General features: G+C 60.4%; 43 protein-coding genes (2 of these 43 cut by a window edge). 29 read left to right on the forward strand and 14 right to left on the reverse strand.

Annotation, left to right across the window (positions count from 1 at the left end):
- The 6 genes from GA645_RS14170 to GA645_RS14195 all read left to right on the forward strand — a co-directional run.
- Positions 1-659, forward strand: the 3' portion of a protein-coding gene (locus GA645_RS14170) for an acetyl-CoA acetyltransferase (RefSeq protein WP_152223654.1). It extends 490 nt beyond the left edge of the window; the window shows 659 of its 1,149 coding nt (coding positions 491-1,149); the start codon falls outside the window, past its left edge; the stop codon is at positions 657-659.
- A 44-nt stretch (positions 660-703) separates the two neighbouring features.
- Entirely contained in the window at positions 704-2,506 is a 1,803-nt protein-coding gene (locus GA645_RS14175) for a DUF1302 domain-containing protein (protein ID WP_152223655.1), read from the forward strand.
- Positions 2,507-2,529: 23 nt separating this feature from the next.
- Positions 2,530-3,894, forward strand: a complete 1,365-nt coding sequence (locus tag GA645_RS14180) for a DUF1329 domain-containing protein (RefSeq protein WP_152223656.1) — start codon at positions 2,530-2,532, stop codon at positions 3,892-3,894.
- Positions 3,895-3,956: 62 nt separating this feature from the next.
- On the forward strand, positions 3,957-5,033 hold the full coding sequence (locus GA645_RS14185) for a YCF48-related protein (RefSeq protein WP_152223657.1): 1,077 nt from the start codon (positions 3,957-3,959) through the stop codon (positions 5,031-5,033).
- A gap of 23 nt (positions 5,034-5,056) precedes the next feature.
- On the forward strand, positions 5,057-7,459 hold the full coding sequence (locus GA645_RS14190; protein ID WP_152223658.1) for an RND family transporter: 2,403 nt from the start codon (positions 5,057-5,059) through the stop codon (positions 7,457-7,459).
- A 132-nt stretch (positions 7,460-7,591) separates the two neighbouring features.
- Positions 7,592-8,425: a tyrosine-protein phosphatase gene (locus tag GA645_RS14195; protein ID WP_218572361.1), complete on the forward strand. Its 834-nt coding sequence runs from the start codon at positions 7,592-7,594 to the stop codon at positions 8,423-8,425.
- Positions 8,426-8,458: 33 nt separating this feature from the next.
- Here the strand turns inward: GA645_RS14195 and GA645_RS14200 are convergent, their stop codons facing one another.
- The 10 genes from GA645_RS14200 to GA645_RS14245 all read right to left on the reverse strand — a co-directional run bounded on the left by GA645_RS14200 (position 8,459) and on the right by GA645_RS14245 (position 20,230).
- On the reverse strand, positions 8,459-9,718 hold the full coding sequence (locus GA645_RS14200) for an anaerobic sulfatase maturase (protein WP_152223659.1): 1,260 nt from the start codon (positions 9,716-9,718) through the stop codon (positions 8,459-8,461).
- A gap of 24 nt (positions 9,719-9,742) precedes the next feature.
- Positions 9,743-10,576, reverse strand: a complete 834-nt coding sequence (locus GA645_RS14205; protein WP_152223660.1) for an SDR family NAD(P)-dependent oxidoreductase — start codon at positions 10,574-10,576, stop codon at positions 9,743-9,745.
- Between the two features lie 43 nt (positions 10,577-10,619).
- Positions 10,620-12,980, reverse strand: coding sequence for an arylsulfatase (locus GA645_RS14210; RefSeq protein ID WP_152223661.1), 2,361 nt, complete (start codon positions 12,978-12,980; stop codon positions 10,620-10,622).
- A 73-nt stretch (positions 12,981-13,053) separates the two neighbouring features.
- Positions 13,054-13,530: a 2,4'-dihydroxyacetophenone dioxygenase family protein gene (locus GA645_RS14215; protein ID WP_152223662.1), complete on the reverse strand. Its 477-nt coding sequence runs from the start codon at positions 13,528-13,530 to the stop codon at positions 13,054-13,056.
- A gap of 100 nt (positions 13,531-13,630) precedes the next feature.
- Positions 13,631-14,425 (reverse strand): SDR family oxidoreductase, encoded by a 795-nt coding sequence (locus GA645_RS14220; protein ID WP_152223663.1) that lies wholly within the window; start codon positions 14,423-14,425, stop codon positions 13,631-13,633.
- Positions 14,426-14,427: 2 nt separating this feature from the next.
- Positions 14,428-14,718: a hypothetical protein gene (locus GA645_RS14225; protein WP_218572362.1), complete on the reverse strand. Its 291-nt coding sequence runs from the start codon at positions 14,716-14,718 to the stop codon at positions 14,428-14,430.
- Positions 14,719-14,731: 13 nt separating this feature from the next.
- Positions 14,732-15,970: a thiolase family protein gene (locus tag GA645_RS14230; RefSeq protein WP_152223664.1), complete on the reverse strand. Its 1,239-nt coding sequence runs from the start codon at positions 15,968-15,970 to the stop codon at positions 14,732-14,734.
- A gap of 27 nt (positions 15,971-15,997) precedes the next feature.
- Complete coding sequence (locus GA645_RS14235) at positions 15,998-17,569, reverse strand: class I adenylate-forming enzyme family protein (protein WP_152223665.1); 1,572 nt, start codon at positions 17,567-17,569, stop codon at positions 15,998-16,000.
- A 107-nt stretch (positions 17,570-17,676) separates the two neighbouring features.
- Positions 17,677-18,810, reverse strand: a complete 1,134-nt coding sequence (locus GA645_RS14240) for a trans-acting enoyl reductase family protein (protein ID WP_152223666.1) — start codon at positions 18,808-18,810, stop codon at positions 17,677-17,679.
- Positions 18,811-18,949: 139 nt separating this feature from the next.
- Complete coding sequence (locus GA645_RS14245; protein ID WP_152223667.1) at positions 18,950-20,230, reverse strand: acyl-CoA dehydrogenase family protein; 1,281 nt, start codon at positions 20,228-20,230, stop codon at positions 18,950-18,952.
- Between the two features lie 118 nt (positions 20,231-20,348).
- On the opposite strand from GA645_RS14245, the gene GA645_RS14250 reads away from it, so the two are divergent.
- The gene (locus GA645_RS14250) at positions 20,349-21,218 is read left to right on the forward strand and encodes a helix-turn-helix domain-containing protein (RefSeq protein ID WP_256676153.1); all 870 of its coding nucleotides are present in this window, start codon (positions 20,349-20,351) and stop codon (positions 21,216-21,218) included.
- 123 nt (positions 21,219-21,341) lie between these two features.
- Here the strand turns inward: GA645_RS14250 and GA645_RS14255 are convergent, their stop codons facing one another.
- Positions 21,342-21,797, reverse strand: coding sequence for a glycine zipper 2TM domain-containing protein (locus tag GA645_RS14255; protein ID WP_152223669.1), 456 nt, complete (start codon positions 21,795-21,797; stop codon positions 21,342-21,344).
- Between the two features lie 487 nt (positions 21,798-22,284).
- On the opposite strand from GA645_RS14255, the gene GA645_RS14260 reads away from it, so the two are divergent.
- The 5 genes from GA645_RS14260 (at position 22,285) to GA645_RS14280 (ending at position 27,150) form a co-directional block, all read left to right on the forward strand.
- Positions 22,285-23,496, forward strand: a complete 1,212-nt coding sequence (locus GA645_RS14260; RefSeq protein ID WP_256676154.1) for an OmpP1/FadL family transporter — start codon at positions 22,285-22,287, stop codon at positions 23,494-23,496.
- 209 nt (positions 23,497-23,705) lie between these two features.
- On the forward strand, positions 23,706-24,302 hold the full coding sequence (locus tag GA645_RS14265; protein ID WP_152223671.1) for a paraquat-inducible protein A: 597 nt from the start codon (positions 23,706-23,708) through the stop codon (positions 24,300-24,302).
- Entirely contained in the window at positions 24,299-24,946 is a 648-nt protein-coding gene (locus GA645_RS14270; RefSeq protein ID WP_152223672.1) for a paraquat-inducible protein A, read from the forward strand. Before GA645_RS14265 ends, GA645_RS14270 begins: the two co-directional genes overlap by 4 nt.
- Complete coding sequence (locus tag GA645_RS14275) at positions 24,927-26,567, forward strand: intermembrane transport protein PqiB (RefSeq protein WP_152223673.1); 1,641 nt, start codon at positions 24,927-24,929, stop codon at positions 26,565-26,567. The genes GA645_RS14270 and GA645_RS14275 overlap by 20 nt, the downstream gene beginning before the upstream one ends.
- Before the next feature lie 28 nt (positions 26,568-26,595).
- Positions 26,596-27,150, forward strand: coding sequence for a membrane integrity-associated transporter subunit PqiC (locus GA645_RS14280; RefSeq protein ID WP_152223674.1), 555 nt, complete (start codon positions 26,596-26,598; stop codon positions 27,148-27,150).
- A gap of 139 nt (positions 27,151-27,289) precedes the next feature.
- Here the strand turns inward: GA645_RS14280 and GA645_RS14285 are convergent, their stop codons facing one another.
- On the reverse strand, positions 27,290-28,273 hold the full coding sequence (locus tag GA645_RS14285) for an AraC family transcriptional regulator (protein ID WP_152223675.1): 984 nt from the start codon (positions 28,271-28,273) through the stop codon (positions 27,290-27,292).
- A 264-nt stretch (positions 28,274-28,537) separates the two neighbouring features.
- Here GA645_RS14285 and GA645_RS14290 point away from each other — a divergent pair, with 264 nt between their 5' ends.
- The 17 genes from GA645_RS14290 (at position 28,538) to GA645_RS14370 (ending at position 54,303) form a co-directional block, all read left to right on the forward strand.
- Positions 28,538-29,320: a transporter gene (locus GA645_RS14290; RefSeq protein WP_178119626.1), complete on the forward strand. Its 783-nt coding sequence runs from the start codon at positions 28,538-28,540 to the stop codon at positions 29,318-29,320.
- A 214-nt stretch (positions 29,321-29,534) separates the two neighbouring features.
- Complete coding sequence (locus GA645_RS14295) at positions 29,535-30,746, forward strand: OmpP1/FadL family transporter (protein WP_256676155.1); 1,212 nt, start codon at positions 29,535-29,537, stop codon at positions 30,744-30,746.
- 82 nt (positions 30,747-30,828) lie between these two features.
- Entirely contained in the window at positions 30,829-31,149 is a 321-nt protein-coding gene (locus GA645_RS14300) for a hypothetical protein (protein WP_152223678.1), read from the forward strand.
- Positions 31,150-31,262: 113 nt separating this feature from the next.
- Complete coding sequence (locus tag GA645_RS14305) at positions 31,263-31,937, forward strand: DUF3313 family protein (protein WP_152223679.1); 675 nt, start codon at positions 31,263-31,265, stop codon at positions 31,935-31,937.
- A gap of 116 nt (positions 31,938-32,053) precedes the next feature.
- Positions 32,054-33,664 (forward strand): DUF1254 domain-containing protein, encoded by a 1,611-nt coding sequence (locus GA645_RS14310; protein WP_152223680.1) that lies wholly within the window; start codon positions 32,054-32,056, stop codon positions 33,662-33,664.
- 102 nt (positions 33,665-33,766) lie between these two features.
- On the forward strand, positions 33,767-34,357 hold the full coding sequence (locus GA645_RS14315) for a hypothetical protein (RefSeq protein ID WP_256676156.1): 591 nt from the start codon (positions 33,767-33,769) through the stop codon (positions 34,355-34,357).
- A gap of 763 nt (positions 34,358-35,120) precedes the next feature.
- Positions 35,121-35,747, forward strand: a complete 627-nt coding sequence (locus GA645_RS14320; RefSeq protein WP_152223681.1) for a response regulator transcription factor — start codon at positions 35,121-35,123, stop codon at positions 35,745-35,747.
- A 134-nt stretch (positions 35,748-35,881) separates the two neighbouring features.
- Positions 35,882-39,376 carry an ATP-binding protein gene (locus tag GA645_RS14325; RefSeq protein ID WP_152223682.1) on the forward strand — a complete coding sequence of 1,165 codons (3,495 nt, stop codon included), beginning with the start codon at positions 35,882-35,884 and terminating at the stop codon, positions 39,374-39,376.
- A 467-nt stretch (positions 39,377-39,843) separates the two neighbouring features.
- Positions 39,844-40,470: a response regulator transcription factor gene (locus GA645_RS14330; protein WP_152223683.1), complete on the forward strand. Its 627-nt coding sequence runs from the start codon at positions 39,844-39,846 to the stop codon at positions 40,468-40,470.
- 699 nt (positions 40,471-41,169) lie between these two features.
- Positions 41,170-41,484, forward strand: a complete 315-nt coding sequence (locus GA645_RS14335; protein ID WP_152223684.1) for a hypothetical protein — start codon at positions 41,170-41,172, stop codon at positions 41,482-41,484.
- 389 nt (positions 41,485-41,873) lie between these two features.
- Positions 41,874-43,025, forward strand: a complete 1,152-nt coding sequence (locus tag GA645_RS14340) for an EAL domain-containing protein (protein WP_178119545.1) — start codon at positions 41,874-41,876, stop codon at positions 43,023-43,025.
- A gap of 412 nt (positions 43,026-43,437) precedes the next feature.
- Positions 43,438-44,301 carry a hypothetical protein gene (locus GA645_RS14345; RefSeq protein WP_152223686.1) on the forward strand — a complete coding sequence of 288 codons (864 nt, stop codon included), beginning with the start codon at positions 43,438-43,440 and terminating at the stop codon, positions 44,299-44,301.
- A gap of 164 nt (positions 44,302-44,465) precedes the next feature.
- Positions 44,466-45,419, forward strand: coding sequence for a hypothetical protein (locus tag GA645_RS14350; RefSeq protein WP_152223687.1), 954 nt, complete (start codon positions 44,466-44,468; stop codon positions 45,417-45,419).
- 361 nt (positions 45,420-45,780) lie between these two features.
- Complete coding sequence (locus tag GA645_RS14355) at positions 45,781-46,521, forward strand: hypothetical protein (protein WP_152223688.1); 741 nt, start codon at positions 45,781-45,783, stop codon at positions 46,519-46,521.
- 322 nt (positions 46,522-46,843) lie between these two features.
- Positions 46,844-52,252, forward strand: coding sequence for a YadA-like family protein (locus GA645_RS14360; RefSeq protein WP_178119546.1), 5,409 nt, complete (start codon positions 46,844-46,846; stop codon positions 52,250-52,252).
- Between the two features lie 70 nt (positions 52,253-52,322).
- Positions 52,323-53,123 carry an OmpA family protein gene (locus GA645_RS14365; RefSeq protein ID WP_152223690.1) on the forward strand — a complete coding sequence of 267 codons (801 nt, stop codon included), beginning with the start codon at positions 52,323-52,325 and terminating at the stop codon, positions 53,121-53,123.
- A gap of 199 nt (positions 53,124-53,322) precedes the next feature.
- Positions 53,323-54,303, forward strand: coding sequence for a hypothetical protein (locus tag GA645_RS14370; RefSeq protein WP_152223691.1), 981 nt, complete (start codon positions 53,323-53,325; stop codon positions 54,301-54,303).
- 310 nt (positions 54,304-54,613) lie between these two features.
- Here the strand turns inward: GA645_RS14370 and GA645_RS14375 are convergent, their stop codons facing one another.
- Positions 54,614-55,807: a DUF3322 domain-containing protein gene (locus GA645_RS14375; RefSeq protein WP_152223692.1), complete on the reverse strand. Its 1,194-nt coding sequence runs from the start codon at positions 55,805-55,807 to the stop codon at positions 54,614-54,616.
- Positions 55,804-57,671: the 3' portion of an ATP-binding protein gene (locus tag GA645_RS14380; protein WP_152223693.1), read on the reverse strand. 1,519 nt of this gene lie beyond the right edge of the window; only the last 1,868 of its 3,387 coding nucleotides appear in the window; its start codon lies beyond the right edge, outside the window — the gene reads right to left on this strand; its stop codon occupies positions 55,804-55,806. Before GA645_RS14380 ends, GA645_RS14375 begins: the two co-directional genes overlap by 4 nt.

Below are 57,671 nucleotides of genomic sequence, written 5' to 3' on the forward strand. Positions count from 1 at the left end.
TGCGCCTGGGGCTCACCGAGCTGTGTTTCGAGCGAGTCCTGGATCGGGCTCGTGCCCAGGCCCGCCTCAACCCGGGCGTCTGCACAGACACACTCGAGCGGGGGGCATGGTTTCCGCCCTACCTGAGCCCGCCTGCCCATGGCGCAGCGGCGGTGCTGCTGTGCTCGGAGGCCTTCGCCGCCCGATATGGCTTGCGCGGTGGGGTGGGCATCCTGACCTGCACGCGGGTTGGCGAACCGGTTTGCGAACTGGCCGATGGCAATCCGCTCGACCTTCTGGGGCGCTCCGCGACACGGCGCGCTGCCGAGCAGGCCTGCGCGCAGGCTGGGATCGGCGTGGAGGACCTCGACGTGATCGAACTGCACGACCAGAGCGTGGGGGACTTCCTGGTCTCCAGCGCCGCGCTCGGTCTGTGCGAGGAGGAGGGGATGGCCGGGTTTGCGCTTCGCGCCCAGACCAGGCCCGCCGTCTGCCCATCGGGTGGACTGCTTGGATGCGGCTACGTGCCCGGGGCGAGCCCGCTGGCGCAGTTGGCGGAGCTGGTTCACCAGCTCCGTGGTGAGGCTGGAGATCGACAGGTACCGGGGGCGCGCACTGGCCTTCAGCACAGCGCCGCGGTCGGGCGCTCGGTCACGGTGGCGATTCTCCAGCGCCTTTGAAGTCTTGCTTGCAACAACGTCACAACAACTCAACGAGGATGACGATGAAGAATAAGAACAATAAATCCTGTCACCACCTACCGCCGAGCCTGCTGGCATCGGCCGTGCTGGTCGGTCTTGGGATCATGCCTGCGCACGCTTTCGATTTCGACACGGGCGTGGAGGACCTCCAGGTACGCTTCGACAACACGGTCAAGCTGAACTACGCGCAGCGCGTGGAGAGTGCTAACTCCAAGCTGGCGAATGCCTGGAACAACAACGACGGCAACCGCAACTTCTCGGCGGGCAGCCCGGTCTCCCAGCGTGTCGACGTGCTGCACGAGCTCGACGTGGTCTACCGCCGCCAGTACGGCTTCCGGGTGAGCGGCAACACCTGGTACGACCATGCCTACGACAAGGTCGGCAGCTACAACCCGGCGACCAACCAGCTGCAGGACGGCATGCCCGATTCGCACCGCCTGAGCAGCTACGCGGAGCGTTACTACAACGGGCCGTCCTCGGAATTTCTCGATGCCTTCGTGTTCGGCAGCATGGATATCGGCGAGGAGTCGCTGCTCAGTGCCAAGGCGGGGAGCCACACCCAGTACTGGGGCGAGAGCATCCTGGCCTTCGCCCATGGCAACAGCTACGGGCAGTCCGGCCTGGACATCGCCAAGGCCCTGGCGGTGCCCGGCACCGAGGCCAAGGAGCTGTTCATCCCGCGCGACCAGATTTCGCTCAACTTCACGCTGAACCCCGAGCTGTCCTTCGGCGCCCAATACTTCCTCGGCTGGGATGCCTCGCGCCTGCCTGAGTCCGGCACCTACCTGGGCTTCAACGATGCCATCCAGCATGGGAGCGACGATCTCTCGCTGATTGCCCAGCCCAATCCCATCTACGGCCTGGTCCCCGGCGCCCCGCAGTTCCTGCGCCTCACCGGCGGGCATACCTTCACGCCCGACAAGAGCGGCGATTACGGCGTGATGCTCAAGTGGAGCCCGGAGTGGCTCGACGGCACCTTCGGACTGTACTACCGCAAGACCTCCGACATCCTGCCGAACCTCGTCCTGCAACCGACGGCCGTGGGCATGCCGCAACTGATGTCGGGCGTCGTCGGCGGCTACAATCAGTTCTACGTCGACGACATCGACATCTACGGCATCAGCCTGTCCAAGAGCATCGCCGGCGTCAGCGTCGGCATGGACTTGAACTACCGCGAGAACATGCCGCTGCTCAGCGTCCCGGCCACCGTCAATCCGAGCGCTCCGGCGGGCACTCCGGGCGTCATCGGCAGCTTCGACGGCGACAACGGCGTCGCCCGCGGCAAGACGGTCCACGCGGTGGTCAACGGCCTGACCACCTTCGCCAACACCCCGGCATGGGACAGCGCTTCGCTGCTGGTGGAACTTGCCTACAGCCGCTGGCTGGACGTGACGGACAACAAGCAGCTGTTCAAGGGCGAGGACTGGTACCGCGGCGTTGACAAGGTCACCCGCGACAACTATGTCCTGGGCGTCAACTTCACGCCCACCTGGTACCAGGTCTTCCCAAGCGTCGACCTATATCTGCCGGCCACCTACAACGTGGGCCTCAACGGCAATTCCGCCGTGCAACTGGGGGGCAACGAGGACACCGGCAGCTATTCCGTCGGCATCGGCGCCGACGTGCGCAACCAGTACCGCTTCGACCTGAAGTACGTGGACAACTTCGGCCCGTTCGACACCTGCGGGTCGCCGGTCGACGGCGCCACCCCGGGCGCCAACGGCAAGTACAACTGCACGCCGGGCCAGACCACCGCCTTCGCGGGCGTGCCGGCCCAGCTCAAGGACCGTGGCATGGTCACCTTCACCTTCAAGACAACCTTCTGACCTGCGTATCCAGGAGAACAGAAATGGCCCTTATCAAATCCCTGATGGCCAGCGCGATGTCGCTCGCCATGGTCGCGGTCGCCCAGGCCGCCGTTTCGCCGGAACAGGCTGCCAAGCTCGGTCAGAGCCTTACCCCGGTGGGCGCCGAACAGGCCGGCAGTGCCGACGGTGAGATTCCCGCTTACAGCGGCGGCCTGACCACCCCGCCAGCGGGTTACCAGGCCGGCAGCTCGATGCGCGCGGACCCCTTCGCGAGCGAGAAAACACGGCTGGTGATCGACGGCAAGAATGCAGCCCAATATGCGGACAAGCTCACCGCCTCGACCCGCGAGCTGCTCAAGCGCTACCCGTCCTTCCACCTGGACGTGTACCCCACCCACCGCACCGTGGCGCTGCCGCAGCGCCTGCTGGACAACACCCGCAAGAATGCCATCGCGGCCCGCACCACGGGCGAAGGGCTGGCGCTGGAAAACGTCCTGCCGGGCGTGCCGTTCCCGATCCCCGGCAGTGGCTACGAGGCCATGTGGAACCACCTGTTGCGCTACCAGGGTTTCGCGATCAACTCCAAGTACGACTCGTGGAACGTCGACTCGTCGGGCAACGCCACCCTGGCGACCACGGGCGACGCCTACCTGGAGTACCCGCTGTTTGATCCCAAGCGCAACGACGTTGCCGCCGCGCCCGAGGACATCTACTTCAAGACCAAGCTCTACTACCAGGGCCCGGCGCGCCGCGCGGGCGAGGCCATCCTGCTGGTCGACGGGGTGAACCCGCTGGAGAAGGCCCGGCGCGGCTGGCAATACCTGCCCGGTCAGCGTCGCGTGAAGCTGGCGCCGGATATCGCCTACGACACCCCGAACCCCGGCTCCGCAGGCAGCTCCACCTATGACGACGCCTGGGTCTTCAACGGCGCGATGGACCGTTTCGACTTCAAGCTGGTGGGCAAGAAGGAGATGTACGTTCCGTACAACACCTACAAGCTGAACTACCACGCCAAGGCGGCCGACATCACCACGCCCAATCACGTCAACCCCGACCTGATGCGCTGGGAGCTGCACCGTGTGTGGGTGGTCGAGGCGACGCTCAAGCCGGGCAAGCGCCACATCTACAGCAAGCGCACCTTTTACATCGACGAGGACAGCTGGATCGCCCTGGCTTCGGACGAGTACGACGCCCGTGGCCAGCTCTACCGTGGCGGCTTCGCCCACATGGCCTACAGCTACGACGCGCAGGCGCCGAACTCGGACAACCACATGATTTACGACTTCGCCTCCGGCAGTTACAACATCACGGGTGTCTACGGCCCCTACGGCGGCGTGAAGTACATCGAGCCGCTCTCCAAGGCTCAGTGGGCCCCCGAATCCCTGGCTGGAGCCGGTATCCGCTGATAGCAGCGCCGCGCCATCGGAGTGCCTCGCGGTGCTCCGATGGCCACGTACGAGATCAACGCATGAGCATTTCCAAATGGGTCCTGTTGGCCGCCCTCGCGGCGGCGCTGTGTGCGCCGTTCTGCCGTCCGGTGGCGGCGCAGGGCTTCGTCGATGTCCTGGATACCCCCGCGCAGATGAGTCCCCTCGCGCAGCACGGCCTGCTGGTGGGGGTGACCCGTGCCGGCGAGCGCCTGGTGGCGGTCGGACAGCGCGGGCACATTCTCTACTCCGATAACGGCGGTGAGCGTTGGCAGCAGGCCAGCGTGCCGGTCAGCTCGGACCTGGTGGCCGTGCACTTCCCCTCGGCCAGCCAGGGCTGGGCGGTGGGCCACGACGGCGTGGTGCTGCACAGCAGCGATGGCGGCGTGACCTGGGAGCGGCAGTTCGACGGCCGCCAGGTCGGCCCGGCCATGCTCCGCCACTACCAGCCCCTAGCGCAGCGCGCGCCGGACGACGAGCGCCTGGCGACCCTGGTGGGCGAAGCCCAGCGGATGACGGAGGAGGGCGCCGACAAGCCGTTCCTCGATGTCTGGTTCGAGAACGAACGGGTCGGTTACATCGTCGGCGCGTTCAACCTGATCTTCCGCACCGAGGATGGCGGGCGCACCTGGACCCCCTGGATGGAACACACCGACAACCCCAGTGCGCTCAATCTCTATGCCATCCGGCCGGTTGGTGACGAGCTCTATATCGTCGGCGAGCAGGGCCTGCTGCTGAAGCTCAATCACGCCACGGGACGTTTCGAGGCCAGGCCCACGCCCTATAGCGGCAGCTTCTTCGGCATCCTCGGCAAGCCCGGCGTGGCGCTGGTCTACGGCCTGCGCGGCAACGTCTACCGCAGCATGGATGGCGGCGAGAACTGGAGCCAGGTCCAGACCGGCCTGCCGGTGAGCATCACCGCCGGCACCGAGCTGGCCGATGGCCGACTCGCGTTGTTCAGCCAGGCCGGCCACCTGCTGGTCAGCAGCGATGGCGGCAGCAGCTTCCAGTTGCAACCGCAGCCGGCCATGGCGCCGGTCGCCGGCGCCCAGTCCGCCGGCGCGAAAGGCCTGGTGCTGGTTGGCACCCGCGGCGTGCGTCAGTTGCCCGTCCAATGATCCCGAACCCGGAGAGATAGCCAATGGGTAATTACGAGCACGACAGCATGCCGGTGGTACGGGAGCTGCGGGGCTTTGACGCGCGTTCGGGTAACCTGCTGGAACGCATCATCTTCAACAACCGCCTGGTGGTGGTGCTGGTCTGCGCCCTGATCACCCTGGTACTCGGCTACGCGGCGGCCACCCGCCTGAGCCTGACCGCCAGCTTCGAGAAGATGCTGCCGCAGAGCCAGCCTTTCATCCGCAACTACCTGGACAACCGCGACTCCCTGCGCGGCCTGGGCAATGCCGTGCGGGTGGTGGTGGAGAACACCCGCGGCGACATCTTCGACCCGGCCTACCTGCAAGCGCTACGGGAGATCAACGACGAGCTATTCGTGACGCCCGGCGTCGACCGCGCCTGGATGAAGTCGTTGTGGACGCCGGCGGTACGCTGGACGGAGGTGACCGAAGAGGGCTTCCAGGGCGGGCCGGTGATGCCGGATTCCTACGATGGCTCGTCGGCCAGCGTCGAACAGCTGCGCATGAACATTGCCCGCTCCGGCATCGTCGGCAGCCTGGTCGGCAACAACTTCCGCTCCAGCATGATCTTCGTGCCGCTGCTGGAGAAGGACCCGGTCACCGGCCAGGCCATCGACTACCATGCCTTCTCCAAGGTCCTGGAGGAGAAGCTCAGGGCCAAGTACGAGGCCGCAAACGACGGGGCGCTCAAGGTCCGCGTGATCGGCTTCGCCAAGCTCATCGGCGACCTGCTCGACGGCCTGCTGCAGGTCATGGCGTACTTCGCCGCCGCCGCGGTGATCGCCGCGCTCATCATCTATGCCTACACCCGCTGCGTGCGCAGCACCACGCTGGTGATCTGCTGTTCCCTGGTGGCGGTGGTCTGGCAGCTGGGGCTGGTCACGCTGCTGGGCTATTCGCTCGACCCGTTCTCGATCCTGGTGCCGTTCCTGGTGTTCGCCATCGGTGTGTCCCACGGCGCGCAGAAAATGAACGGCATCATGCAGGACGTGGGGCGCGGCACTCACCAGCTGGTGGCCGCGCGCTACACCTTCCGCCGCCTGTTCCTGGCCGGGCTTACCGCACTGATGGCCGACGCCGTGGGCTTCGCGGTACTGATGCTGATCGACATCCCGGTCATCCAGGACCTGGCCATCACCGCCAGCGTCGGCGTGGCGGTGCTGATCTTCACCAACCTGGTGTTGCTGCCGGTGCTGCTCTCCTATTGCGGCGTCAGCCCGCGTGCCGCCGCGCGCAGCCTGCAGCACGAGCGCGAGGAAGTGCGCGGCAAGGGCCTGGGCGCAGTCTGGAGCTTGCTGGACCGCTTCACCGAGCGGCGCTGGGCGACCGTGACCCTGCTGGTGGCCAGCGCGCTGGCCGTGGGTGGCTTCCTCGTCAGCCTGCACCTGAAGATCGGCGACCTCGACCCCGGCGCTCCGGAGCTGCGGGCCGACTCGCGCTACAACCTGGACAATGCCTACATCACCGCCAACTACTCGCTGTCCAGCGACCTGTTCGCGGTGATGCTGAAGACCCCCAAGGAAGGCTGCCTGAAGTATGAAAGCCTGATTGAGGCCGACCGGCTGGGCTGGCTGCTGCAGCAGCAGACGGGCGTGCAGACCACCGTCTCGCTGGTCAACGCGGTGCGGCAGATCACGGCGGGCTCCTACGAGGGCAACCCGAAGTGGCTGACCATCGCGCGCAACCAGAACGTGCTGAACTACGGTGCCCAGCAGGCGTCGGTGAACAACCCTGAGCTGTTCAACACCGACTGCTCGATGATGCCCATCGTGGCCTACCTGGCCGATCACAAGGCCGAGACCCTGGATCACATGGTCAAGGTGGCCGAAGGCTTCGTGCGCGAGCACAGCACCGACCAGCGGCAGTTCATGCTGGTCGCCGGCAGCGCGGGGATCGAGGCCGCCACCAATATCGTGGTGCGCGAGGCCAACCGGATCATGCTGCTGTACGTCTATGCCGCGGTGATCCTGCTGTGCTTCGTGACCTTCCGCAGCTGGCGCGCGGTGCTGGTGGCAGTGTTGCCGCTGATGCTCACCTCGATCCTCTGCGAGGCGCTGATGGTCTGGCTGGGCATGGGGGTGAAGGTCGCCACGCTGCCGGTGATCGCGCTGGGTGTTGGCATCGGTGTCGACTACGCGCTCTACCTGCTCAGCGTGCAGCTGGCCCAGCAGCGCGCCGGCGTACCGCTGGCCGCCGCCTACCGCAATGCGGTGGCCTTCACCGGCAAGGTGGTCGCGCTGGTGGGTGTGACCCTGGCCGCCGGCGTGGTGACCTGGGCCTGGTCGCCGATCAAGTTCCAGGCCGACATGGGCATCCTGCTGACCTTCATGTTCCTCTGGAACATGATCGGCGCCCTGGTGCTGATTCCGGCGCTGTCGCACTTCCTGCTGAGAAAGGCCCCCTGACCCCGGGGCCTGCCAATGACTCCGGGGAGCGCGAGACCTTCGTCGGCTCCCCGGTCATTTCGAGGAACCGGAGCATGCACCGGGAATCGAATCTGGTGGATACTCTCCCGGCATAACCTCGAGAGAGTACCTATGGCCGAAGAGATCGCATCCCTGTTGTCAGTTGCCGCCCCTACCGCGCTTGCGCAGGCGGAGGGCGTTGGTACAGCGGCTCTCACCGGCACGGCCCTGCCGTTGGAGAACATCCATAACCTGCGCGACCTCGGTGGTCTGCAAAGCCGGGATGGCCGGCGTGTACGTACGGGCCGGCTGTTTCGCAGCGCCAATCCGGGCCTGGCCAGCCAGGCCGATATCGCACGACTGCAAACCCTTGGCCTCGACCGGGTGATCGATTTTCGCGCCCCTCAGGAAAAGTCCGCTGAAGAGGGCGGATTCGCCGACAGCTTCGATTGGCTGGCCCTTCCCGTGCAGGAAGGCAGCATCAGCCTTCAGGAGCTGTTGCCGAGACTGCAAGGCGGCACGCGGCAGGACATGGATGACTTCATGCTGCAGGCCTATCGCGATTTTCCGGTCAGGTACCAGGCTGCCTTCGCCGCATTCATGAAGGAGGCCGAAGCCGGCCGGACCTTGCTCTACCACTGCAGTACCGGCAAGGATCGGACGGGCTTTGCGACCCTGCTGCTATTGTCGGCGTTCGAGGTGGCTCCGGAGGTGATCCTGGCCAACTACCTGGAATCGAATCACTGGAATCAGCGACTCATCCAGGGCCTGCTTGCGCGCCTGGCGCCTCTGGGTATCGCCGCCGAGGTGGCGATGCCCTTGCTGGAGGTTCGGGCTGGTTATCTTCAGGCGTCGATGCAGACCATCGAGCAGGAGTGGGGCAGTACTGCGGACTTCCTGCGCAAGGCGCTGTCGGTGGACGTCGAGTGCCTGCAGGCCAATTATCTCGAGGAAGGCGCCGGCTGACGGCGGCGTTGGCCGGCGTGCCCTTGCAGCGCCTTACAGCTTGATCAGCAGCGGGCCATGGAACGCCTGCATGATCAGCTCGGCGGGTTGGCCGTGGGCGACCAGCTTGGCCATGGCATTGAGGTACGGCGTGATGTGGCGGAAGTAGCGCTTGTAGCTCGCGCACAGGTAGTTGAGCCCGGGCGCGCCATCCGGTGTTTCGATGAAGCGGTTCTTCGGGCATTCCCCATTGCAGGCGAACAGGTAGTCGCATCGGCGGCAGTAGTCCGGCAGTGCCTCTTCCTTCGCCGCGCCGAATGCCTCCTGTGCGGGGGAGGCCAGTAGCGCGGCCGGGTCCTGCTCGGTGACGTTGCCCAGGCGGTACTCCGGGTACATGTAGTGGTCGCAGGAGTACAGGCTGCCGTCATGCTCGACTATCGCCGCCTTGCCGCAGCGCGGCGCGAACAGGCAGACGCTGGCCGGTAGCTGGCACCAAGCGGCCAGGGCCCACTCGAAGTTCATCACGTGGACGGTGCCGACATCCTGGCGCACCCATTCATCGAAGATGGCGACGAGAAACTCCCCGTAGGCCTCGGTCTCCACGCTTTGCGGCGTCACCTTTGCGGCGGGTGCCTGAACATCTCGCAGGCGTAGCTCGGGCGGGGTGGCGAAGTGTTGCCCACGGGCCATGTCAGGGGCTGTTGGAGCGCGCTCGACGACCGGGTTGAACTGGATATGCCGGGCACCAGCCTCCTTGAGGAAGCGGTAGACCTCCAGGGGGTATCGCGTGGTCTCGCGGGCCACGGTGACCAGCACGTTGTAGGGGATCGCGTACTGCTGCAACAGACGCAGTCCCCGCAGGGTGTTGTCGAAGCTGGAGCGGCCGCGTTTGTCCGGCCGGTGCAGGTCATTCAGCTCTCGTGGACCGTCGAGGCTGATGCCGACCGTAAAATTCTCCTTTGCCAGGAAACTGCCCCAGGCATCGTCCAGCAGCGTGCCATTGGTCTGCAGGGTGTTGCGGATCGCCTTGCCCGTGGCGAATTCCCGTTGATAGGCCAGGGCGCGCTGGAAGAACTCCACGCCCAGCAGCGTGGGCTCGCCACCCTGCCAGGTGAACTCCACTTCAGGGCTGTTCTGACTGGCGATGTAGCGCTGCACAAAGGCCCGCAGCACCTCGTCCGACATGCGAAAACGATTGTCCCGGGGGTGGAACTGCTCCTTCTCTAGGTAGAAGCAGTAATCGCAGTCGAGGTTACACATCGGCCCGACGGGCTTGGCCATCAGGTGCATGCCTTGAAGCTGGGTCTCGTTCATGGAGTTTGCGACCGGGTTGGGAGATCAGAGATAACCGATCTTGCGCGCATCGTTGAGCACGATGCGCCGCAGCAGGCCGACCGAGATGCGCCGGAGCTGGAAGATCAGGCGGGCGAAGGGGCCGACCAGTACCAGGTCGCGTCCTTCCTGTACCGCCCGGACCATGCTCCGGGCCACCTGGTCCGGGCTGCAGCCCTTGCGCTGGTAGTAGTCCTGTAGCCGGGCGATCTGCTCGCTGCCCACCGATGGGGCGATGTTCCCGTGGATGGCCACGATCGGCGTGTTGATCACCCCGGGGCAGACGGTGGTGACCTGGACCTGGGTATCGCTCAGCTCCATCTTCAACACTTCGCTCAGGCCGTAGACGGCATGCTTGGACGCGGCATAGGCGGCCATGCTGGGGGAGGGGAAGAGAGCCGCCGCCGAGGCCACGTTGATCACCTGGCGCGGGCCGTCAGCCTCGATCATGTGCGGGATGAAGCTGTAGCAGCCATGCACCACGCCCATCAGGTTGATGTTCATGACGCGCTGCCAGTGCTTCAGATCGCTGTCCAGGAAGCGTCCCAGGTAACCGACGCCGGCGTTGTTGATCAGCACGTCGAGCGCGCCGTGGTTGAAACGCACCTGGGCTGCCAGTTCCGCCATGGCGACGGCATCGGTGACGTCCGTGCAGTAGGTGACGCAGGTTCCGCCGGCGCTCACCAGTTGTTGGCGCAGCGCTTCCAGGCCCTGGGCGTCGATGTCGCACAGCAGCAGCGTGGCGCCGTGGCGGGCGAACGCCAGCGCCGTGGCGCGGCCGATGCCGGAGGCGGCTCCGGTGATCAGGACTGTTTTGTTGCTCAGGTCGGCAATAGCCATGGTCGTCTCCGCGGGCCGCACGGCGTGCGGCCCTTGAGTCTGGTCAGGGGAGGTAGCTGATGTGCAGGTCCTGCACCTTGCCGTTGAGGGCGAAGGGCGCGCGCTCGAAGTAATCCAGCGATACCGGCGAGCCCAGGTCCTCCGCGACATCGAAGGTTTCGCTGGCGGTGAAGGTCAGCGGCGGCGAGAAGGGCGTGACGCCGGTGGCCACTTCCTCACCGTTGACTTTCAGCGTCAGCTTCACCGGCGAACCGGGCTTGGCGTCGGTCGGCTCCGTGAGCACTTCGATCTGCGCGTCCCCGGCGGCCAGGGGGCGTTCGGAGCGCAACTTGATGCGGGCGATGGCCAGGTCGTTGTACTCGTAGTTCACATGCCCCTCGTCCAGGTAGAGCGTCACCCCACCGCCGATGCCGCCGAGCGCGTAGATCACGCCGCTGGCCTTGTCGGGCAGCTGGATGTTGGCGCGGACGCTGCTGTGGCGGCTGCGCAGGTTGGGCGCGGCAAACTCCGGCAGGCGGTTGACCCGCTCGTTGAAATGCCATTCCTTGCGGTCGCCACGGGCGAGCACGGACGGGTTGAGGAAGGGATACAGGCCCGCACCGATGGGGTAGACGTGGTTGGCCTTGGCCTGCACATCGAACTCTGTCTTGAGTTCGGCGAGCTTCTCCGGGAATTTCTCCGAGAGGTCGTTCGCCTGGGAGTAGTCGTTGCTGAGGTCGTACAGCGCCCAGTGGTCGTTCTGCGGATTCCAGCCCATGAACTGAGAGAAGCCCTGCACCCAGGGTTTGCGCGGGCCGAACACCGAGGCTATCCAGCCGTCCTTGTAGATGCCACGGCTGCCGAGCACCTCGAAGTACTGCGCCGGCTTGCGCGACTCGGCCTGGGCATCGGCAAAGGTGTAGCGCAGGCTGACCCCGTCCAGCGGGTCCTGGGCCACGCCGTTGACCGATTTAGGCGGGGTGATGCCGAGGATGTCGTAGACGGTCGGGGCGATATCGTTCACGTGGTGGAACTGCTTTCGCACCGCCTTATCCGCGCTGATGCCCTTGGGCCAGGAAATGGCCAGCGGGGTGCGCGTGCCGCCGAAGTAGCCGGCCACCAGCTTGGTGCCGGGGAAGGGGCCGGAGCCCGCCCAGGCCCAGGCGGCGTTGTACATGCTTTCGAGCTTGGCGCCGCCCAGTGCCGGCAGTCCGCCGTACATGCCGTCGAGCACCTTCAGCTGCTGTTCCTTGGGAACCGGGATGCCGTTCTGGGCGAGCAGCTCGTTGATGGTGCCTTCCATGCCCTCCGCCGATGCGCCGTTGTCGCCGAACACGTAGAAGATCAGGGTGTTGTCGCGTTTTCCCTCCTGTTCGAGTTCATCCAGGATCTTGCCGGCCTGGGTGTCGGCATGCTCCATGAAGCCGGCATAGACCTCCATCAGGCGGGCCTGGTAGCGCTTCTGCTCGGGGCTCAGGCTGTCCCACGCGGGGAGTTCGGCCGGGCGCGGCGTGAGCTGGGCGTTCTGCGGAATGAAGCCGAGCGCCTTCTGGCGCTTGAAGGTTTCCTCGCGGTAGCTGTCCCAGCCGGAGTCGAACTTGCCCTTGTACTTGTCCGCCCACTGCGCGTTGACCTGGTGCGGGCCGTGCACGGCGCCGGGCGCCCAGTAGAGGAAGAAGGGCTTGGAGGGGGCGAAGTTCTGGTGGTCCTGCAGCCAGTCGATGGCCTGCTCGGCGAGGTCTTCGCTCAGGTGGTAGCCGGGCTTGCGCGGCGGCTCGATCGGCGTGGTGTTGCGATAGAGGCGCGGCTCGTACTGGGAGGTCTCGCCGGCGAGGAAACCGTAGAAGTATTCGAACCCGTAGCCGGTTGGCCAGGTGTCGAAAGGCCCGGCCGCAGTGGTGTCGCGGGTGGGCGTGTTGTGCCACTTGCCGAAGGCTGCGGTGCTGTAACCGTAGTCCTTGAGCACCTCGGCGATGGTCGCCGAGCTCTTGGGGATTTCGCCGGTATAGCCGTCCCAGTCGGTGGCCAGCTCAGCGATGACGCCATTGCCGACGCGATGGTGGTTGCGCCCGGTGAGCAGCGCCGCGCGCGTGGCGGAGCTGATTGCGGTGGTGTGGAAGGCGTTGTAGCGGATGCCGCTGTCGGCGACCCGGCTCAGGGTCGGCGTATGGATGCCGCCGCCGACGGTGTCCGCCTGCGCGAAGCCGGCGTCATCGAGCATGATCACCAGGATGTTCGGCGCGTCCTTGGGCAGGTGCGACGGCGCCTGCCGTTGCTGGTGCCTGGATTCCTGCAGGGTCGGCTTGGCATCGCTGGCCGAGGGAGTAGGAGGGAAAGGCAGGCTGTCCTGGGCTGTCGCGACTGGGCTGCCGAGCAGCGCCCCAACAGCGACGGCAAGCTCCCCTGCACCGGGTTTCTTGATCATGTGGGCTGTCCGTTTCTTGTTTTAGGTAAGGAGCCCGCCGGGCGCGGAGGCCCGCGGGCCGGGGAGGGTGGGATCAGGCGGCGAAGCTGGTGATGTCCTTGGCTTCGATGCCATTGGCCTGGCAGTAGGCGAGGTACCGTTCGACGCCGCTCTTCCAGTTTTCGATGGCGAACAGGTTGTCGTTTTCGTCGAAGTACAGGAGGTCGCCCTGGGTGATGTTCAGGGTGATGATCTCGTCGCCGTACTCGGTCAGGGCGATGGGGGTATGGCGGGTGCCGGCGGTCTCGAAGACCACGCCACCTTCGCGGGAAATCCAGTCATGCTCGATGTATTTCCAGGCGCCCTTGATGGTGTAGACGATCACCGTGCCGGAATGATGGTGCTTGGGCAGTGTGGCCCCCGCCGGCACCTTGAGCAGGGTGATGGTTTCGCCTCGCACCGGGTCGCATTTGATGTACTTGAGCAGCACATCATTGCTGTAGGGGGCGAAGGGAATCCAGGGGAGATCCTCGTCATTGATGGCGGCAGTGTCGATCGATTCGTAAAGCATGGGGGAACGCTCCTTGGCACAGGTTCGACATGGGTTTGGAACTCGTGGTCGATTGTGCTGGGGGGGCCGACTGTTCACCCCCCTCTCACCCGGGGGTATCTCAGCTCAAGCGGCGCACCAGGGCCGGGTAGCTGTTGGGCAGCAAGCGCACCAGCCAGTAGATGGTGCGGGAGAGGTGTCCGGTGAGAATGCGTTTCCTGCCCTTGCGCAGGCCGCGGATGATGTCGGCGGCGCAGGTTTCCGGCGGGGTCACCAGCATCTTCTCCGCCTGGCCGGCGAATTTGTCTTCTTCGGCCCCCGCTGCCGCCACCCGCCGGCCGGCGCGCTCGATGTTGGTCCTGATGCCCCCCGGATGCACGCAGACCGCGCGCACTCCGGTGCCCTCCAGCTCCTGCCATAGGCATTCGGTGAGGCCGCGCACGGCGAACTTGGACATGTTGTAGGCGCTCTGGCAGGGGAAGGCGAGCAGGCCGAACACGCTGGAGATGTTCACGATGCAGCCTTCGCGCTGCTCCAGCATCATCGGCAGGAAGGCCTTGGTGCCGTAGAGCACGCCGTAGAGGTTGAGGTTCAGCTGCCACTCGTACTCATCCACGGAGGTATTGGCCACCGTGCCGACCACGGTGGCCCCCGCGTTGTTGATCACATAGTGGACGCCGCCGAAATCGCGCCGCACCTGCTCCGCGTGGGCGAACACCTCCGTGCGGGAACTGGCATCGAGTTTGTAGCCCTGGGCAGATGTATTGGCGGGCAGCAATCGCAGGGTTTCCTGCAGGGCGCTCTCGTTGATGTCGGACAGCGCCAGGCGCGCACCGGCCTGGGCGAGCTGCCGTGCCAGCGCGCGGCCGATACCGGAGCCGGCGCCGGTGATGACCACCACCTTGTTCTCGAACATGTTCATTTCCTCTGCAGAGGGTATTGGGCCGACATCGCATCGGTGTTCCGGCGCAGGGGCCACCAATGCAGGAAGCCGAACAGCAGTGTGAGCAGCAGGCTTGCGGCCAGGGAGCCCGGATAGCGGCGCACCGTACGCAGCATCAGCAGCGCTTCCAGCGCATGGCCGGCCAGCAGGATCGCGGCTGCATACAGCAGCGGCGTCTGCAGCCCGTACGGCAGGCGAGCGAACAGGCCGGCGAGGGCCAGTGCGTAAATGGCCAGGCAACCGGCCTTCAGGATCGTGCTTATCATCGGAGCCTCCTCGTCATTTGCTCAGGATGTGGATGGCCAGTGCGGCTTCCTCTACACCCTGCAGGCCGCCGCCGTTTTCCTGGATCGCATGGCGCGCGCCTTCTACCTGGCGAGCGCCGGCTTCCCCGCGCAATTGCGTCACCAGCTCATATAACTGGCCGATGCCGGTGGCGCCCAACGGGTGCCCCTTGGATTCGAGCCCGCCGGAGGTGTTGATCGGGATGCGTCCGCCAAGCGTGAAGTCGCCACGCTCGGCCGCCGGGCCGCCTTCTCCCAGGGGCGCCAGGCGAAGATTTTCCGCCTGGATGATTTCGCCCATGGCCGAGGCATCGTGCACCTCGGCCACATGCATGTCCTCCGGCCCCACGCCGGCCATCTCGTAGGCCAGGTCCGCGGCCCGCCGGCCGACATGCAGGTCCGGCCGCTCCAGGGGCCGGTGGCTGAAACTCTGGATCACGCTGGCGGCCACGCGGATGCAGCGGCTCCTGTCCGCGCCGATGCGCTTGAGACCCTCTTCGGTGCACAGGATGACCGCCGCCGCGCCGTCGGAGAGCGGGGCGCACATCGGCAGGGTGATGGGGTAGGTGATGGGCGGTGCGGCGAGGATTTCCTCCACCGAGAACGGCTGGCGGAACTGCGAGTAGGGGTTGTGTACCGAGTGGCCGTGGTTCTTGGCGGATACCGATGCGATCTGTCGCTGTGTGGTGCCGAAGGTCTTCATGTGGAAGCGGCACATGGCCGCGTAGATGGCCATGAACTTGCTGTACGGCCGATCCGATTCCGAGCCTTCGGGGATCTCCACCCCTTCGCCCATCTTCACCAGGGTCTGGTAATTCTCCTGCGCCCGCGAAACATCCCAGCCGCCCTCGAAAATGGCGAAGGCCTTGGCCTTGTCGGGAATGTTCATCTTCTCCGCACCCAGGGCCAGGGCCACGTCGGTGACGCCGGCCTTCAGGCTCTGCACGGCCAGGTTGACCGCGGAGCTGCCCGAGGCGCAGGCGTTCTCCACGTTGAAGATCGGGATGCCGCTGATACCGATCCTGCTGAAAACCACCTGCCCGGGGATGGAAATCTGCCCCTGCAACAGACCGTTGGTCATGCCCGAGTAGTAGGCCACGCCGATGTCGTCGCTGCGGCAGCCGGCATCCTTCAGCGCACTGTGCAGGGCCTCCCGGGCCAGGTCCTCGATGCTGCGGTCCGGATGCCGACCGAATACGGTCATGGCGATGCCGGCAATGTAGATAGTGCTCATCCTGTTCTCACCTTCTCGAGCCACTGCTCAGATGCTGCGGCGGGTGTCGGCCCAGTAGCGGGCACGGAGGTCCTTTTTCAGCACCTTGCCCACCGGGCTGCGCGGCAGTGCCTGGACGAAGTCCACCGACTTGGGCGCCTTCACGGAGCCGAGCTTTTCCTTGCACAGGGCGATCAGCGCCTGCGCGTCGATCTCCTGCCCGGCATTGAGCTCGACCACGGCCTTCACCGCTTCGCCCCAGTGCTCGTCGGGCACGCCGATCACGGCGCAGTCCTGCACCGCCGGATGGCTCCACAGCACCTGCTCGACCTCGCTGGGGTAAACGTTGAAGCCGCCGGAGATGATCATGTCCTTCTTGCGGTCGGTGATGTGCAGATAGCCGTCGGCGTCGATATGGCCGATGTCGCCGGTGTGCAGCCAGCCGTCACAGAGGGTCTCGGCGGTCTTGTCCGGAGCCTTGTAGTACCCCTTCATCACTAGGTCGCCACGCACGCAGATCTCGCCGCTCTCGCCCTGGGGCAGTATCTCGCCTGCGTCATTCATGATTTCGCATCCGATCAGCGGGCTGGGGCGGCCCACGGAGGACAGGCGCGCGTCGGAGGCGACCTTGCCGTCTGCGTCGAAGTGCTCGACAGGTCGCAGGAAAGCGATGGAGCCCGGCGCTTCGGTCTGACCGTATCCACCGGCCATGACCGGGCCGAAGGTTTCGATGGCCTGCTTGAGCTTCTCCACCGACATGGGCGCGGCGCCGTACATGAAGTATTTGAGCGACGAGAAGTCCACCTTGTCCTTCAGTTGCGGTATGTCCAGCAGTCGGTAGATCACCGTGGGCGGCAGGAAGAACTCCGTCACCCGGTATTGGGGAATCGCGGCCAGCAGCAGCGCCGGGTCGGGCTTGGTCACCACTACCACGGTGCCGCCCAGCGAGGTGCAGGGCAGGGACAACAGGCCGGCGGTGTGGGTCATGGGCGCGGCGGCCAGGTTGACCGGCCGCTCGTTGGCGGCGTAGGCGTTGCCCAGCAGGAAGTGCGCGCAGAAGGTCTGCACGCTGCGGTGCGTGTTCATCACGCCCTTGGGCGCACCGGTGGTGCCGCCGGTGGCGGAGACCATGATCACGTCGTCCAGGTCGACTGCCAGCTGGGGGCGATCGGCTGGCTGCCGCTCGACCCAGCGCGCGAGCGAAATGCTGCCGGCTACCCCGGTCGCCTCGCCGTCGATGCATACCCAGCGTCTGATCCGGGGAAGCTGCACCTGCAGGGTGGCGATGATGTCGGCGAAAGCCTGCTGGAAGAACAGGACCTCGCAATCGAAGGCGTCCAGTACGTAGCGATTTTCCTCGGCCGAATTGCGCGCGCCGACGGGAATCCAGCACAGGTTCGCGCGCCACAGTCCCAGGGTGCAGGTCCAGGCGCCGACATCGTTGCCGGCCCAGATGGCGCCCTTGGTTTCCTTGGGAAAGCCTTCCGCCAGCAGGGCATTGGCGATGCGGCAGGACTGTTTGCCCACCTCGTCGAAACTGTAGAGACGGTCGTCCTGGATGTAAGCGCTGCCCTGGGGGTTGCCCCGCCAGCCGCGGTCAAAAAAATCGATGATGGCCATGCATCTCTTCCTGATCTAACTCAATGGCGTTGGCGCCGGGGCGGCAGGGTTCTCCGCAAAGGGTGTCGAGTCCTTTGCGGGCCTGCGTCCCGGTATCTGGCGTGACGCTACAGGCGGGTGACGCTGGCGCGGGCCAGGCCGCGCTCTTCGAGGAAGCCCAGCAGGTAGCGATGGCCGAAGGCCTTGGAGCCGGAGGCGAAGCCGACCTTGTGGGTCTCGCCGTCGATCAGCTTGATCGCTGCCGCCGCCTGCAGGGCGCCGGTGGCGATATAGGCGGTGGTGCCGAAGACTTCGGCGCGCACGGCGGACAGCTGGCCGCGGCCGATGGCGGTGTCGACCATGCGTACCTGGGTGGTGCGCTCGCGCGGCGGCATGCTGGGCGTGGTGGATTCGACCACCTGCCTGATCACCGCATCCTGGTGCGTGCGCGGCAGGTCCTTGTATTCCTCCTCCCACTTGTAGCCCAGCTGATGCACGCTCTGCATGACGTTGTTGTCGTAGAAGCCGACGCAGGAAACGCAGCTGCGCACGCGGGGGTCGTTCTCGAAATAGATCGGCAGGGAGGTGCCGCCCCACGGCAGGGCGAAGACCGGCTGCATGAAGTGTGGCGAGGTGATCTGGAAGGAGGTGTGCGCCGGGTGCTCCTTCAGCTTACCGTCCCACAGATAGTGCTGCCTGGCGCGCAGCATCTCGAAGATGGAAGCGGTGGAGCCCACGGTGACGCCAGCCACGCCCTCGCGCGGGCCCCGGCACAGGGTGCTGGTTTCCAGGGCATCGATGCCCGGGTGTTCCAGGGCCAGTTCGGCGGCGATCTCGGCGAAGCTGTACATGTAGGCCAGCGACGGCGACACCAGCAGGCCGGCCTGGCGGTAGAGCTCGCCGAACTCGTCGCGCACCGCGCGGATGTACTCCTGCTCGCCGGTGGTGTCGATGTGGTGGCAGCCGGCCTTGAGCGCGGCCTCGACGGTGGTCAGCCCGTAGTTGACGAAGGGACCGACGGTGTTGCAGACCACCTTGGCGCCAGTGAAAGCCTTGGTCAGAGCATCCACATCGTGTTCGCACTCGATGATCTCGTAGGTGGCCGACTCCAGGCGCACCACCCGTTGCGCCATCATTTCCTGCACGCGCCGGGCGCTGCGGGCAACGGCGGTGAAGGGGATGTTCTGGTCGATCAGCCAGTCCATGATCAGCATGCCGGTGTAGCCACTGGCGCCATATACGACTACGGGATAGTTGGCCATCTCTTGTTTCCTCGAAGCTTTGTTGTTGTAGGAACTTCCCAGGCCGGAGCCGAACTCAGGCGGCCAGCGTCGGCGTGCAGCGCTGGCGTCGCCGACGAGTTTCCGGGGCAGGGGAGTTGGGGCGGTCAGGCAGGTGCAGTCAGTTCTGCGCCCAGCCTTCGGCATAAAGCTGCTGGGCGAGCAGGCCCAGGCGCATGGTCAGCACACGGTTCTCGCCGTCCTCGATCAGCGCGGCACGCGCATCACGGAACAGTTTCTCGATGGGGTATTCGCGGGAGGTGCCGGCGCCGCCGAACAGCTGCAGCGCCTCGTCCGCCACGCGCATGGCTTCCTCGGTGACCGTGACCTTGGCCGAGCCGGTGACATAGGGATGGCTGTTGGCGGACAGGCGTGCGTAGGCCAGCGAACGCCGCGCGGTGGCGCGTGCCAGTTCAACCCGGCGCAGCATGTCGCCCAGGCGATAGCGAGTGAGCTGGTGATCGATCAGCAGCCGGCCTCCCTGTTTGCGCTCATGGCAGTATTCCAGCGCCATCTCGAAGGCGGCACGGGCCAGCCCGGTGAACACCTGGGACATGTGCGTACCGGCATAGGACCAGGCGGAGGCCATGTTGCCGTAGTACTCGTCCTGCAGGGCAACGGCGTAGCGCTTGGGCACCCGCACGTTGTCGAAGTAGATCTCGCCCTGGGGCAGGGGGCGCTGGCCGATCTTGTCCAGGGGCCGGCCACGGCTCACGCCCGGCAGGTCCAGGGGCACTATCACGGCTATGCCGTGCGGGCGGCCATCGGCCTCGAAGAAACCGGAGCCGTAGTCCGCACCGATGTAGCAGAGGGCGACCTGCGCCACTGCGCCGTTGGAAACCCAGGCGGAGCACTGGCCATTGATGACGATGTCGTCGCCGCGCAGCTGGCCCCAGATATTACCCTTGTTGCCGGATTGGCCGGGGACCCACTCGCGGGCCATGTCGAACACCTGCACGTCGCTGCCTTTGTCGGGCTGGGTGATCATCCAGCAACCGATCTTGCCCGTGCACAGCTCCACCAGCTCCCGGTTGCCCGCTGCCACCGCCATCTGCAGCGGGAAGCCGGCGGCGCCGAGGGATACGCCAAGGCCCGCATCCCCCCAGCCCAGCTCCTCGCCGATCATGGACTCCACGCGAATCGCCATTGCCGGCGGCAGCTCGGTGAGCAGCTCGGGGCTCAGGCCCAGCTTGGCGTATTCGGCGAACACGCTGTAGTAGGCGGAGCCCGGCGCGACCACGTCACTGGCGCTCATCTTGTCCAGCTCGGCGCCGAGGGGACGCAGGACCTCGCGGGCGAAGCGATGCACCGAGGCCTGGATGGCGGATTCTTCTTCGCCCAGTGGAGTTTCGAAGCCGGTCAGGCCGACGTCGGGCAGGGTCAGGTGAGATTTCAGTTGCATGGTTTCCGCGCCTCGCGCTGTTCTTGTCGTGGTCGGAATAGTGCTCCTGATCGGCGCTGGTTCCTTTCAGCAATTGCGCGTATTTTTGTCAAAATACGCTCATCATGGAGTACGGCATTTGCTGCAATCCAACTGGCTGCAGGTGCGAGAGGAACTGGGGCAGAAACCCATTCTCGAGGGCACCATCGGCGGTGCGACTCCCCTGTTCGTGGAGCGCTACATGTACCAGACCATCGAGCGCACCGTGTCTGGATTGGGCTGCACCGGCCTGGTGAGCCAGTTTGGGGGCGGGCAAGTGCTGGAGGGCGAGCAGGATCACTGGCGCAGCCAGAACATCCCCACCAATACGTTGCTGATCCCGCGCGGAGCCGCCACTCATTGGCATTATTCGGGCACCGTGGATTTCGCTGTTTTCTACTTCCTCGAAGACGGCAACGACACCATGGCCAACCTTGAATCGCTGGCTGATGCGCGAGGCCAGCCCCTGTCGTTCAGCGACCCACTGGTGGGTGCCGCCGCGCAGCAACTGGTGAGCGAGTTGCACAAGGGCATGATGGCGGACCAGGCCTTCATGGCCCAGCTGGCGGCCGTGATGCTGGAGCAGACCTATCGTGTGCTGACGACGCCTGTCTGCGGTGGCATCAATCCGCGCCATGCGCACTTTCCGCGCTTGCAGGCGGTGCTCAACCACATCCACCAGAACCCGGCGGAGGACTTGTCCGCAGACGCCCTGGCTTGCCTGGCCGGCGTCAGCCAGGCGCATTTCCGCCGCCTGTTCCTGGAGGCGGTGGGCATGACGCCGCATCGCTATGTGCTGGCGGCGCGCCTGGAGCACGTGCGCAAGTTGTTGAGCCTGTCGGAGATGCCGCTGGTGCGCATCGCCCAGGAGTGCGGCTTCAGCAGCCAGAGCCACCTGACCGCCAGCTTCCGTGCGGCCCATGCGGTGACGCCGGCACAGTTCCGCGCCAGGCTGTCCAGACAGGGCTGACGGCGGCGGATATCCCGCGCCGTTCGGGGCGCGCAAACAAGAAGCCCCGCCGGGTGCGGCGGGGCTCCGAGACATCGGGATTGTGGCGATGCTGGCTGTCCAGCCGGCTCTTCCGCCGCCGGGTCAGCCCTGCGGCACGACGCGGGCGTCGCCGCCAGTGCCTTCGATGTAGACCGCCATGCCCTGGCTCAGGCCCTGATTGACCGGCTGGGTGACGGACACCAGTACGCCGCTCTTCATGCGGACAATGATCTGCTGCGCTTCCTGGGGCTGGTCATACTTCTTCTTCTCCGCATAGTTGCCGGCCAGGGCGCCGCCCAGAACGCCTGCGACCATGGCTACGTCGCGGCCGGTGCCCTGGCCGATCAGGCTCCCCAGGGCCGCGCCACCCACGCCGCCGAGCACGGCGCCGATCCCGCTGTCATGGTTGGTCTGCATCTGCGTCAGGGTGATCTGTTCGATGCGTCCGGTGCGAATTTCCATTTCACCCGGTCCGCCATTGCCTGGGCCAACATTGGCGCAAGCGGTCAGGGAAGCGGCGACGACGAGAGCGGCGATCCATGAAGTCATGGGTTTCATCATTAGGTTCCTCACAAAGGGCTGTTGCACTGGCAATCATTTTTTGTGTGATTTTCGAGTGCGGGTTCCATGCCATCCGGATGCTCAGTCCTGGCTGATCCGGATATCTGCTCCATTGAAATCGGCGCAGGCAACTGGAGCGTAGCGACGCAGCGTTGGCGTGGCTAGTCCATGAAGTGAAACACCGTTGATTCCCGTGACCGTTTGTTGCTCGTCAGTGCCGTCGGCGGGAATCGGGAGGCTGTTGACTGGCCCAGGCACCCAGATCCTCGCGCGGCTTTGTGATTAATGTCCCGTGGAAGTCGTTACGGTTTGGCCTGATTGCACTATGCTGGCGTTGGTTATTGATCTCGGCACGGTCCGGTGCCGACGCAGAATAAGAAGTACGACTTAATTCGGAAGGGATACCAGAATGAAGTATGCATTTGCCCCAGTCCTTGCGGTGGGTATGTTCGCTTTGCCTTTGTCGGCAATGGCCGGGGGAATCATGCTGTACGAGGTCGGCACCGATAACGTCGGGCTGGCCAACGCCGGTGCTGCTGCAAGGGCCCAGGGTCCCAGCACCCTGGCCAGCAACGTGGCGGGCATGGCCCTGCTGAAAGGCACCCAGATCACCGCCGCCGGGCAGTTGCTGCACAGCAACCTGGAGTTCCATACCGACTCGGATACCAACATCGACGGCGGCGACAGCGGTAACGCACTGGAGTGGCTGCCGGGCGGGAGCTTCTTCGTCACCCAGGAGTTGAACGATGGCTGGTCGGTCGGCTTCGCCGCGTACGGGGACTTCGGTCTCAGCCTGAACTACGACAACGACTGGCAGGGCCGTTACTTCCTGCAGAACGGCTCCATTGCCGGCATGACGTTGATGCCCTCGGTGGCTTACCGCATCAACGATCAATGGGCCGTGGGCCTGGGCGCGCGCGCCTTCTATGCCGCACTCGAATCGAAGATGGCGGTGGACAACGATCCCCTCGGCGTCCTGGATCGCCCTGATGGGCGCATGAAGTACAAGGACAACGATTGGGCCCTCGGCGGCAACCTCGGGGTGATCTACGAGCCCCGGGAAGGCACCCGGCTGGGCCTGAGCTATACCAGCGAAATCCACGTCAAGTTCGAGGATCGCATGGACCTGGAAGGGCTTGGCCCGGTCGCCACGACCGCGTTGGGCAACCGTGGTGTCCTCGATGCGAACACCAAGATCGATATGAATGTTCCGCAGACGCTGACGCTGAGTGTCTTCCAGCAACTCGATACGCAATGGGCCTTGCTGGGTAGCCTCGGCTGGCAGGACTGGTCGCGCTTCGACGAGATCGGAGTCGATCTGGACAGCGCCAATCCCCATTCGGCGACGCTGAATACCCATTACAAGGATACCTGGCATGCCTCCGTGGGCGCCCAGTATCGCTTCGATCCGCAGTGGCTGTGGAACATGGGCCTGGGCTACGACAGCTCCGCCGTCAGCGATCACAACCGTACCCTGACCGTGCCCACGAACGAAACCTGGCGCCTGGGCACCGGCTTCACCTATTCGCTGGATAAGAATACTGACATCAACTTCAGCTACGAATTGGTGTGGATGGGCGACATGTCTGTCGATCAGCAGAAGCCGTTGCCGCTCAACGATCCCAAGCGCGTCTCGGGCGAGTTCGACAATGCCTGGATCCAGGCCTTTGCCGCGAGCGCGACCTGGCACTTCTGATGGAGTGCAAGCCTGCTGACCGATGCGGCCGCATCCCAAGGCTCGGGCAGCTTTAGGGGCGCTTGAGAGCGGGGTACGTCGTATGCGCAGATGAGACGCTCCATCGGCGTTTCGCCCGCACATTTCGAACCACTCGGATTGCCACGGAAGCTGAATTCAAGGGTCCTGACGTACCCGTCGGCCGCTGGAGTCACTGTATGGACACCCGCATGCCCCAGACCAACGACCTGATCATCTGTGAATACTGCGACGCCGTATACCAGCGCGCGCCGCTGCAACGTCACCAGCGTGCGCTGTGTGTGCGCTGCGGTGGGGTGCTACAGCGCCACGTCGCGCTGACCGTCGAGCAGCGCCTGGCACTGAGTCTGACGGGCGCGGTGTTGCTGGCCTTCGCCAATTTCTATCCGGTGATGACGATCGGCATGCAGGGAATTCGCAATTCGGCGACCCTCTGGGACTCGGTGTTGATCCTCAGCACCGGCAACATTACCTTCATCGCCCTGGTGGTGGCCCTGGCCGTCATCATCGCGCCGGTGCTACAGGTGGCGCTGCTCATCTGGCTGCTGGGTTTCGCTCTGCGCGAGCGCCGCGCGCCCGGCTTCGCCCTGTGCATGCGCGCGCTGGAGGGCGTGCGGCCGTGGAGCATGCTGGAGGTCTGCCTGCTCGGAACCCTGGTGGCGGTCATCAAGCTGGCTGGGCTGCTGGAGGTGATCCCCGGCATCGGCCTGATCGCGCTGGCCGCCCTGAGCATGCTGCTGATCTACGTGGCTGGACGCGATATCCGCGACCTCTGGGGGCAAGTGTGAGTGAACCGCCGCTGGCCGCGGAACTGAACCTGCGCCTGTGTCATGGCTGCGGCCATGCTTGCAACCTCGCACGGCAGATGCACCAGTGCGAGCGCTGCGGGGCCCCGTTGCACGCCCGCAAGACCGATGCCATTACCCGTGGCTGGGCCTTCCTGGTGGCAGCACTGGTGTTCTACGTGCCGGCCAACCTGCTGCCGGTGATGCGTACGGAAATGCTCGGGCAGGGCGCCGACAGCACCATCGGCGGCGGGGTGCTGGAGTTCTGGGAGGCGGGTGCCTGGGACATCGCGCTGATCATCTTCATCGCCAGCGTCGGCGTACCGGCGATAAAGTTCTTTTCCCTGGGGCTGCTGCTGTTCACCGCCCAGCGCCGCAGCGCCTGGGCTCGCCGGCAGCGCTCGCAGCTGTACCGTTTCGTCGAGCTGATCGGCTACTGGTCGATGCTCGACGTGATGGTCGTCGCGCTGGTCGCCGCCCTGGTGCAGATGCAGGGTTTGGGCACCATCGAGCCGCGCCCCGGCATCCTGTTCTTCGGCATGGTGGTGGTGCTCACCATGCTTTCGGCCATGAGTTTCGATCCACGTTTGATCTGGGACAGCGATTCGCAGAAGGGAGACAAGGTCAATGGTGCAGGACGCCGCTGAGCAGTCGCAGCCAGGACAGGGGGAGGTGCAGACCCGTCGCTGGAGCGTATCGCTGGTGTGGATAGTGCCGATCGTGGCAATGCTGATCGGTGCGTCGCTGGTGGTCCGCAGCTGGCTGGCGGAAGGGCCGGTGATCTCGATTTCCTTCCACACCGGCGAAGGCCTGGTGCCGCACAAGACCCAGGTGAAGTACCGCAGCGTGGTGATCGGCGAGGTGACTTCGGTCGAGCTGGCGCCCGATCGCAAGAGCGTGATCACCAAGGTCCAGCTGTCCAAGGAGGCCGAGTCGTTCGCCCGACGTGGCGCCCAGTTCTGGGTGGTTCGGCCGCGTATTGGCATTGGCGGTGTTTCCGGAGTGGATACGCTGCTGTCGGGTAATTTCATCGGTGCCGATTCGGGTGATTCGAAGCTCTCGGAAAGGAGCTTCATCGGCCTCGAGTCGCCGCCGCCGATCACCTACGGCGAGAAGGGCAAGCGCTTCATGCTCAGTGCAGACGACCTTGGCTCGCTGGATATCGGCTCGTCGATCTACTACCGGAAGATCCCGGTGGGGCAGGTGGTGTCCTATGCCCTGAAGCCGGACGGCAAGGGCGTGGACATCGGTATCTTCGTCAACGCTCCCTACGACGTCTTCGTCACCCAGAACACGCGCTTCTGGAACGCCAGCGGTGTCGACGTGGCCGTGGACGCCAACGGCCTGCGGGTCAATACCGAATCCATGTCCTCGATCCTGGTTGGCGGCCTGGCCTTCGGCAGCCCGCCGCATACGGTCGATGCTGCGCCGGCGGTGGACCAGCAGGCGTTCCAGCTGTTCGGTGATCGCGAGACGGCACTGGCGCCACCCTCCGGCAAACCGGTCTACCTGAGCCTGCGCTTCGACCAGACCACGCGCGGCCTGTCAGTGGGCGCGCCGGTGGAATTCATGGGAGTGGAGTTCGGCAAGGTCACCTCGGTGCAACTGGACTATGACCCGGCCACGCGGAGCTTCCCGTACATGGTCGAGGCGGTGGTCTATCCGAAGCGACTGGGCCCGATCCACCAGAAGATGCTGCAGATCTTCCATCACACGCCGGAGGATGAAGCGGGTACCCGGGACCTGGTGCGCACCTTCATCGAGCGTGGCCTGCGCGCCCAGACCCGCAGCGGCAACCTGATCACCGGGCAGAAGTACATCTCCCTGGACTTCTACCCCGACGCCCCGCCAGTGGCGTTCAACGACACGGCCCAGCCATTTTCCATTCCCACCATCCCCAGCAACCTGGAGAAGCTGCAGGAACAGTTGCAACAGGTGGTGGAGCGCATCAGCAAGCTGCCGCTGGAGCGTATCGCCAACAACCTGGATGGCAATCTGCGCGAGCTGCAGAACAGCCTGAAGCAGTTCAACAGCCAGACCCTGCCCGGCGTGAGCAGCACGCTGGCCGAGGTCCGGCAGACCTTGCAGGCGGCCAACTCGGCGCTGGCGGCGGACTCTCCGCAGCGTGAGCAACTCAGCGTAACGCTGGACGATCTGGATCGCACATCGCGCTCGTTGCGTGACCTCTCCGACTACCTCAGCAGGCACCCCGAATCGCTGATTCGCGGCCGCCCGAAGTCCGCGGACGCGAACAACCTGCAACCCTGATTGCGCATTGCCAAAGGAGTGAATTCAGATGCCGAAGCTGCCGACGCTGTTGATTGCCGGCCTGCTCCCGTTGTTCTGGGGATGCAGCAGCGCGCCCCTTCATTATCACACGCTGGTGCCGTCGCAGCCGGGGCAGCAGGGCAGTGCGAACATTCGGATCGAACGGGTGAGCCTGCCGCCGCAGGTGGATCGCTCGCAGATCGTGGTACGTCAGGGGAGCAGCGGACTGGTCATCCTGGAGACCGAATGGTGGGGCGCCAATCTTACGGACGAGTTCCAGAGCGCGCTACAGGACCAGCTCGGCGCGCCCGCCGGTGGTGCCGCGCCCACACTGTTGCGCGTGGACGTGCAGCGCTTCGACTCGGTCCCCGGCAGCTATGCATTGCTGGATGCCACCTGGCGCCTGAAGCGCCCGGGGGAGCAGAAGGGCCTCATCTGCCGCACCACCGTACAGACGCCCGCGGACAACCGGGTGGAGAGTCTGGTGAGCGCGCACCAGGCCAATCTGCGCAAACTCGCCGGAGCCATCAGCCTGGCCGGGAGCGGCCCGCTGGCAGGACGTTGTCCTGCCAGCGGGCGCTGAAGCGCGCGGGCAACCCTATAATTCAGTTCCAGCCGCCCCCAGTCCGATGGCGTGTGAGGGAAAAATGCCCACCCCTTCTCCAGTTGCGCAATGCACTTATTTGACCACCTGATTGCATTCGACTTGACCAGGCATTTTCTCATGTCGACTTCAAGGTATTTGATGGAAGCTCTGCGAATGCTCTGCGGTAGTCCATTGCGAAATTACCGAGATTGCTGAACCCACATTGTGAGGCGACTGCTGCCACGGTTGTGCCGGGCGAGGCGTGTAACAGCATCTGGCGCGCATGGCGAAGGCGTACCTGCTTGACGAAGCCCATCGGAGAGTAACCGCGGCTTTTCCTGAATGAGTAGAACAAGCTGCGAACACTGACATTTGTAAGCTGCGCCAGATGCTCCACGGTGATGGGCTGATCCCAGTGTGCTTCGATATATTCCTCGGCGAGCCGGACCGTCCTGGGGGCAACTTCCCGCTGGACACTCAAGGCGTCGCTGAAGTTGTGGTTGCTCGCCTTGAGGAGCATAACGATGAGCGCCTGCTCGATCTCACTCAGGGCAATCAGCGGAAGTTCAGTTTCGCGCGTCTCAGCCTCGTTAATGAGGAACCACAATAATCTCCACCATTGCCTACCGATAGGGCTCTCTAGATTGAGCGTAGGGTCGATGGCAATGCTGCCATTGACTTCGGCTCCAATCAGGCTGGTGAGCTTCCGAGCTACAACAGCGGCGTCGAGTAGAAGCGCAATCTCTTCAAAATCAGGGGCGGTATGCAGAGCGGTTCGCTCCCCCGGCGACGCAATCAGACCTTGTCGAGCTTTGAGGCCTACTACTTTTCCTCGTGTTTCTCCCCATCCGTCCCCGGTAAGGCCGATGGGAATCGCATAATGGGCTGAAGCACTGGAATAGTGGATCTGATCGACTGCTGTTGTGAAGCTTACGTAGGAGATTGCAATATCATTGAGTTGACAATGGTTGCCGTAGGCATAGAAACGTTCGTGCTCGCATGGAACTGAAAAGCGGAGCTCCCCATAGAAGGGTTGCGCAGCAGCTCTCATCTCTTCGACATCGTTGGTGCGAATGACCATAAAGCGGTCAAGCGGCTTCTTATCTGCTTCAGTTCCCATTGGCGTTCCCTGCGATCCTACGATGCACTATTGCACAATCTGGATGGGATTTGCATTTTACGGGTAGACGGCGTCTTTCTGGAGCAAGAGTATCCGTGTAAACGGCGGGGCCGCCGGCATCGAGTCACCCGGTCCTGCGTGTTGGGTCCGAGCAGGGAAGGGTTATAGCGTGCGCTACGTATATGCGAGCCACGACTATTGGATCTACAGAGGCGGGGTATTGAGTTGAAACAACAAGAAAATCTTCAGGTTTCTTTTGTATTCATCATCACCCTAGCTTTATGCGGCGAGGCTGCAGGGGCTGATGATTCGGCAGAGCTGGCAAAGAAGGCATTAAACCCTGTCGCGGACATGTATAGCCTGCCGGTGCAATACAACTGGGACCAGAAAATGGGACCCACGGGCGAGGGCATGCACAGCGTTACGAATATTCAGCCGGTCCTGCCATTTACACTGAATGACGAATGGAACCTCATTTCCCGCACGATTCTTCCGGTTATTGACCAGCATGGTTTGGCACCGGGTAGCGTGGCGGACAAGTCCGGCATCGGTGATGTAACGCAGAGCTTCTTCTTCTCGCCGAAGAACGCCACGGAGAGTGGCTGGATACTGGGTGCCGGGCCGGTACTGTTGATTCCTACTGGCAGTGACGAACTATTGAGCAGCGAGCAATGGGGGGCCGGTCCGACAGCTGTCGCATTGAAACAGTCGAACGGCTGGACGCGTGGCATCCTGGCAAATCACATCTGGGGAATGGACGGAAGTCCGCCGGATGATAAGGACAAGGTCAATCAGACGTACCTTCAACCCTTCTTTTCATACACCACCAGCACCTATACAACCTACGGCATAAACACTGAGTCCACTTACGATTGGCAGTCTCGTGAATGGTCAGTGCCGGTCAACCTGACCATTACCCAATTGCTCAAGATCGACGGGCAGCCACTTACAGTACAGGCAGGGCCGAGATACTGGCTGGATAGTCCCGAGGACGGACCGCAAGGGTGGGGCTTCCGCGCTGCGGTGACCCTGTTGTTTCCACGTTGAAAGAACCCTGCTGATGACTTTGATATCGATGGGGTGAATGGCAAGAGCGGGGACTGACTTCCTGCCCTTGTTTAGAGTTTGCAGATTATCGAGCCAGCTTTCGTTAAAAGTCCGACAGGCTTTGGACAAGGATAAAAAAATGAAGTTTGCCTTTGCCCCAGTTCTTGCGGTGGGTGTGTTTGCTTTGCCAGTGTCGGCGATGGCCGGGGGAATCATGCTGTACGAGGTCGGTACCGATAACGTTGGCCTGGCCAACGCCGGTGCCGCCGCCCGGGCCCAGGGGCCCAGCACCCTGGCCAGCAACGTGGCGGGCATGGCGCTGTTGAAAGGCACCCAGATCACCGCCGCCGGGCAGTTGCTGCACAGCAACCTGGAATTTCATACCGACTCGGACACCAACATCGACGGCAGTAATAGCGGCAATGCCCTGGAGTGGTTGCCGGGCGGGAGTTTCTTCGTCACTCAGGAGCTGAACGACGGTTGGTCGGTGGGCTTCGCCGCGTACGGGGACTTCGGTCTCAGCCTCAACTACAACAATGATTGGCAGGGCCGTTACTTCCTGCAGAACGGCACCATTGCCGGCATGACGCTGATGCCCTCGGTGGCGTATCAGATCAACGATCAATGGGCCGTGGGCCTGGGTGTGCGTGCCTTCTATGCCGCGCTCGACTCGAAGCTGGCGGTGGACAACGATCCCTACGGCGTCCTGGATCGCCCCGATGGGCGCATGAAATACAAGGACAACGACTGGGCCCTTGGTGGCAACGTCGGGGTGATCTATGAGCCCCGGGAAGGCACCCGGCTGGGCCTGAGCTACACCAGCGAGATCCACGTCAAGTTCGAGGACCGCATGGATCTGGAAGGGTTGGGGCCAGTTGCCACGACCGCGCTGAGCAACCGTGGTGTGCTCAATGCGAACACCCAGCTCGACATGAATGTCCCGCAGACCCTGACGCTGAGTCTCTTCCAGCAGCTCGATCCGCAATGGGCCTTGCTGGCGAGCCTCAACTGGCAGGACTGGTCGCGTTTCGGTGAAATCGGGATCGACCTGGACAGCCCCAATCCTCATTCGGCCACCCTGGAAGCGGACTACAAGGACACCTGGCATGCCTCGGTGGGCGCCCAGTACCGCTTCGATCCGCAGTGGCTGTGGAACATGGGGCTGGGCTACGACAGCTCCGCCGTCAGCGACCACAACCGTACCCTGACCGTACCCATGAGCGACACCTGGCGTCTGGGCACCGGCTTCACCTATTCGCTGGACAAGAATACTGACATCAACTTCAGCTACGAACTGGTGTGGATGGGCGATATGCCCATCGATCAGCAGAAGCCGCTGCCGGCGAATGATCCCAAGCGCGTTTCGGGCGAGTTCGACGATGCCTGGATCCAGGCTTTCGCCGCAAGCGCGACCTGGCGCTTCTAGTCACGCTATAGCGGCTCTTACCCGTCTCGCCAGGCCCAATTTCAGCGCCGGGCGATCTGCATGCCATTGGAGGGTCAATCCCATGCGTCGCATTCGATTCGCTGCTGTCCTTCTTCCCATCGCCAGTCTGGTTGCTTGCGTTTCCAATGAGCAGTTCCTGGCTTCTAATCAGGATGCGGCTACCAAGGCTGCAACCAGTCGTGCGTCCTTCGACCTCAATTGTCCGAGCGTTACTCCGACAATACTTTCAAACAAGGTCATCGAGACTCGATTTGGCTATGCCCGTACCGAATACACCATCGGTGCGCGTGGTTGCGGTAAGCAGGCCGTGTATCTGGCCTACTGTCTGGATGCCCATAACTGCAATGCGATAGATGACAGTACTCAAGCGGCTAAGCTGTAGCGCTTTCGCTTGATAGGCCCAGTGTTCCTCGAGGTGAGTGTTTTTATTGAATCAGACTGCTGTTTCGTCAGCGGCTCAGTGCTTTCCATACTTCCATGAATAGGATTCAAATAATGAAATCCAAGCTTGTGCTTGTTGCCTTGTGCGCCAGTTCTCTCATGCTCTCCGGTTGTGCCAGCAAGTATGTCGAGCCGGACCAGTATTCCGGTTTCCTCAAGGACTACAGCATCCTGAAGGAGGAAAAATCTCCCTCTGGCGCTGACGTGATGCGCTGGGTTGAGCCCGGCCTGAACAGCAACAGCTTCACCAGCGTGTACATCGAGCCCAGCCAGCTCTACCCGCAACCCCAGGCCACGGAGCAGGTTCCGCAGAGTACGCTCCAGGGGGTTACCCAGTATTACGACCAAGCGTTGAAGCGCGAGGTCTCCCAGGTATTGCCGCTGGTCTCCACGCCTGGCCAGGGCACCCTGGTCGTGCGTCCGGCGATCACCGCGGTCAGCGCCAAGACCGAGGGTCTGAAACCCTACGAAGTCATCCCGATCGCTCTGATCGTCGCGGGCATCACCACTGCCACCGGGCATCGTGACATGGACACCGACATTGCCACCGAAGCGGCCTTCCTGGATGGCGGCAGCGGCAAGCTGGTGGCCGAGGTCGTACGCAAGGGCGCCGGCACCGAGCTGGAAAATTCGTCCCAGGTGATGACGGCGAAGGATGCCAAGCCTGTCCTGGATGCCTGGGCTTCGGACCTAGCCAAGTCGATCCGGGCGATTCAGAACGTACAGTGAGTTTGAGAGCGGTCATCGGGCAGTCTCTGAAAAACGAGACTGTCTCCGCTATCGAATTCAGGAACCTGCCATTCAACGGGAACACAGCGATGCAAACCTGCCCTGAAAAAAAATCCATGCTCACTCACTGCGTGCGCGTTGCCGGCGCGCTGGGGATGTCCTTCGCGCTCACCTGTTCGGCAACCGAGCAAGCCGCGATTCCGCCGTCGCTGGTGACGCCGGACAGCGTCGAAACCAGCTTCGGCTCACTCAAGTTCCGCGATGGCGTGCCTGACGCGGAAACAGCAGCGAAGCTCTACGAAGAACACGATTTCAGCCTGGCCTACCGTGCCTTCATGGACAACATGCGCGGCGTCAGCATCCTGTCGTTGCGCAAGGGGATGCAGAGCCTCGGCGTGAAGGACAACGAGGTCCTCATCTTCTCCGAGCTGATGGACTCCAAGTCGCTGTTCCTCACGGCCAACGCCGACACCGTTTATGTCATGGGCTCTATCGACCTCAGCAAGGGGCCGGTGGTGATGGAAGCGGCGCCCGAGCTGCTGGGGGTCGTCCAGGACGCCTGGTTCCGCTGGGTGACCGACGTCGGCGTGCCGGGGCCGGACCGTGGTGTCGGCGGCAAGTACCTGATCGTTCCTCCGGACTACAAGGGGCCGCTGCCGCAGGGCGGGTTTTTCGTGGCCCATGCCCGCACCAATCACGTGCTCTGGTTCGGTCGCTCCTTCCTGAAGGACCACAGCGATCCGAAGCCGGTTGCCGAGACGATCCGCAAATTCACCAGGATCTATCCCTATGAGCCGGGCGGCGTCGGTACCCCGCTGGCCGAGTTCCTGGCCGGCAAGGCACCGCTCGGACGTCCCGCGCCGGTGCCGGCGACCGTATTCCACGAGGGCAGCGGCAAGGTGATGAACACCGTGCCGCCGAGCGACTGGACCTTCTTCGAGATGCTCAACCAGATCGTGCAGGAGGAGCCGGCGACGTCGCTGGACCCTGAGCTGATGGGACCGATTGCCGCCCTGGGCATCGTCAAGGGCAAACCCTTTGCGCCTGACGAGCGCATGAAGGGCATCATGACCCGCGCGCTTGCGGTGGGTAACGCCACGGCGCGCACGCTGTTCATGAGTCCGCGTGATCCGAGCTGGTTCTACTACCCGAAATCCTCGTGGTTCAATTTCCTGTTCGAGACCGGCTACGAGTTCGAGACACCGATTCCGATGATCACGAAGGAGGGCGTCAAACCCTTCCCGGACACCGGCTACCGCACCATGGATGCGCGCACCAACTTCTTCTACGGCATTACCGGCATCACGCCGGCCATGGCCATGCGTCTGCCTGGCGTGGGCTCGCAGTACCTGCTGGCGACCATGGATGGCGAGAAGCAGCATTTCGACGGCGGCAAAACCTACAAGGTGACCCTGCCCAAGGGGATTCCCGAGGCGAATTTCTGGTCGCTGACCGCCTACGACAACATGACCCGCTCGATGCTCGAGACGCCCCAGCGCTTCCCGCGTGCCGGCAGCCAGAGCTATCCGTCGCCCGCGGCCGAAGCCGGTTCCGATGGCGCCACCACGGTGTATTTCTCGCCGGAACAGCCCAAGGGCGTGGCGCGTGGCAACTGGATTCAGACCATGCCGGGCAAGGGCTGGTTCGTCGTTCTGCGTCTGTACAGTCCGCTCGAGCCCTTCTTCACCAAGCAGTGGCGGCCGAGTGAAATCGAGTTGGTCAAATAGCCTTCAGCTCTGCAACACCCTCGGCAATCCCCCGCCAGGACGGCGGGGGATTGCCTGCTGTCCCAGGAATCCCACCGTACCGAGCCCAAGGAGGGTTCAACCATGCATCTCCTCAAATCTCTGCCGATGATCGGCGCCCTGGCCCTGGCGATCGCCGCTCCGGTGATGGCCGCCGATATTCCGCTGGGCGTGACCGTCGAGTCCGACGAGATCGTGACCAAGGTCATTTCCGTCGATGCCAAGGATCGTCGCGTCGTCGTCGAGGGCGTAGCGGGCAAGCCCGTTACCGTCCAGGTGACCGATGTGGCCCAGGACCTGGGGCATTTGAAGTCGGGTGACCACATCGCAGCGCTGGTCGTGCATTCGGCTGCGTTCGATCTGGATACCCAGGTTCAGACCCAGGCGCCGGGTGGTTTCACGGAAGAGGGCATTGCCCTGGCCACGCCGAGCAACCCGCATCCGGGCGGCGATGCCTTCCGCATGGCGCGCGTGCAACTGAAGATCATCGGCATCAACCTGAAGAAGCACGAGCTCACCTTCGAAGGGCCGAATGGCACCAACAAGGTCATCTCCGTGGAGGATCCGAAGCTGCACAGCAAGATGGGCGCGCTGAAGGTCGGGCAGACGCTCAACGTGACCTACGAGGACACCCTGCAGATCATCACTGCTCATCCCGCAAAGTCCGTTAATTGATGTCTGCGGAGTACCTGCCACAGGTACTCCATCTCTTGCTGCTCATTGCTGCCCAAACCGCCGCCCATACTCTTGGCAGAATCGACTGAGACGAGCGTCCCCCCTCGAGGGGGGTAATGGGAGTACTGAACGATGAACGCATCGCTGGTAAGGGGCATAGGCAATCGTCGCAGCAGGGAGATCGGCGGTTGGTGAACTCCTGTATCGAATGCAGCCTGTGTACAGCTTCGTAGCGGCAATCTGATTGCCATACTGGTGCTTCCGAGTCGGCACTGGAGCCGATCTCCCAGTTCGAGTCATTTCATCTCTAACGGCTAATATTTTTGGGAAGTTTCCTACAAGAAATTGGGCGGTGACCTATAAATCACTATGGCGCCATTTCTCGAAAATGCGGCGTTTTCTTACATCACCGCATTCGTGTAGGCATCCGATTGCTAGGACACCGTCTATTGACCTCTGGTTTGACCTTGGATCAGGTCAGCCGCCTGCTCTGGAGGAGTATCTGGGGATGTTGGGCTACAAACCCACTGCTAGTAGCGATGCCTGATCCAGAATCAGCACGCGAATCGGCATAGCTGCTCGCCCATAGACTGGACCCACGTCTGAGCACTGGCTGGTTAGTAACATTTTTTGCATGGATACGTTTGTAAGTAAGACGCCTAGTGATTTGGCGTTTCGGATTTGGTTACGCTCGGTCCATCGCGTCGATTCTATTGACGGGGCGATGTACTGATGCCGATGTCTGCATACGGAGCAGTAGTAAATGCCGAGAGTTCTGATCGTGGATGACCACCCCTTCGTTCGGGCTGGAGTAAAGCTGGTTCTGAGCCAAGAAGGCTTCGAGGTAGCAGGCGAGGCAGATAATGGTATTGATGCAGTGCAGATGGCCCGTGACTGCTCGCCAGATCTTATAGTTCTGGACATCTCCATCCCACGTCTAGACGGTCTGGAGGTAATTGGTCGGCTTAATGGCGCTGCATCCGGTATCAAGGTTCTGGTGTTGACCTCCCAGTCGGCTGAATGCTTTTCCCCGCGCTGCTTGAAGGCCGGTGCATCGGGCTTCGTCTCTAAGTCCGGCGATTTAAGTGAATTGGTTCGAGCAGCCAAAGCTGTTATGGACGGCTATACCTATTTTCCAGCAATCGCCGTCAACTCGGTACGCCGGACCGACATAGATGCCACCGAGGCTGATCGTATCGCCTTGCTTTCTGATCGAGAGCTGATGATTCTTCAGCATTTGGCGCGAGGGCTTTCTAATAAGGAAATTGGCGATGCCATTTTGCTGAGCAATAAGACAGTTAGCACATATAAGGCGCGAGTAATAGAGAAACTCAATGTCAGGACGCTTGTGGATCTTGCTGACTTGGCACGGCGCAATAATCTGATCTGAACATAGACGTGAGGTTGTCCCCTGTGCTCTCGTTTCCTCAGCGCCTCTGCAGCCTACTTTGGATTGGCTGTATTTGGGTTCTCACAATTGCCTGCGCACATAGTGAGGAACTGCGCTTATTCGGTCGATCCACAGTGGACGGTTACCGAGCCGAACTCAGTAACGAAGACTGGAGTTGGTTGCGTGAGCGTCGAGTATTGCGCCTTGGCATTACGACTCCGGACTACCCTCCTTTGGACGTGATTAACAATCAATCCGACTACGAAGGTATAAGCGCCGACTATGCTTCGCTGATCGGTGAATTACTAAATGTACGCATAGAATTGAGAGTTTTTGGGGGGCGCAAGGAAGCTGTTCAAGCCTTAAAGGAAGGCAGTATAGATATCTTATCCACTGCCAATGAATATGACACCACAGAAGGGGTGGCGCTTTCGTTGCCTTATGCTACCGATCAACCGGTATTAGCTGCACGCGTAGGGAGCGAGGCTGCCGAGAGTCCAGAGTTAAGCGGAATGCGCTTAGCAATGGCCTATCACTATCTTTCCGAAGCATCAGTAAAGGCTCATTACCCTAACGCTCGACTGCAACTATACCCGTCAACGCTCGCGGCGATGGGGGCGGTCGCCTTCGGTCAAGCGGATGTCTACTTGGGAGATGCCATTGCTACTGATTACCTAATCAATCGAAGCTACTTAAATAATATTCGCTTGATGAATTTTGCAAACATCAATTCTGGGTCGTTTGCATTTGCACTGAACAAGGATAATTCTCAGTTGTTGCGGGTGCTCAACAGGGCCTTGGAAGCTATTCCTGAGCGTGAGCGGATGGTTATCCTCCGACGTTGGGATGCCGATCGCCCCAGTATGCCTGGTAGCCGGATACAATTGACTCGTGCTGAGCAGCAGTGGGTTGCCGAGCATCCAGTAGTGAAGATGGCAATCAGCGAAACTGCTTTGCCTTTCACATTCTTTGACGATGATAAAAAATTTCGCGGAATTAGCGCGGATGTGTTGGAGCGGATTAGTCAGCGCACAGGACTTCACTTTGAGGTTAATTATACTGGAAAATTGCGAGAAATAGTCTCCAGCGTAGTTAGTGGTGAGTCGGATATGCTGCCTGCCTTCACTTCAATTATACAAAGTGACGGGAAACTAAGCCTTACTCGCCCGTACTTTACCTCCGCATTCGTGCTGGTCTGTCGCGCATCGTGTGGTGATGTAACCCTTAACGATCTGAGCGGGAAAACCATCGCGCTGGTTCGTGGGATTTATCTGCAGGAGTACTTGCGCCAACATTTTCCCAACATCAAGCTTGTAGAGGTTGATGATGCTGCTGAGGCTATGGAGATGGTTGCTAATGGCAGTGCCGATGCAACGATTAATTCATTGATTGGTGCGCGCTATCTAATCTCCCAGCGCTATCCAGGAAGACTGCGCATTACCTCAACTATTGGGACTGCTCCCGGCCAGGCCGCATTTGCGACTGCACGTAGCTCATTAGAGCTGATTTCAATTCTAAACAAAGCTCTATTGAGTATTTCTCCTTCAGAAATGGCTGATCTGACTCGGCGCTGGAGTGGTGAGGTCGTAGTTTCAGAGAGCTATTGGTCGCGCTATGGAGGACTTATTGTCAAAGGGGGAGTTGCCGGTAGTCTAGCTTTGGGAATGGTACTGTTTTGGGTGTATTGGTTGCGTCGGCAAATTCGCAGTCGTATACAGGCCGAACAAGCTTTGAGTGATCAAATGGAGTTCATGCATGTATTAGTGGACGGCACTCCGCATCCCATTTATGTGCGCGACAGTCAGGGCCGGTTAATATCCTGCAATGCCAGTTACCTAAGGCGATTGAATGTACGGCGAGAGGATGTGATAGGTCGGAAAGTTTGCGATGGTGCTTTGGCGTCTCCAGAGGAGGCGAGAGATTACGAATCCATCTATCAACGAGTGATGGCCAGTGGCGAGCCGGATGTAGGGGATCGTAAATTAACGCTGTCCAATGGCGAGATTCTGACCATTTACCAGTGGGTATTGCCTTACCGTAATTCCGACGGTGCGGTAGATGGCATCATTTGCGGATGGATCGATATCAGTGAGCGCAAAACTCTGCTCGATGCAGAGCAGGAGGCACGCGACGCGGCAGAAAGCGCTAATCGCGCCAAGACAACCTTCCTTGCAACGATGAGCCACGAAATCCGCACGCCGATGAACGCTATCCTAGGCATGCTTGAACTGGCACAGAAGAAGTCAGAACAGGGCATCATCGACCGAAAAGCTCTAGAGGTGGCGTCTAACTCAGCGCACGGCTTGCTCGGCCTCATTGGTGACATTCTTGATATTGCTCGTATCGAGTCAGGCAAGCTGAGCCTCAATCCCGAACGCGCAAACCTACGCACACTCACCGAGTCGACCATATGGGTATTCGAGGGACTGGCCCGACAGAAGCGCCTTGGTTTGCACTTCGATTGCACTGGCGAGACCGTCGCAGACGTCCTAGTCGATCCATTGCGCTACCGGCAAGTGTTGTCAAACCTGATTGGCAACGCCATCAAGTTTACCGACCAAGGCGAAGTGCGGGTGACTTATCGGGCTAAGGCAGATGGCGATGAGTTGGCAGTTTGCGTGGAGGTTACCGATAGCGGTCAGGGTATTTCTGCTGAAGACCTGCAGCGCTTGTTCGCACCGTTCTCACAGGTCGGTAGCAGTCAGATGTCTCCGCGCAGCGGCACCGGCCTCGGGTTGGCCATTAGTCGTACTCTGTGCGAAATGATGGGGGGAAGTTTGGAGTTGTTCAGCGAGTTGGGCCGCGGTACACGCGTGGTGATCCAATTGAGCATGCCAATACTGGGTAGTTCCGAACCTACTGCTCCATTGGTGCTCGATAGTACAACCGAAGAAGATCCGTCACTCAGCGTCTTGGTGGTAGACGACTATCCCGCCAATCGCCTGCTGCTGGCTCAGCAGCTGGGCTATCTCGGACATCAAGTGCAGGATGCCGAGGATGGTGCCCAAGGCCTACAGGCTTGGCGTCACGGTCAGTTCGATATAGTGATCACAGACTGCAATATGCCAGTTCTCAACGGCTACGACCTGGCTCGGGAAATTCGAAAGCGAGAGCAGTTGGACGGTCTATCTCCCTGCGTGATTTTTGGCTTTACTGCCAACGCATTGCCAGAAGAGCGCCAACGTTGTCTTGATTCTGGAATGGATGATTGCCTATTTAAGCCCATCACTCTTGAGGATGTGCGCAGCTATCTCGCCGGCATAACCCCACGCACAAAGAGCAAGAGCGGACCCTCAACGTTTGACTTGGCCTATCTGCAGAAGCTTACGCTGAATAATGCAGAAGCTCTTTATGGCCTGCTGAACGACTTGCTGCGCTCCGTCCGGGAGGACCGGAAGCGGCTTGCCGATTACTCTCCCGAAACAAACAACCACCAACTTGCTGACCTTGCGCACCGTATCAAGGGGGGCGCGCGACTAGCCAGGGCGGGGTTGCTCTTGGAAGCATGCGAGCATCTGGAGAGTATGTGCCGGATAGACATTGATCACGATCAGAGGCAATCAGCCGTCGCTCGTGTCTGTCGGTCGTTGGATGACTTGGCCCAGGAGTTAGAAACGCAGTTGGTCTGACTCGCGGGCATAGACCTCGGCTGCAACTACATCTTCGTGGGTGGTTCCTGGTTCGAGTTGATGAGTCTCGACAGCGCCGATGTGGCCGTGTCAGAGGACCGGCCTCATAAACTATTTCCCAATCATCTCCGCTTCGCGGCCTGCTTGCTCAGTCAGCGATAGCCTCTTTGTGCTCATGCCTGCCCCAATATCGACACTCTCAGCACCTGGGAGCGAGTCGTTGTGCTGTTGACCCAGTTCGCATTTGGCGGGATTGAGGAATAGGCCTACAGCCCCAAGAGAAGTCGCCTCCTGACTTTTCGATTTGAAGTTCGCACAATCCAGAAGTCTGGTAAGCCGCCCGTGAGCAGGTCGTTTTTTGTAGCAGGGTAGGCGCTCGAAGGCTTGACCGCCGAGTGGGTCCCTCCAGGCAATCTGCTTATAGGCAGCGTTCAGCGACTAACGCTGTGGATGGAACGGAGGTAAATATGTCTAGAGTTCTGGTCGTGGATGACCACCCCTTCATGCGGGCTGGCGTTAGGTTGATACTGAGTCAGGAAGGCTTTGAAATTGTAGGGGAGGCTGAAAGTGGTTTGGCCGCGGTTGAGATGGCTCATGAGTTGCTGCCCGACTTAATTGTATTGGATCTCTTTATCCCCAATCTAGACGGCTTGGGAGTGCTTGAGCAATTGAACGCACCTGTCTCTGGCTTCAAGGTGCTAGTGCTGACCGAGCAGTCGGCCGATCATTTTTCCAGTCGCTGCATGAAAGCTGGTGCTTTGGGCTTCGTTTCTAAGAGCAGTGATCTTAATGAATTAGCTAGTGCAGCTTTGGCTGTGATGAATGGGTATACCTATTTTCCACAAAACACCTTTAGTTCTGTCCCTTGTGCCGTCATGGAGGTCAGCGAGGCCCGACGCATTGCGTCGCTCTCTGAGCGAGAGCGGATGGTGTTGGATCAATTGCTACAAGGCCTTTCTAATAAAGAAATCAGCAAAGATACGCAGCTGAGTAGCAAGACTATCGGCACCTATAAATCACGTGTGTTTGCAAAACTGAAAGTCAGGTCATTAGTGGGGCTATCACAGATGGCACGTCGAAATGGATTGCTCTGACCTGAACTTCAGGTCATCCATTTTTCGAAAGCTGTTTCAGGCTTATGGTGCCATGGCCCAGCAAGGAGGGTGTACTGATGGTCGCCAATAAGCTATGGGAGCCGATGTGGTCGCTTGAGCGGTTTTCGGCCTGCCTGTATCTTTAGTTTTGCTACAGATATAAGTCTGCTTGCTCTGGCACGGCAAGTAGGCTATTTCTGGATACTTTGGCCGGTTTGCAGATGCAGATCCAGCAACGTGGCATGCGCGCCTCAGATCTGCTATCCGCTCCGTATAGGCGATGCGCCTAGCGGTGCACTATACGTGCCGAGATTGTTGAGCGATATATTTCTTATATTTCGATAATCATCAAGAGCTATACAGTTCACCAAATTCGACCGTCACCTTCAAGGATGAGGAATTGCCCACATTATTTCTATTTGCACGAAAAAAATTTGAGGCTCTATCCCTCGATGCTTCCGCTGCACTCGTCTTTCGGCCAGGAGCCTTAATCTCCTGTGTCAGCGCTTGGATGGCCCCAGCAACTTCCCGGCAAAGTACCCATCACGGCGCTGGCCAGAAAGGGGAGGAGGCTGTTACGACACAAAACCTTTTGGCTGATTGCCAAGAGGCGTTACCCCTGGCTCAAAGGGCATCGGGCTTAAAATTAGTCGAGCAGAGCCCCTCGCAGGGTATGGGGTATTTCGCGGAGGTTGGCTCATGCCCGACTCTCTGACAGCCGCGCAATTGGCTCAGTTGATTCCACGTGAATGCCTAGTTACCTACCGCCTGGATGGTCAATATGTGCTCTATGACCGCGAGGGCGCCATGCGCTATCGGATTCGCCAAGCGCGCATGCTTGATTGTTGTGATCGCCAAGGCGGTGAGTTGTTTCTGGGAATGGTAATTCGCCGTCGAGCGGCATGCTTCGCAGTTATGGCGGGAGCGCAGCCGCTTGGAGTGATCGAAGGGCAGTGGTTTATTGATGTGCAAGGCGAGCGCTTTCGCTTGGTTGATGCGCCGATGCTGGATTGAAACGAGCGCATTGAGCCGACTTACGCCTCGCCTGGTGCCCCACCGGATCACCAACTGTCGGTGAAAGGTTGAGTGACATCAGAGGGTGCATCTGCCCCATCTCGAAGTCCGCACGGACAGGAGTGGCCTTTTCCGCTTGTGTGCGGTAGAGACTTCTCACTGATGGTTTGAGCGCATTTCTTCGTCCCTCTTTCGCATTGATTGATGGCTTCTCAATTCAATTCCCAGGCCATGCGCCTGGGAATTTTCCTACGCAATGCCAGGAGCGTGCCTCGCAACATCTTCCATACGGTCGGGGAGAATTCTTCCTTCCCCATCGTGTCCAGGAACTGACTATGCGCCCGTCATCAGCGTTGATTCTGCAAGATCCCGCCTCTCAGCGATCTGGTATGTCGGCCCTGCTGCATCGGCTCGGCTATGGTCACGTCCTAGAAGCGACAAGCGCCGCTCGGGCACTCGAGACTTTGCGTAAGTGTGGTGGTGTTCAGCTACTGCTTTGGGATTTGCGGACTTGTCCGACGGTTTGTCTGGACTTCCTTCTAGTTGCAGCAAGAGAACATCTCACTCATGCCCTAGTCCTTATCGGAGAGCCCGCACAGGGAACCTGGCCTGCGCTGAATAGACTGCTGCGCCTGCACGGACTCCAGGTATTGCGCCTTGAGGGGGAGGGTGTAGTCCCCGAAGGTCTGTCAGCACTGCTGCAGACCTTGGAGCTGAGCGATCCAAATACACTGGAGCTTCCAATTCTTCGGGAAATTCCAGCAGATGCAGATGTGGTAACGGCGTTGTGGCGGGGAGAAATTCTTCCCGCATTTCAGCCGAAGGTCTCGGTGAGCACTGGGCAAATTTGCGGATTTGAAGTGTTGGCGCGCTGGCAGCGGCCGGACGGCGATCTTCTAGCCCCTGATCAATTTCTGCCGGCCCTGCGTGATGCCGAACTACTTGATGCACTACTTTTCACACTGATGAGCCAGGCATTCAGCAAGCTGTCCACTCTCGGTCGTACGGACATCAAGCTAGCGTTCAATCTTGAGCCTTCACAGATTGCCCTGCCCGGATTGGCCTCTAGGGTTGAACAAAGGATGCGGCGCCAGGGAATTGATCCTCGTCGCGTCACTTTCGAGCTGACAGAAGTAGGTCTCTTGGAAGCGCCGATAGTCAGCTTGGACAATCTGCTGCGGCTTCGCATGCTCGGTTGCGGCTTGGCCATCGATGACTTCGGTAGAGGCCAGTCCACGCTGCAGCGCTTGATAGAGCTGCCCTTTACCGAATTGAAGTTGGATGCCTGCTTTGTTCAGGGGCTGGATTGCGACTCTCGTCGAGGCGCGATACTCAGCAGTGCTGTAGCGCTAGGACGAGCCTTAGAGCTGCCTGTGGTAGCTGAAGGAGTTGAAACGGAAAGGCAACTTCATCACCTGCAAGATCTTGGTTGTGAATATGCGCAAGGGTATTACTTCAGTAAGCCGGTAATGGGCGAGGCGCTGAATCGCCTGCTGCACACCAAGGCGGCTGGTAATGTGGTTAGTAGACGTTTCCGCTAGGAGTCGGCGCGAAGCAAGCATTGTTGGCAGCTCATGCCGTCACGACCACTTTTTAGCCGTCTGGGCGGCTTTTGCCCTACCGCTCTAGCCTAGTCGTCTTTTCGCTCGCCCTTCTTCTCATTTTGCTCCCGGCCGACATTTCTAGCATGGCGGTCGGGACCAATACGGCTAGGTGACGGCTCTATATATCCTCCCCTGATCCGCGCTTGATTGCGCCGCACCGAGAGATGTTTTCCCATGTGATCACTTCGTCAGACATTTCCTACGAAATGGCGAGACCGATCCTGCTCCGATCTTGGCTTGTACTCAATAGTCTTTCTTACCAATCGATCTGCGGTGAACGCACTGCCGGATTCTGCAGTTCGGTGTAAGGAGCCAACCCATCTCACAAGCTCTCGGAGGCCTGACTTTAATGAAATACAAAACTATTATCGGCATCGCGCTTATTGGCGGTGTCAGCACTCTCTACGGATGCCTACCTCAGAAAGCGGCTCCAAGCCGGAACTTGGTGGACATGCCCATTTTGCCGATTATCCAAGAATCGATTTCCGGCCTGCGCCCCCAGTTTGATGGTCCGAATGCAAAGCAAATGGTCGGATATATCTGTGCACTGGCGCGTGGTGAGGCAACACTGGAGCAGGTGAGCGGAAGCTTGCTCAGCACTGGGATTGATCCGTCAAAACTGCCTGCCAATAGCTCTACCTCGCTTCTGCTCACTGGAGACCGTGCCGGGCAGGCCGCAGCCTGTGCGGCATACATTGCCTTCGATGCGCAGTCACCAGTCGACTTGAGCGACGTCACGGCTATCGCTCCTGCGTCTGCGAACGACGGTAAAGTGCCCGCACCTCAAATCGACAACGCTCGTTTGGCCCAAACTCTGCGAGTCAAGTTAGCATCGGCTCACGCCACTGCGGATATTTTCGCGCTGATTGGTGCGGAGTTACGGCGTAACCCTGGTAAAAGCACTGCGCAGTATCGCGAGCAGGCCAACCAGTTGTTTGTTCGCTTGGCTCCTGTTTTCCTTGAGCGAGTCAAGCAGCAATTGCCTCCGCCGAATGTTACCTACAGTGTGGACCGCCTTGAGCCTACCGCACTGGCTTTCAGTGCCTCCAATGGAGTTCAGCTCAACGTATCTCCGGGCGTGGGTCTGACTATGCGGCAAAACGGCGTTCTCTGGTATGGAGAGGGCAAGTTGCTCGGCCGTGAGTACAACGTACCGGTGGCTTACTTCCCGCTTTCGGTGAACGCGCTGTTGACCTCTCCGGAAAAAACTTGAGTTGCTGCTGCCCCTGGATGCGGGTTTGGCTCGTAATTTCGAGTTTGAGTCGAACCGACGACAAGGGCGACACGCATCAGCGGTAGCCACTTCAGGCGCCAATTGATTCTTCGCTAGTAGCCTACCGCTATAACGGGCTCCCCACCCATCAAACAAGCGAATCGATGAATATGAAAAGCTCCCTTGCCATGCCAAGCAATCTAAAACCGTTGTCGCAAGATATTAAAGTTCCCATGCTCAATCTCAGGATGGATCAGCTATCGCAAAGCTACTTTGGTCAACTGCCAGAGATGGCGCGAGCCGGGCAGGGGAGGTTCACCACTCAGCAAACTCCTGGCTCTTCAGCGGACGTCAGTAGTGGTGGGGCGAACTTGGAGCTCGACGACGCCTCCGAATTCAGCGAATTGACTGCTATCCAGGAGTTTCTGTCCATGCCACTTCAGGCGACTGCAGAGACCGAGCCGAAGCTTATGCGGGGCCAGCCTGAATTAGCAGCGGCCATTTCACAACCAGAGTCCGCAACTCCTCCTGAAGTTAGTGAGACCGACAGGGTGCTGCAAGGTGTCCAGTCCACGCTCGACTCTCTGGCAGGCATGGCCCATGAGCTGTCGCAGCAAAAGCTCAATGCACAGAAAGCACAGGAAGCATTAGATCATCGTTGCCGGCAAGCTCAGGAAGATGAGCTGAGACTTACTGAGCAGGCCGAGCGCTTGCAGCAGTTGGAGCAGAGCTTGCTGATTGGCAGGCAATCTCTTGAGCGAGACGCCCAGGAACAGGCTGTGAGCCTCTTCGAGCGCCGCCAGGCTCTCCAGGTTCTGGAGGAAGCGGTCGACAGGCGCGAGCGTGCCCTTGCTAATCGAGTCGAACTGCTCACCAAGGAAGAGCAACGGATGGAGCAGCAGCAGGCGCATCTTCTTTTGCGTGCTGCCGAATTGGATGAACGTGAAATTGCCCTGCAACGCCTTAGCGACGACCTTGCTGCAAAATACTCTCGCCTCGTTGATGCCAAGAATCGCTTAGAAATTATTGTTAAGAGTTACAGCGAGAAAAATCTACGGCTGGTTCGTGGCGCCTTGAGTGCTATCGACAAGACCATTCCTACAGATCTTGATGAATGACGCCTACAGGCCTCCTGTCTTCATGGAGGCCTTTTTTGACTGCGACATCCTCTTTTACCTCAAAGATACACTCATAGCGCTCAGTGTTAAGCGCTAGTCTTCATTCCTCTGCTTCAATTCAAGCCCCTTTCACGCCACTGCTTAAAGACGTAAGCGTTCCAAGCCATTGCACTCTTTAGCTAGGAACAGCTGCTTGATGTGGTTGCGTCGTGCATGGACGGAGAGGGGCAGCTAGGAGCTTCGTTGGGTGCCACGCCTCCTTCGCTTCAGACATTTCCTACATTTCGGTCGGAACCTGCTTCGGTTCATTCAGATGACGCCTCCCTAACATGGCTGCAGTCCCAATCAAATAGCTGTGACCATGAAAAACACTCTCAAATCCCGTATCAAGCAAGCTGCTCAAGCCTCCAGTGTTGGGCATATGCGTTCCCGTCTATTTCTTTCGCTTATGCTGATCGGCCCGATGGGCATTGGCGCTACTAATGCATTCAGCCAAACGCACTCTTCGGTTCAGGTCGCCCCGCAAGTTTCTTACACCCAGGCCCTCGCTGACGACACCAGTGGCCGCCATGAGCAGGCACGGCAACTGTTCGATGCGCTCTCCAGCACCGAGTTGAAGACTGTCAGCGCAGTGCCATCGGCAGTGAACCTGGTCCTGTTGGAGCGTTATGCAGACGCTCGCAAGGCCTTCGGCGTGATTGCTAGCAGCGCTATTCCCCGTGATGCTGCTTACGCCCAAGTTTGGCAGCTGTGGCTAACGGCGCGTACTTGGCAGGGCGAGCCAGAGGAGCTGCGTAAGCAACTTAAAGTCCAGACCCGCAGCCTGAAAGGCAAAGATCCAGTGCACCAGGCGCTGATTGATCTGTACGCAGGTCAGGGCCGTGCCGAGGCGGTATTCACTGCCATCAACGCCATGTCTATCGCCGATGCCGATCGTCGCGATTTGCGCGCTGAGTCGGCCTTCTTCGCTGGCGGATTTGCCCAGTACGTCGTTAATGATCAAGCCGCGGCCTTGCGGTTGTATCAGCGTGAATATGCCAATGCCAATGAGTCTCTTGAGCGCCCGTTGCTTGAGCGCGCTATTGCCGAGCTCTCCCGCTGATTGCTAGTGAATCGGCCATGGTATCTCGTTTCGTTGCTCCAGGCGTTTCTGTGCAAATTGGGAAATTTCCTACATCTCATCAGGAAAGGGCTGGCAGGCTTATAAAGAGCTTTTCGCAATCATATATCTATCGGGCTTGAGAAATATTGACTCTCACTTAGTCCTGAAACTAATTCGCTCCATTGGGTGCTCCAGTAACTCTTGCGCTTAAGAGAGCTCAAGGCTGCGCTATCAGTGCTCTAAGGCTGCCCTTATCCCTTCGCTCAAAAATAACTTTGGGCAAACAAATATGCCGATCGATTGGAGAGGCAAGGATATATTTATGAACAAAGTTTACCGTCTCGTTTGGAACGCTACTCTTCAAGCTTGGGTGGCTGTGAGTGAATTTGCCAAGACTAATGGCAAGAGTGGCAAGTCGCGTATCGTGAGTGGCGGAGTTGGAGTGCTGCTGGTTGCTGCAGTCGTGGGTCCTGCTCAAGCTTACAAGGCCGGTACTGGCGCAGATGATGCAGGTGTCACCACTAACGTTGCAGTAGGTGATAATGCAAAGACCGTCGTAGGAACTATCGCACAGACACCCGTGTATGCAACAGCTGTTGGCGCAGGCGCTATCGCTGTAAAGGGGGGGACTGCACTAGGCGCCGCTGCACAGGCCAATGGTCAGAACTCTACGAGTATCGGAAACGGCTCTACAGCTGGCATGACCTATGATGTGGCTCTTGGATATCTCGCCAGTACGACATCGAGTGGGGCAGGTGGATCTTCACTTGCCATCGGTCATGCTGCAACAACTCTTGCAGATGGCGTTACCGCCATTGGTGACGGAGCAGTAGGTAGTGGCCGCCTATCTACAGCAATTGGGGTCGCAGCTGGGACTGGTGGGGTTAACTCTGTTGCCGTTGGTGGTTATGCAAGAACCTCTGACAAAGAGGCCATTGCAATCGGCTATCAATCTGGCTCGGGTGTGGCTACCACCAACGGCTCGGGCATTGCTATCGGTGCGCGTTCTGGCCAGAACGTTTCCGGCGTGGGCGATAACATTGCCATTGGTCGTGATGCTGGTAAGAACGTCAGCGTGGGCGGGTCGAACGTCGCTATCGGTACAAACGCAGGCACGGGTGCAGTTCAGGCTGACGCAACCACTGCCATTGGTAAAAACTCCCTGGCTACTAAAGACAATGCCTTGGCCATGGGTGCCGGTGCCACAGCCAATGGTACCGATGCGGTGGCTGTAGGTACCTCGACGCAGGCTTCGGTCAATAGTATTGCTATGGGTAAGGGTGCCAAGGCAACTGGTTCTCAGTCGATTAGCATCGGTACCGGCAACGTCGTTTCGGGCAATAACTCCGGCGCCATCGGTGACCCGAGTACTATCACTGGCAATGGCAGCTATGCGCTGGGCAATAACAATACCATCGCTTCTGACAACGCCTTCGTGATCGGTAACAACGTCAATCTGGCTGTCGGCACCAATGGTGCCATCGCACTGGGTAATCAATCGCGCGTTAGTACTGCAGGAGGCGTTGCGCTGGGCGAAGGCTCCAATGCCTCTCGTGCCTCTGGTGTTGCGGGTTATGCACCGACTAAGGCGCTTCCGGCCGATAAGGCCGCCATTAGTGCAACCACCGCAACTCGTGCTGCAGTCGACGTAGGCAGCCGTCAGATCACCAGTGTGGGGGCAGGTTCGGCGGATTCCGATGCGGTAAACGTAGCCCAGTTGAAGTCTGTTGAGAACCTCGCCAGCGCAGGCTGGAACGTAGCCGATAGCTCCGGCACGAAGGCCAATATTGGCCCAGCTGGCAAGGTCACCTTTGGTGGTGACAGCAACGTCAGTGTGACGGCAGGTGGCGCCCAAGATGCGGGCACTGTGAGCGTTGCGCTGAACAAAGATTTGAACTTGTCTTCCGCCGGTAGCCTGACCATCGGTAATAGCCTGCTGAATGACAACGGCCTGACTATCACTGGTGGTCCGAGCATCACCGGGACCGGTATCGATGCGGGCAGCAAGCAGATCACCAACGTGACTGCCGGCAGCGCCGACACCGATGCGGTAAACGTGAAGCAACTGAAAGACAGCACCTACGAGGGTTGGAGCGTCCAGGCCAATGGTGGCGCCGGCGACAAGATCGGCACCGGTGAGTCGGTGAACTTTGCTGATGGCAGCAATACTTCGGTTGCCTACGACGCGGCCAGCAACAAGCTGCAGGTGAACCTCAACAACGACCTGAACCTAGGTGCAGCGGGTAGCCTGACCATCGGCAATAGCCTGCTGAATGACAACGGCCTGACTATCACTGGTGGTCCGAGCATCACCGGGACCGGTATCGATGCGGGCAGCAAGCAGATCACCAACGTGACTGCCGGCAGCGCCGACACCGATGCGGTAAACGTGAAGCAACTGAAAGACAGCACCTACGAGGGTTGGAGCGTCCAGGCCAATGGTGGCGCCGGCGACAAGATCGGCACCGGTGAGTCGGTGAACTTTGCTGATGGCAGCAACACCTCGGTTGCCTATGACGCGGCCAGCAACAAGCTGCAGGTGAACCTCAATAACGACCTGAACCTGGGTGCAGCGGGCAGCCTGACCATCGGCAATAGCCTGCTGAATGACAACGGTCTGTCTATCGCTGGTGGTCCGAGCATCACCGGGGCCGGTATCGATGCAGGCAGCAAGCAGATCACCAACGTGGCTGCCGGCACCGCCGACTCCGACGCAGTGAACTACGGCCAGTTGAAGGCCAGCACCTACGAGGGTTGGAGCGTCCAGGCCAATGGTGGCGCTGGCGACAAGATCGGCACCGGTGAGTCGGTGAACTTTGCCGATGGCAGCAACACTTCTGTTGCCTATGACGCCGCCAGCAACAAGCTGCAGGTGAACCTCAATAACGATCTGAACCTGGGGGCAGCGGGCAGCCTGATCATCGGCAATAGCCTGCTGAACGACAACGGCCTGACCATCGCTGGCGGTCCGAGCATCACCGGGTCCGGTATCAATGCGGGCAGCAAACAGATCACCAACGTGGCTGCCGGCAGCGCCGACACCGATGCGGTGAACGTCAGCCAGTTGCAGGAGCTGGCCGATATCTCGGTGAAGTACGACCTCAACCAGGATGGCACTGTTAACTACAACAACATCACTCTGGGTGGCGACACTTACAACAGCGTGACCCAGACCGGCGGTACCAAGATCACCAACGTTGCTCGCGGTGTGGCTGACAGCGATGCGGTGAACATGTCGCAGCTCAACGAGACCAACACCAACGTTACCAACCTCGGTGACACGATCACTCACATCGCCGGTGACACCAGCACCAGTTATACCGATATCCATGGTGTGGGCATCCGTTACGCTCGCACCAACGAAGCCGGTCTGATGGCAAGCGACTCCTCGGCCGAAGGTCAGGGCAGCACCGCTGTGGGTTACAACGCGTTGTCCGTTGGTGAGAACAGCCTGGCGCTGGGCCGTGAGGCCATGGCCCTCAATGCAAATGATGTTGCTCTGGGCACCGGTTCGGAAACTGCAGCTGCCGTGGGCACCTCCGGTACTACGATTGCCGGTAAGGACTACAACTTCGCCGGTGCTAACCCGCTGAGCACTGTGAGTGTGGGCTCCATCGGTAACGAGCGCACCATCACCAACGTTGCGGCTGGCCGCCTGAGCGCCGATAGCACCGATGCGGTGAATGGCTCTCAGTTGTTTGCCACCAACTCGGCGATCAATGGCCTGGGCATCGACATCGATATCCTGGACAAGGGCTCGGTGAAGTACGACATCAACCAGGATGGCACCGTTAACTACAACAACATCACCCTGGGTGGTGATACCTACAACAGCGTGACCAAATCCGGCGGCACCAAGATCACCAACGTTGCTCGCGGTATAGATGACAGCGACGCCGTGAACATGTCGCAGCTCAACGAGACCAACACCAACGTTACCAACCTCGGTGACACGATCAATTACATCGCCGGTGACACCAGCACCAGTTACACCGACATTCATGGAGTGGGCATCCGCTATGCTCGCACCAATGAAGCTGGCTTGGTTGCAAGTGACTCTTCGGCCGAAGGCCAAGGCAGCACTGCTGTGGGCTACAACGCGCTGTCCGTTGGCGAGAGCAGCCTGGCGCTGGGTCGCGAGGCTAAGGCCAACAATGCCAACGATGTCGCCCTGGGCGCCGGTTCGGAAACCGCAGCTGCCGTGAGCACCTCCGGTACGACGATTGCCGGTAAGGACTACAACTTCGCCGGCGCCAACCCGCTGAGCACCGTGAGCGTTGGCTCCGTTGGTAACGAGCGCACCATCACCAATGTTGCGGCTGGCCGTCTGAGCGCCGATAGCACCGATGCGGTGAATGGCTCTCAGTTGTTTGCCACCAACTCGGCGATCAATGACCTGAACACCAGTGTTGGTGACCTGGATCAGAGCTCGGTGAAGTACGACCGGAATCCTGACGGCACCATCAACTACAACAACATCACCCTGGGTGGTGATACCTACAACAGCGTGACCAAAACCGGCGGCACCAAGATCACCAACGTTGCTCGCGGTGAGGCTGACAGCGATGCGGTGAACATGTCTCAGCTCAACGAGACCAACGAGAAGGTTACCTATATCGATAATCGCGTCACCACCATCGAAGGCACCATCACCAGCATCAACAATGGTGGTGGCATCAAGTACTTCCACGCCAACTCCACCAAGGCGGACTCGGTAGCCAGCGGTGAGAATTCGGTTGCGGTTGGTCCGGATGCTAAAGCCAGCGGTAAAGGCTCTGTGGCCATGGGGGACGGTGCGGCTGCCAGTGCTGACGGTAGCGTGGCTTTGGGCCAAGGCTCCAGCGATAACGGTCGCGGCGCGGAAAGCTACACCGGCAAGTATTCCAATGCGACCAATAACAGCGTCGGTACGATCTCTGTGGGCAATGCCGCCACTGGTGAGACTCGCACTATCAGCAATGTCGCTGATGGTAAGGAAGCGACTGACGCGGTGAACCTGCGTCAGCTTGATGGTGCCGTTGCAGAGTCGAAGAACTACACCGACAACACGGTTAAGCAGATCAATGAGACGGTTACCAATGTCGACAACCGCGTTACTAAGGTCGAGGGCGATGTAACCAATCTCAAGAATGGCACCGACGGGATGTTCCAGACGAACAACACCAGCAACCTGCCCAAGCCTAAGCCCACAGGGAAGGATTCGACCGCTGGCGGCGCTGGTGCAGTGGCCTCGGGGGACAACAGTACCGCCCTCGGCAGCAATGCAAAGGCGACTGCTAGCAACTCGGTAGCGCTGGGTAACAATTCGGTGGCTGATCGCGCCAATAGCGTGTCGATGGGCAGTGTTGGAGCTGAGCGCCAGGTCACCAACGTGGCAGATGGCTCGGCGGACACTGATGCAGTGAACCTGCGTCAGCTGAACAAGGCTACGGGTGATCTGAGCAACAGCATCAACAACGTTTACTCGGACCTTAAGCGTGACCTGAACAAGCAGGACGACATTCTTAGCGCCGGTATCGCCGGAGCCATGGCGGCTGCAGCTCTGCCGCAACCCTACAGCCCGGGCGCCAGCATGGCCTCCGTGGGTGCGGGCAACTATCGCGGCCAGCAGGCACTGGCAGTTGGTGTGTCGCGAATTTCCGACAACGGCAAGTGGGTCACCAAGCTGGCTGGTAGCACGGATTCCCAGGGTGAGTTCGGCGTGTCGGTCGGCGTGGGTTACCAGTGGTAACCCGACGGTAGCTTAAAAGCGGGAGTCGGCTCTTGCCGGCTCCCTGACAAAAGGTTTCGAGGTATTCAATATGTTCAAGCAATTTTCTCTGAGTGGCCTGCGTGTGGCTGTAGCTGTAACTGCGCTGGCGGTGTTGACGGCCTGCGGTACTGTGAGCAAGGTCGATGACGCTGGCAAGACCGCACAGCCGATCTTCCCGGCAATGAAGGATGCTTCCATGCTGGAAGGCTACTACGTCAATCTGGAGAACCTGGGCAAGATGCGTCCTGGTATGAGCAAGAAGCAGGTGATGGAGTTGGTCGGCCACCCCCAGTTCAGCGAGGGCATGATCGGCGTTCGTGAGTGGGACTACATCTTCAAGTTCCGCCAGCCTGCTGGCCAGCCGGACAAGGTCTGCCAGTACAAGGTACTCTTCGATAAAAACATGGTTGCACAGTCATTCTTCTACCTGCCGGCCAATTGCATGGAGCCGGTAGCTCCGGTGCAAGAGATGGCCGCAACTAGCGTCAAGAAGATCAACCTGGCCGCCGACGCCACCTTTGGTTTCGATAGTGCGCAACTGCGCCCGGAAGGCCGCGCCAAGTTGGATCAACTGATCGGCGAGCTGAATGAAGTGAAGCTGATCAGCATCAGCATTGTCGGCTACACCGACCGCTTCGGTAGTCCAGCCCACAACAACAGCCTGTCGCTGCAGCGCGCCAATGCTGTGCGCACCTATCTGGTTGACCGTGGAGTGAAGGGCTCACAGATCGAGGTGGATGGCCGTGGGTCCGCTGAGCCTCTGGTGGTTTGCCCAGGAGCAAAATCGCCGCAGGTGATCGAGTGCCTGGCGCCTAATCGTCGCACTCAAATTACCATTCAATCCGAGTAATCCTCCGCCCGATACGGTAGCGAAGGATCCGCCTCCCTAATCCACAATTTGCCGGTCCCCCTCGGAATGGATGCAAGTCCCGAGGGGGCTTTTCAAGCTCTCAGCCTGACGCTACGCGACTGAATGCTCTTGGCTTCGATGGGGAGCCTGAATAGGCATGCGTAACCGTGGTTGGGAGCTCTTTTTTATGTGAAATCCAATGAAAATCCGAATTCTTGCAGCCGCAATGCTTGCGGGCGCATTCTGTCTTTCCGGCTGTGACAACAAGGTCGCAGTGTCCAGCTTGGCTGTCATGAATCCTGTCGCTGATTCTCTGCCGCGGAATTGGCTAGAAATTCCTGCGCTTCCGATCATTCAACGCGGAGTGTCCGAATTGGCCCCTCGCTTCAGTGGCCAGCCTCACACGAAGTATATGGACCAGATCTGTGGCTTGGCCCAGGGAGACCTCGAACAAGGCCAAGTAAATGAAGCTTTAAAACTCAGCAAGGCTGAAGCAGGGCAGATTCCGAAGGAGCTCTCCAGGCTGGTAAACGGCGACAAATCTAGCCAGCAAACGGCCTGCGCCGCGTACCTGGCGAGCAGTGTGTCGCGACAGTTGGATCCCCGCGAGCTCGACCAAGCGGAGGCGCCCTCTGTAGCTGAATTCAGTGCTGAAGGATCTAGCGGACTCGCTAAGAAAGATGAGCAGATGGTCCCGAAACCAAACGCGGCTGAGTCTAATGCGGGATCTACAGCGTACGTTGAGCAGACAGTGCAGCACGTCGCCGCAGCTGACCTGCAACACGCCCTGTCGGTAAAATTGGCTATTGCTCGCACTAACGCGGATATATTTGCCTTGATTGCAGCAGAGCTGCGGCGCCGACCAGGGCTCTCCGTTGCTGAGTACGAAGTGGCATCCGGCCAGTTGTTCATGCAGTTTGCGCCGACGTACCTAGAGCGTATCAAAGCGCTAACGCCGTCATCGGGTGTTGAATATCGCTTACTGCGCATGGAGCCGGGGTCGTTCGCTTTTAGCTCCTCCGACGGTGGTTTGTTTGAGTCAAACGCCCAGGGTCTGTCACTGCTTCAAAGTGGCGTGCTTTGGTATGGCCAGGGCAAGCTGCTTGGGCAGGACTATCGGTTGCACGTCGCGTACTTCGATCCGTCGATTAGCAAGCTATTGGCTCCCCCCGTTCAATGACCTGCAATTGAAACCCCAACTGCTCGGATTTGGTGTTAGGGCGTTCAACGATCGCCGATGAGCTTGGGAAAATCACTCCGGTCGATAGTCCAGAAGCCATGAAGGGGCGACTCCAGCTGAAGGCCTGCGGTATTTGAGGAACACCTACGTAAAATATTGAAATCAGTGCTGCGCCGAGGCGTAACAGTGTGTTCGCGAATTGCGAGGTATCCAGCAAGGGGAGGGTGGCGCTTACTGGCAATGATGCACTACTGCTTGAGCAGCGGATGCGTTCTCTGCCAATCGTGGCCGGCAGAAACGCCCAGTGCTGCTATATCGCAGCGACGGCATGATGCCATACGCCAAGTTGCTGCTCTACGTAGTCTTGAGACAACCGTTCCTGTTCTAGTCGACCAATTCCGAGCCGACCAGAGCGCAGGTCCTCAAACAGGGACCGCTCAGTAAGAGTCAGGCCATAGTCCGGTAGCTCGGCTGGTCGCTCTTCGCACACCCCGCGCTCAACATGGGCAATCAGCGTGTCGCGATCCATCATCACGGCCTCAACATGGGGCTGCCTCAACCGTGCATCGGCGAGGAATTTCAGCCCCCATGTATCGAGATCCCCCCAGTAACCTACCCTTCTGTCCTTCAGCCACTCGGCTTGTAACCAGGCGGTATTTGCGCCTCCTCCGAACACTGCAATGGTGCCTGGTAGCTCAGGAAGTCCGTAGCCAGCCTGGAGGTTCTCGATCACCAGCACACTCCGAGCGGGCAGCGGATAGGCCATCAGTTGCTCAAAGGACAGCCGAACGAGATCAAGCCCAGCAAGGCGACCTTTCACGTCAGGGCAAAGTGGTTTCACGTGAAGCCAGTTGGATGGTGTGGCGCGGCAGCCTAACCAAGCCTCTAACCCGCCATGAGCGGAAACCTCTTGGTTGTGCATCGAATCCAACAGAGCGGCAATTAGGCTCTGGTTCAGCTCCACGAACTTCGTATCCACCCTCTGTAGTGGCAGGGCCCGCAAGTATCGACGCTGGCCCATTCCACACTGTAGTTGCGGCAGCAGGCACGCCAGTAAATGGATGTCAGTCATGGAGAGCTTCTCCAGCTCTCCAAGCTGCTTGATGAGGGTAGTGAACAGAGCTTTATCCAACGAGAGCAACGGCTCCATTCGCTCCGCCCAGCCTCTGCTTCGTTCAACAGCCTCAACCCCCAGCGCAGCGATGAGGGCTTGCGTTGATTCGATCTCCAACCTTATCGGGACTTCGCATTCACCCAGTTGCCGAAATCGCTTCGTCACCCATACCACTTGATGTGGCCACAGCCATTTCCGCCAGGCCGCGATATAGCCATGGAAATGGTCAAGATCCTCAAGCGCCTGGCTACCGGTTGGCGGCTTCAGCAAGCAAGGAATGGGGAAAGGTCGCGTACCCAAGAGTCGCTCCCGCAGCCGGCCTGTATGGTCCCACTCCAGTCGGCGCAGCTCCTCAACAACGTCATCTGGAAGCCGTCCCCAATCCCTCACAGAGCTGGCTCCACTTCGATCCCCAGTGAACTGGCTGTCTTTTGCAGCCTCTGCTGTTCATGACTCGCCAACTGCTCGTCAATTTCCTCCCAGGTGACCTCACAGAGCCGACTTTCATGCTTGTCCTGGTCACGCTCTGCGATCAACAGCGAGCGCGCCGATTCACGTGCAAGGTTGAGGTTCTTGTATGGAGTGATCAGATTCACGTGGATCTTCAATTCTCGGAAGACTTTGAGCACCCGGCGACTCACCGCCTCGGCGGTATTGGAGAACGCCTCATCCAGGAACACGGTGCAGTAGAGCGGACGGTCGCTGCCGTCGGGCGTCAGCACGTAAGCCAAGCTGGCAGCTACTATCGTGCCGGCAAACGACTCCTTTTCCCCGCCTGACTTACCGCTGGAAGACTCCAGCACATCGCGTACCTTTTTGCTGCCTTTCTCTACTTCCTCGGCGTAGAAGGACAGCTGGTAGCGCGAGTCCAACAGTCGCAGACTCTCTAGATTGCCCGAGGTTGCAGGATTGGTGGCTTTCTCCAGTTTCTCGATCAGTTCCTTCAGCTCGACAAAGCGAGCCTCATGATCGTCACTTCCAGCTCGCGCCAGCACGCGCATCAACTGTGCATTGAATGCTTTCACGTGTTCGAAGATTTCTGGCCGACTTCCCAGACGAAGGTAGGTTCCCTGCCGAAACTCCGTGCGCTCCAGAACATCGTTGATCGTTTCGATTCGGTCCTGGATGTCCTCACGTTCGGCTTGGATGGTTTGGCTGATTCGAGCAAGCGACTGTGTTGCGTTGCGGTTCAAGCGCTCTCGGAAACGCTCGACCAGGTCTGGCAATCCTTCCTGCTCCAAATGGGCCAGGTGATCGACGTACTCTTCTAGGGCATCCACGCCGGCGAGCCAATCATTGGCGATGAGAGGCCATTTTGTTTTGAACTCGGAGACAATCCCACTAGCCTTGTTCGATGCTCGAAACTCTCGGTTGTGGGCCCCCTTACGGGCCTCTTCCAGCGCTGATCGATGGCGATTTTCGAGTTCTGAAACCATCTCCAAATCGTCAAGGTCTAGCTGTCCCACACGCTTAGAAAGCAACTCCCTGACCTCATCCGCCAAACCGGTCCGGGCGGCATCTAACGCCAGCTCCAGCTGTTGGTTCGCCTTGAGCTTGTCGCTCTCCAGCCCCCCGACTTTTTTGCTGACCAGTTCTTTCTTGCCTTGTACTTCCTTCAGTTCAGCACCTGCCTGCTCCCACCGAGCCTTCGCCACTCCCAATTCACTATCAGGCCGTTCAAGCGCCTCTAGATCCGCCCTCAGCGACTGCATCCGATCTTGCGCTGACTGGACATCAAGTGCCGCCCAGGTGAGCTGGGCGATGCGCTCCCACACCCGAGTGTGCTTCTCGAGGTCGTCCATGGCCGTGCGCGCATCTGCTGTAAGCTGGGCCAACTTCTTGACCTCTGCCTCCAACTCGACACGATCCTTCCTTAACGCCGCTAGACGCCCCTTGTTACTGAATCCCAAACACCAGAAACGTGGGTTATCAATGCGCTGCTGGTCCTTCTTCTCAAATCGCCCTTTATCCAGGTGCACCAGGCCCTGGATGGTCATCGAGAAGTCGGTCTGGTCCAGTATTTCAGTCGATGCCACACAGTGCAGGTCGAAGCGTGAGAGGTGCTTTTTCAGCCAATCACGATAGGGGTGCGGCTTCCAATCCAGCATTTTTAGAAAGCCATCCGGTAGGAACTCAGCAACCTGCGGATGCTGGTTCAGCCGAACAACCTGCACCCTGACATGGAGACCCGTGTGGCGAGTGTTCAGCCACTTGGTCACCAGGCGATATCGCTCATCAGGCACCAGCAGTGTGG

It is taken from the genome of Pseudomonas sp. SCB32 (genome assembly GCF_009189165.1).
Classification (GTDB): Bacteria; Pseudomonadota; Gammaproteobacteria; order Pseudomonadales; family Pseudomonadaceae; genus Pseudomonas.

What these genes read in the sequence shown, in the direction of transcription:
- GA645_RS14210 (WP_152223661.1), bottom strand. Translation starts at nt 12,980, where the DNA reads ATGATCAAGAAACCCGGTGCAGGGGAGCTTGCCGTCGCTGTTGGGGCG.
- GA645_RS14180 (WP_152223656.1), top strand. Translation starts at nt 2,530, where the DNA reads ATGGCCCTTATCAAATCCCTGATGGCCAGCGCGATGTCGCTCGCCATG.
- GA645_RS14315 (WP_256676156.1), top strand. Translation starts at nt 33,767, where the DNA reads ATGCATCTCCTCAAATCTCTGCCGATGATCGGCGCCCTGGCCCTGGCG.
- GA645_RS14245 (WP_152223667.1), bottom strand. Translation starts at nt 20,230, where the DNA reads ATGCAACTGAAATCTCACCTGACCCTGCCCGACGTCGGCCTGACCGGC.
- GA645_RS14360 (WP_178119546.1), top strand. Translation starts at nt 46,844, where the DNA reads ATGAACAAAGTTTACCGTCTCGTTTGGAACGCTACTCTTCAAGCTTGG.
- GA645_RS14175 (WP_152223655.1), top strand. Translation starts at nt 704, where the DNA reads ATGAAGAATAAGAACAATAAATCCTGTCACCACCTACCGCCGAGCCTG.
- GA645_RS14300 (WP_152223678.1), top strand. Translation starts at nt 30,829, where the DNA reads ATGCGTCGCATTCGATTCGCTGCTGTCCTTCTTCCCATCGCCAGTCTG.
- GA645_RS14190 (WP_152223658.1), top strand. Translation starts at nt 5,057, where the DNA reads ATGGGTAATTACGAGCACGACAGCATGCCGGTGGTACGGGAGCTGCGG.
- GA645_RS14260 (WP_256676154.1), top strand. Translation starts at nt 22,285, where the DNA reads ATGCTGTACGAGGTCGGCACCGATAACGTCGGGCTGGCCAACGCCGGT.
- GA645_RS14310 (WP_152223680.1), top strand. Translation starts at nt 32,054, where the DNA reads ATGCTCACTCACTGCGTGCGCGTTGCCGGCGCGCTGGGGATGTCCTTC.
- GA645_RS14335 (WP_152223684.1), top strand. Translation starts at nt 41,170, where the DNA reads ATGCCCGACTCTCTGACAGCCGCGCAATTGGCTCAGTTGATTCCACGT.
- GA645_RS14330 (WP_152223683.1), top strand. Translation starts at nt 39,844, where the DNA reads ATGTCTAGAGTTCTGGTCGTGGATGACCACCCCTTCATGCGGGCTGGC.
- GA645_RS14365 (WP_152223690.1), top strand. Translation starts at nt 52,323, where the DNA reads ATGTTCAAGCAATTTTCTCTGAGTGGCCTGCGTGTGGCTGTAGCTGTA.
- GA645_RS14345 (WP_152223686.1), top strand. Translation starts at nt 43,438, where the DNA reads ATGAAATACAAAACTATTATCGGCATCGCGCTTATTGGCGGTGTCAGC.
- GA645_RS14340 (WP_178119545.1), top strand. Translation starts at nt 41,874, where the DNA reads ATGTCGGCCCTGCTGCATCGGCTCGGCTATGGTCACGTCCTAGAAGCG.
- GA645_RS14230 (WP_152223664.1), bottom strand. Translation starts at nt 15,970, where the DNA reads ATGAGCACTATCTACATTGCCGGCATCGCCATGACCGTATTCGGTCGG.
- GA645_RS14205 (WP_152223660.1), bottom strand. Translation starts at nt 10,576, where the DNA reads ATGGCTATTGCCGACCTGAGCAACAAAACAGTCCTGATCACCGGAGCC.
- GA645_RS14255 (WP_152223669.1), bottom strand. Translation starts at nt 21,797, where the DNA reads ATGAAACCCATGACTTCATGGATCGCCGCTCTCGTCGTCGCCGCTTCC.
- GA645_RS14355 (WP_152223688.1), top strand. Translation starts at nt 45,781, where the DNA reads ATGAAAAACACTCTCAAATCCCGTATCAAGCAAGCTGCTCAAGCCTCC.
- GA645_RS14295 (WP_256676155.1), top strand. Translation starts at nt 29,535, where the DNA reads ATGCTGTACGAGGTCGGTACCGATAACGTTGGCCTGGCCAACGCCGGT.
- GA645_RS14215 (WP_152223662.1), bottom strand. Translation starts at nt 13,530, where the DNA reads ATGCTTTACGAATCGATCGACACTGCCGCCATCAATGACGAGGATCTC.
- GA645_RS14225 (WP_218572362.1), bottom strand. Translation starts at nt 14,718, where the DNA reads ATGATAAGCACGATCCTGAAGGCCGGTTGCCTGGCCATTTACGCACTG.
- GA645_RS14240 (WP_152223666.1), bottom strand. Translation starts at nt 18,810, where the DNA reads ATGGCCAACTATCCCGTAGTCGTATATGGCGCCAGTGGCTACACCGGC.
- GA645_RS14275 (WP_152223673.1), top strand. Translation starts at nt 24,927, where the DNA reads ATGGTGCAGGACGCCGCTGAGCAGTCGCAGCCAGGACAGGGGGAGGTG.
- GA645_RS14320 (WP_152223681.1), top strand. Translation starts at nt 35,121, where the DNA reads ATGCCGAGAGTTCTGATCGTGGATGACCACCCCTTCGTTCGGGCTGGA.
- GA645_RS14220 (WP_152223663.1), bottom strand. Translation starts at nt 14,425, where the DNA reads ATGTTCGAGAACAAGGTGGTGGTCATCACCGGCGCCGGCTCCGGTATC.
- GA645_RS14285 (WP_152223675.1), bottom strand. Translation starts at nt 28,273, where the DNA reads ATGGGAACTGAAGCAGATAAGAAGCCGCTTGACCGCTTTATGGTCATT.
- GA645_RS14280 (WP_152223674.1), top strand. Translation starts at nt 26,596, where the DNA reads ATGCCGAAGCTGCCGACGCTGTTGATTGCCGGCCTGCTCCCGTTGTTC.
- GA645_RS14265 (WP_152223671.1), top strand. Translation starts at nt 23,706, where the DNA reads ATGCCCCAGACCAACGACCTGATCATCTGTGAATACTGCGACGCCGTA.
- GA645_RS14350 (WP_152223687.1), top strand. Translation starts at nt 44,466, where the DNA reads ATGAATATGAAAAGCTCCCTTGCCATGCCAAGCAATCTAAAACCGTTG.
- GA645_RS14200 (WP_152223659.1), bottom strand. Translation starts at nt 9,718, where the DNA reads ATGAACGAGACCCAGCTTCAAGGCATGCACCTGATGGCCAAGCCCGTC.
- GA645_RS14185 (WP_152223657.1), top strand. Translation starts at nt 3,957, where the DNA reads ATGAGCATTTCCAAATGGGTCCTGTTGGCCGCCCTCGCGGCGGCGCTG.
- GA645_RS14370 (WP_152223691.1), top strand. Translation starts at nt 53,323, where the DNA reads ATGAAAATCCGAATTCTTGCAGCCGCAATGCTTGCGGGCGCATTCTGT.
- GA645_RS14305 (WP_152223679.1), top strand. Translation starts at nt 31,263, where the DNA reads ATGAAATCCAAGCTTGTGCTTGTTGCCTTGTGCGCCAGTTCTCTCATG.
- GA645_RS14195 (WP_218572361.1), top strand. Translation starts at nt 7,592, where the DNA reads ATGGCCGAAGAGATCGCATCCCTGTTGTCAGTTGCCGCCCCTACCGCG.
- GA645_RS14235 (WP_152223665.1), bottom strand. Translation starts at nt 17,569, where the DNA reads ATGGCCATCATCGATTTTTTTGACCGCGGCTGGCGGGGCAACCCCCAG.